We start from the raw sequence: 57,671 nt of genomic DNA on the forward strand, positions 1-57,671 counted from the left end.
CTTTGAGCCCGCGGGCGCGCCGGAGGCCGAGGCGCTCTTCCAGGCCATGAGCGATTCGCTCGCTGGAGTCGAGAGCATCGTCGTCAGCTTTCTGCCCGGCGGCGGACGCGGATTGCGCCGCGTCGTCTACAGCGCGGATGGCCGGGTGGTCTTCGCGAGCGAGGGGCTGGACGCAAAAAAGATCGACTGCGCCCGCGCGCTCGAGCCCGGCGGCGAGTACGAAGGCCGCTACGTGGAACGGTTATTCCGGCCGCAGCGCCTCGTCATCCTGGGCGCGGGCGACGATGCGAAGCCGCTGGCCGCCATGGCCTCGTCGCTTGGCTGGAGCGTCCTGGTGGCCGATGGACGAGCCCAACTGGCGCGCGCGGAACGCTTTCCGCACGCCGAACAGGTACTCGTTCTGGACGATCCGGATCAGTTACAAATAGAGCCGCAAGACGCGGTGGTATTGATGACGCATAGCTACGAACAGGATCGTACGCTGCTCTCCGGGCTGCTGGCGTCGCCCCGCGGACCGCGCTATCTCGGCATGCTGGGCTCGCGCCATCGCAGCAGTCTGCTGGTGAGCGAGGCGGCGGCGATGACCGGGCGGAGCGTCTCCGCGTGTTGCGAGACGGTCTTCGCGCCGGTGGGTCTCGATCTCGGCGGCGACGGCCCGGAGGCGATCGCGCTCGCCATCGTCGCGGAGGTGCAGGCATTTCGCCATGGCAGGCTGAGCGTCTCGCGCAAGCTGACGCCCGGCGAGGTGGCGGAGCAGCTCGAACGCGGCGGCTCCTCGCGCTACCTGCAGGCGCAGTGCGCGCTGGGTGCGGCGGAGTGAGGTTTGCGGCGGTGATTCTGGCCGCGGGAGCTTCGCGTCGCATGGGGTCGCCGAAGCAGCTCGCCATGCTGGCCGGCGAGACGCTGCTCGACCGGGCCGTCCGCACCGCGCATGCGGCCGGGTGCGCGCCCGTGGTGGTGGTGCTGGGCGCGGCGGCGGAGGAGATTCAGGCCGCGTGCAGACTCGACGAGGCGCACATCGTCCTCAACCCGGTTTGGGCGGAGGGGATGGCCTCGTCTTTGCGTACGGGATTGGAGCAGCTTGCGGCGGATGCGGTCTGCGCGGTCGTGATGACCTGCGATCAGCCGGCGGTCACAGCGGAACATCTCAGACGGCTGATGCTCGCCTCGGAGGGGGGAACCGGGGTCGCGTGTTCAGGCTACGGCGAGGTGCGTGGCGTGCCGGCTTGTTTTCCGGCGACGACCTTTGCTGCGTTGAAGGCGCTTGCGGGCGATGCGGGAGCGCGTAAGCTGTTGGCGTCTGCCCGGGTGGTCTCTCTGCTCGACGGAGAGCTCGATGTGGACACGCCGGAGGCGCTCGACGAAGCGCGCAAAATACTGGGATGAAGAGGTTTATGCCTCTTCGCTGTCCTCGGACGTACCGGAGCCCATCGTGACGACACAGGGGATAAGAACCATAAGAAGGAAGGCGCCGGCTACAAGAAGATCATGCATGGGGAGTCTCTTTTCTGTCGGCGGACTATGTTGTCCGCCTGACTGAAATAAGAATGTCCTAATCCGGGACAGACTCCCATTCCACTTCGGGCTTTCCTGTTCGTACCTTTGTTGCAACATGCATTCCCCAAAAGTTGCAGGCCGGAATACATCCAGATTCATCCAGCGGTTCAGGCGGCCGAATGAGGGTCGAAGCTCTTGTCGGAGGCCAGGATCATCTCCCGCGTCAGCCGGTCGCGGCGCAGGAAGACCCCGTCCTCTTTATAGAAGAAGGCGGTTGTCAACTCGTTTGCCAGCTCGACCGCCAGCAGGCCGATGAATCCGCAGAAGGCGTGGCGAGCCTCGGAGGTCGGCAGCCCCTCGCCGCCGGGGACGAAGTCGATGCGGCTGAAGGCGCTGTGGTCGGCCCAGCCCGGCAGGCTGCTGGCGCCAAGCTCCTCCGCGCCCAGGCGATGCTCGTGATAATAAATGGGGATATAAAGCTCGTTGAACTTGATGAGTCCGTTCTCGTCGTCCAGATTCATGCCGAAGAAGGTGGTGCGGTCGTACGCGCGGCCCCAGGCCGCCTGCATCGCCGCATTCAGCCGCTCGGTCGTGTAGCGCTCCAGCCGCCGCTGCAGCAGACAAAGCGTCAGCCCGGGCCGTGGCGGCGCGGGGTCATGCGTCAGATTCAGCTTCTTGGCGAGCTGTGAGAAAAGGTTCATGTCTAGCTGTGATGCTCTAGGTGGAAAGCTGTTGCAGGAACTCTTCCAGCAGATTACCAGCCACGGCCGCCCGATAGGCTGCCGTGGAACGAATATCGTCGATCGGACGCGCCTCGGACGCTAAGGCGGCCCGCGCTTTTTCTACCGTTTGGGAGGTCACCGGCTGCCCGAGCAGGGCCGACTCGGTCGCCGCGCAACGCATCGGCATTGCGCTCAGGCTGGCCGCGCCGATGCGAATATCGGCGATCTTGTTCTCCTCGATCCGGGCAAGGCAGGCCAGCGCGATCTTCGAGATCGCCTGCGCGTTGCGTGTGCCGACCTTGCGGGTATAGCTGCGGTAGCCGGTCCAGATGCGCGGAACGGCGATGCTGTAGACCAGCTCTCCCGGCAGCAGCGCCGTCTTCTTATACCCAAGGTGGAAGGCCGTGTAAGGCATGGTTCGCGAACCCGTGGCTGAGACCAGCTTCAACGTCGCCTCGTATGCCAGCAGCGCCGGCGGCGAGTCGGCTGCGGGGCTCGCATTGACGAGGTTGCCGCCCAGCGTGCCCCGGTTTTGGTTGGCGATGGAGCCGGTCCAGCTCGCGGCGCCGGCCAGCAGCGGCAGATCCGCGGCAAGACCCGCGTGGTGGCGAATATCCGAAAAGGTCGTGCCCGCGCCGATGACGTAGGCCTCGGCCGTGGTCTCGATGAAGCGCAGCTCCTTGAGATGCTGCAGCGAAACCAACGGCTTCTGCGGCAGACGTCCGGCCGAGAGCGCGACCATAATCTCCGTGCCGCCCGCGATGGGGGTATAGCCGCCGGTGGCCAGCGTCGCCAGCACGTCGTCGAGAGTTGCCGGGGCGATCAGTTCGTATTGGGCCGCGTTGGCTCGCATCGTTCTCCTAAGTACAAATGTTCGGGCGCCCCGTCCTTCCAGCTTCATCGGAAGGGTGGGACGTAAGAGGTTCGGGCGGTGTACGTCCCACCCTTCGCTCAAAAAGCGAGCGAAGAATGGGGCACCCCGGCATTTAGGCCAACTTGGCTGCCGCTTCCACCGCCGCGAAGATGCGACTGTACCCGGTGCAGCGGCAGAGATTGCCCGCCAGCCCCTCCTGGATCTGCGGCAGCGTGGGCTGCGGATACTTGTCGAGTAGATGCTTCGTCGCGAGGATCATGCCCGGCGTGCAGATGCCGCACTGCGCGCCGCCCTCTTCGAGAAAGCACTGCTGGATCGGCGCAAGCTGCTCGCCGATGGCGACGCCCTCGATCGTGCCGATCTCGACGCCCTCGGCCTGCAGCACGGGGATGAGGCAGGAGTTCGCCAGCACGCCGTCAAAGAGCACCGAGCAGGAGCCGCATTCGCCTTCGCCACAGCCTTCCTTCACGCCGGTCAGGTGCAGGTCTTCGCGCAGCACGTCGAGCAGCCGCTTCATGGGTGGTACGTCGACGGTATAGGGCTTGCCGTTGATGTTGAGTTCGATCATGCGACCACCTCCGCTTCGACGCGGGTGTCGCGGTCGACTGCCGGTTCCAAAGCCTCTGATCCTGTGTCGCTGGTGCGGGTCATGCGTTCGAAGATATCCTCCGGCAGCAGGGGAATCGTGTTGAACGCGATTCCCGTAGCATTCAAGACCGCGTTCAAAATGGCCGGGGCTGGCCCATCCATCGGCAGCTCGCCGATGCCCTTCGCGCCGAAGGCGCCCTGTACGCTCGGCGTCTCTTCGAAGTGGACATGGATCGGCGGCAGGTCGGCGCTCGTCGGCATGATGTAGTTGGTCATCTGGTTGTTCATCATGCGGCCGTTCTTGTACTCGCATTTCTCGTAGATGGCGTAGCCGATGCCCTGGGCGACGCCGCCCTGGATCTGGCCCTCGGCGAGGATCGGGTGCAGCACTTTGCCGACCTCCTGCAGGGCGTGGAAGTCGGTGACGGTGGCTTGGTAAGTTCTCGTATCCACTGCCACTTCAGCGACATAGACCGCCCAGGCATAGGCCGGGTAGGCGTCGCCCTTGTACTTCTCGTCGTCCCAGAAGATCTCGCCGACGGGCTCGTACCGCGCGCTCACCTTGCACTCGCCGTGTTCGGCCAGGTAGGCGATCGCGCCGGCCTGAAACTCCTCCGGCGTATAGCCTCGCGGGACATAGCCGGAGTTGGTCAGCGTCAGGCACAGGCTGCGCGAGGCGCGCTCGACCAGCTTGCCCACCACCATCGTCGTGCGGCTGGCGACGGTCGGGCCGGAGTCCGGCACATGGCCCGTGTCTGGTTGCGCGATTACGATGGCTTCGTACGGCAGGTTCAGCGCCTGCGCCGCCACCTGGCTGATGACGGTGTTCGTGCCCTGGCCGAACTCGGTCGAACCCATCAGCACGCGCGGCCGGCCGTCGGGCGTCAGGTCGATCTCGACCAGCGAGTTCAGGCGGCGTTCGCCGGAGCCGGTGAATCCCGAGCCGTGGAAGAAGCTCGCAAAGCCCAGCCCGCGCTTGATCGGGTCGGTCTTATTCGACTCCGCATAACGGGCGATTTTGGCATGATAGTCGGCTTCCTTGAGCGCGCGGGTCAACAGCGCCTGCATGTCGACCGGCTCCAGCAGATGCTGGCCCGTCGCGGTCTGGTCGCCTGTCTTCAGGAAGTTGCGGCGGCGGAACTCCTCCGGAGTCAGGCCGAGGACGCCCGCGATCTTGTCCATGTGGCGTTCGAGCGCGAAGAGCGACTGCGGCGCCCCAAAGCCGCGAAACGCCCCGTGCGGCGCAATGTTGGTCGCCATGGCCTTCGCCCGGACGATCAGGTGCGGCCAGTGGTAGGGCCCGGCGGCGTGGATCGTGCCGCGCGAGAGCACGACCGGCGACAGCGTCGCATACGCCCCGCCGTCGATGGCGAAGTCGATCGTTCCGCCGAGAATCCTGCCGTCCTTCGACACCGCCGTGCGGTGCCGCGTGCGCGACGGATGGCGCTTGGTCGTGCCGACCATGTCCTCGCCGCGGTCGTAGCAGATCTTCACCGGGTGGCCGCACTTCATCGCCAGCAGCGCCGCATGCGACGCGATGACCGACGGAAAGTCCTCCTTGCCGCCGAAGGCGCCGCCGGTCTCGGTCTGGATGACGCGGCACTTCTCGCGCGGCAGGTCGAAGACCAGCTCCAGCGCGTGGACGACGTAGTACGGACACTGCATAGACCCCTGCACCTTGACGCCCTCGTCGCCCAGGTACTCGCCGATGATGCCGTTGTTCTCGATGTAAAGCTGCTCCTGCGCGCCGGTGTGGTACTCGCCCTCGATGATGAAATCGGCTGCGGCGAAGGCCTCATCGGGGTCTCCGTTCTGTAGCAGGTAGGTCTTGAAGGTGTTCTTCAGATGGTGGTGATGCGCGACGTCGGCAGGGTTTGGATTCCAGACCTGCGGGCCGTCCTCGGCCTCGGACTCCTCGATCGTAAAGACCGCCGGGTAGACCTCGTACTCGATCTTCACCGCCGCGACAGCCGCCGGGAGAACCCGCTTGTCCGGATGCGCCAGCAGCAGGATCGGCTCATCCGGGTGGTTGATATACTCGGCCGCCAGGCAGGGATGATCCTTCGTCAGGTGGACGATCGTGTTCTCGCCCGGAATATCCTTCGCCGAGACGATGGTGAACTCGTGCCACGGAATCTCAGGCGGAAAGCTGATTGAGAGAATGCGTCCGCGCGCGATGTTGGAGCGGACGGTCGCGCCGTACCACATCTCCGGCATGGTGATGTCGTCAACGTAGCGCGCCTGGCCAAGCACCTTGGCGCGGCCTTCTTTGCGGATGGGGTTCGAGCCTACAAGCTGAGCGGGTTGGATTGTTTCCGGCATGGGAATGATTCGTAAGGATAGTACGAATCAGCCGCCACGTCATCCAAAAATCACGCCGCGTGTCAGCCGGGCAGGCCGTCGAGCTCCAGCCACGCGCCCAGCTCTGGCCGCTGCGGGAGTTCGCCACATGCGTTCAACTGCCGCACGAGCGCGAGACGGCTGCCGATCTGGCGCAGGTTGCGAAGCTCCTGCGCAGTCAGCGGCTCGTCGCCATCCATGCGCACGGTCATCTTCTTCGCGACGCAGGAGCAGAACGGCAGGCCGCCGACGAACCAGTCCGCGACATACTCTCGGTCGAGCACGGAGTCGGCCGAGCGTGAACCCAGCTTCTCGATCCATCGGACGCGGAGGCGCATCTCTTCGAGTTCGGCGATATGACGATAGCGACCGCCTTCGTACCCGGCCAGCAGGGCGGCGGCGCGAATCGCCAGCACGGCCCATGCCAGATCGATCTCCATCCGAGCGCGAGCGCCCACCGCTTCGAGCGCCATCAGACGTTCGAAGCCGCTGGCGGAGGAATCGGCCTCAAGCTCGCGCAGCCACTCGTCCCACTGCTCGAGGGGGACGTCCGCGCGTGGCGCAACGCGTTCGGCGGCGAGTTCCGTGCAGATAATGGGCAAAATCATCCTCGGCTAAAGATCCATCGGCCAAAAACGGAAGTTCATCAGGTCTTTGGCGGGACCTCAGCTCTGGGATGGGGAAGGGGCCGCGACGGAACCGGCAGCGTGATCCAATGCTATGCGCTGCTGGCTCCGATACCTAGCCATTTCTCGGCTAAGTTACCTAAGTTTTCAAAGAGTTACGAACTGGGGATCACGCCTAAAAATGTCGCAGCGACTCGCCCGCCTCCGCGGCAGGCGTTGGGGCGACCGCCTCCGGCGCGCGCTCGACGTTCCGCTCCAGGCTCCGGCTGACGATCTCCCGCGAACCCAGCCCAACCGCCAGCGACAACGTCAGCACGATGCCGCCGAAGAGAATGCCAAACGCCAGCTCGACCACCAGGCCGCCGATTTGCAGATGGTCGAGCACCATCGCGGCCGTCAGCACCAGCACCAGCCACTTCACGCCAAGCGAAAGGAAGCGCGCATACTGCAACTGCGCGTTCACCGCGCCGATCAGCACCGAGCGAGCGAGAAAACGCGCGATCAGGTTGCCGGCGAAGAAGAGCAGCAGCGCGCCGACCGAGTGAGTCAGGTAGGGCAGCAGGAAGAGCGCCACCTGCGAGCTGCCGGTGTACGCCGAATCGAAGGCCGAGATGCCGATCACGCAGCCCAGCAGTACGAATCCCCAGAAGGCCGTGCGCGCCACCAGCGCCGTCGGGCTATGCGAGGGCGCCCAGTCCTGCAGGTTCGGGATGACGGACGAGCTCTTCCCGTTGCCGACGCGGTCGTCGAACTTGATCGCCGTCAGCACCTTGCGCAGGATGAACGCCGCCAGCGCGCCGATACCCGTAAACAAGGCCAGCGCGATGATGAGCGCGACGACGCCAGGCAGGAAGTGCGCCAGGTTTTCAAGCACCCGCTGGGTCGACTGCGTCAGCGCGGAGGTGATCTGCTGCCACCAGGACTGGTCCACGACGACCGGCTGACCATAGTTGCTGTACTGCACGGGCTGGCCGGTGCTGTCGACCTGAAGCGCGGTCATAAGGTGATTCATGCTGTGCCACATAGGTTTGTTCTCCTGGTTGCGGGGCGCGTGTCAGCGCTCTGGGAGCTTCGATGAAATTTACGGGTTGAAACGATCCGGCCAGCGCCAGCGCGAGACCAGGTATGGCTTGTCGGCCTCGAAGGCGGTGGCGAGGGTTTCGATGTGCTTCTCCGGGGCGACGCCGGTGTCGACCAGTTGCAGATGCGAGGCGACCCATGCGAGATACAGCGGGGTCAGCGCGCCGAGCAGGTGGCCTCGGTTCAGCGTGCGCAGCCGGTAGGCGAGGATGAAGTCGTAGACGATGCGCGCCCACAGCGCATCCGGCATGCGGAAGGCGTTGGGCGGCGCCTGAGAGAGCCGCTTCAGCCCCAGCAGCGAGGCCGGCGGCAACACCAGCGACCACAGCTCGTGCAGGTTCGTATAGGCCAGCCGAAACGTGTCGAGCATCGGCTTCACATCGGCGGGCGCGTCGTTCGGTGGAATGGTCTGCATCTGCACCAAGCGAGGCTGCAGATTGCGTGCTCGCTGCCAGAAGGCCGCTTTGGCGTCGACGTCGGCGAAGAGCGAGCCTGCGATCATTCCCAGCAAACCGTTCAGGTCGAGCCCGGCTGGCGGCGGCAGAACGCGAGCGCCGGCCTCGACCTCCTGAATGCTGAAGCCCGCCAGCGCCGCCTCGGCCACGGGCCACAGCAGCGCATCCGGCTGATTGCCCGCGGTGTAGCGTCCGGCGACCGTCGCCAGCTTCTCCGCCATCCGCAGCGAAAGACCCAGGTCGACCGCCAGCGGAAAGCGCGGCCGCACGCCATAGAGCGCGCGGGTGACCGGGTAGAGGATCGCCGAGTTCACCAGACCCTCACGCGGTCCCAGGTCGTAGCAGGCAACCGTCAGGTCGGTCTTCGCCTCGACCGACATGGCTAGCGAGCGCAACGCGTCGACCGAGAGGCTTTGCGTCTCGCCGCCCAGCAGCAGCACGCTCTGCGCCTGGTTCTTCTGCGCCAGCTCGTAGGCATTGACGAAGTCGGCCGCGGCCAGCACCCAGGGGCTGGCGCTGGCGTTCACCGGCGTGTACGGTACGACGCGCAGACTGCTGCCGGAGGGCAGCGTCTGCGCGCCGTCCGGCGTGGTGACGAGCAGCGGCCGGCCGGGAAAGGCCTCGGTCAGATGCGCCAGCGTCGCTTGCAGAGAGTCCGGCGGCAGCGACGGCAGGCTAACGAGAAGGCCTGCGTCCCGCTCGGTCTGCGCGCCCGGATGACTCGATAGATCGGGTGTGGTGTTGGTGGTCGCCATTGCTTCTGCTTTCCTGTTGCGTGAGCCTTCTTGCTGGGCTGGAATTACTTCTCAAGCGCAAGGATACCGGCAAGCGGGATTCGTACCCAGTCCGGACGATTGTTCAGTTCGTACAGTAGCTCATACAGCGCCTTTTCGAGCAGGTAAGCATTCAGCAGCGCCTGCGCGCGGGGCGCCGAGGGGATGAGTCCGCGCTTAGCCGAGACCGTCTCTGACCACGCTCGCAGAAAGGCGGTCGAGACTGTGTTCTGCCACAGCTTCGCCCAGGGTTCCAGGCTGCGCGACTCCGCCGGACGCGTTTTCGCAAAGGCGTCGAGGCCGGAGTAGGCCGCGTAGCTGAAGGACCGCAGCATCCCAGCCACGTCCTTCAGCGGAGACTGCTTGCGGCGGCGCTCTTCGAGCGTGCGCGCCGGTTCGCCCTCGAAGTCGAGGATCACATAGTCCTGATCGGGAGTCCGCAGCACCTGGCCGAGATGGTAGTCGCCGTGGATGCGCGTACGCATGCCGGACTCCGCCGCCCCCGACGCCGTGCCGGTGATGGCGTGCGCGCGGGCGTACAGCTCGATGCGCCGGCTCAGCAGCAATGCCGCTGCATCGGCGGTAAGATCCTTCAACTGGGCGAGTCCACGCTTCAACGCCTCGAGCGTGCTGGTGATCTGCACGTCGATCCGGCGGGCGTCGATGTCCAGGTCGTCGCCCGAGAAGTGCTCCGCGGCGAACGCCGGATCGGTGGTCTCGGTCGCGAGCGCGAGGTGCATCTCGCCGGTGCGCCTGCCCAGCAGCGCCGCGGCCTCGATCGATGCAGCCGCATAAGCCGTCGCATCGGAGGGGATCGAAGCGTCATTCAGGAAGCTGGGCGCGCAGCCCGTGTCGGACGGACCGGCAACACTGGCAACGGACGTGTAAAACTGCGCAAGCTGTTCGAGGAACCACGCCCAGCCGTCGCCCTCGTTCGCCACCAGCCCCTGCAGCATGGCGATGGTGGTTGGCTGGCCGTCCGGGCCGATCATGTCCAGCTCGCCGAGGAAGGGCGCGATGTGCGGGTAGTGAGCGACGTCGGTCAGGAAACGGCCGATCTCGGTGTCGGGATTTTCGCCCGGCTGCAGGCGGCGGAAGAGCTTCATGATGAGCTTGCCGCCATACAAGATGCTGGTGTTCGACTGCTCCGCCGAGCCCGTGCGAGAGACGAGCGCACCCGTACCGCGCACCCCGGCGAAGGCTGAACTCTTCCGTCCCGAGATCGTTCCGGCGGGCTTCGGCTCCAGTTTTTCCGCAGCCGCCGGCGGCACAGCCTCACCCGGCTGCGCGCTCAGCGAGGCGGGCGCCGCAGCCTCGGTCGCCACGGTCACGGGATCGCGCATCGGCAGCGAACTTTCGGCTTCGATCAGGCTCAACAGCGACTCGCGCAGATCCTTGCGGTTGACCGCGTCATAGAGCAGCGCCGGACCCTCCGCCGTGGGCAGCTTCAGCAGGATGGAGTTCGGCGCGGCTGCCTGAATGGCGTCCGCATCCGGCCCCGTCGAGAGCGCCAGTGGAAGCTGATAGGTGTGGGTCTCGCCGTCCGTATAGCTGATGCTGAGGTAGAAGAGCGCAGCGGGGGGAGTTCCGGCGCCGGGCAGCTCCGCCCAGTCGAGAATCCTGATCGTCTGCACCACGCGCGACTTCGCGCCGAACCAGCGCTGGCGCAGCAGGTACGCGGGCAGCGCCGTCTCGATGCTGGCGAGCGTCGCGCCGGTCAGCAGCGTGGCCCAGATTGTCGTCGCAAGGTCAAGCAGCGGCGTGGCCTCGGCGTGCGCCGCTGCGTCAACGGTCGCAAGCACGGCGGCCTCGGGCGAAAGCTCCAGCGAGGCGTCGACGGTCGGCGCGGCCTGCAGCTCCAGCCACAAGAAAGAGTAGGGCGACAGCGTCACCGCGTAAGGCGCCGCTTCGATCTTCGGGAAGGGCACATAGCCCAGCATCTCGACCGGCGCCATGCCCTCGTACTCCTTCAGGTCCAGCGAGCAGGGCTGCGCGAAGCGCGAGAGATTCGCCACGCAGAGAACGATCTCGTTCGAACCATCCTCCCGCTCCAGCTTGCGCAGGTAGGCGAGAATCTTGCGGTTGTCCGGGTTCAGGAAGGTCAACGTGCCGCGTCCGAAGACCTGGAACAGCTTGCGCAGCGCGATCATGTTGCGCGTCCAGTGCAGCAGGCTCGACTGGTCCGAAAGCTGCGCCTCGACGTTCACCACCTGGTACCCGTAGATCGGGTCCATGACAACCGGAAAGTAGAGCCGAGCCGGGTCGCAGCGGCTGAAGCCGGCGTTACGATCGCTGTTCCACTGCATCGGCGTGCGAACGCCGTTGCGGTCGCCCAGATAGATGTTGTCGCCCATGCCGATCTCGTCGCCGTAGTACATGATCGGCGTGCCGGGAAAGCTGAGCAGCAGCGAGTTCAGCAACTCGATGCGACGGCGGTTGTTGTCGACCAACGGCGCCAGCCGCCGGCGGATGCCGACGTTGATGCGCATGCGCGGGTCGGCCGAATACGCCAGATACATATAGTCGCGCTCGTCGTCGGTCACCATCTCCAGCGTCAGCTCGTCGTGGTTGCGCAGAAAGAGGCCCCACTGGCAGTTCGCAGGAATCTCCGGCGTCTGCGCCATGATGTCGGTGATGGGCAGGCGGTCTTCCTGCCGCAGCGCCATATAGATACGCGGCATCAGCGGAAAGTGGAAGGCCATGTGGCACTCGTCGCCGTCGCCGAAGTACGGGCGTACGTCGGCCGGCCACATGTTGGCCTCGGCCAGGATCGTGCGGTTGCCGTACTCCCCGTCGATGACCGCGCGAATCTCCTTGATCTTCACGTGCGTCTCGGGCACGTTCTCGCAGTTGGTGCCGTCGCGTTCGATCAGGTAGGGAATCGCATCCAGCCGCAGCGCGTCCACGCCCATGTCGAGCCAGAAGCGCATCGCCGTCAGCACCTCCTGCATGACGCGCGGATTGTCGAAGTTCAGGTCCGGCTGGTGCGAGAAGAAGCGATGCCAGTAGAACGCCTTCGCCTGATCGTCCCATGTCCAGTTGGACTTCTCGGTGTCGGTGAAGATGATGCGAACGCCGTCGTAGAGCTTGTCCGTATCGGACCAGACGTACATCTCGCGCTCGGGCGAACCTGGCGGCGCAAGCCGTGCCGCCTTGAACCACGGGTGCTGGTCGGAGGTGTGGTTGATGACCAGCTCGATCATCACCTGCATCCCGCGCAGATGGGCCGCGTCGAGGAACTTGCGGAAGTCGTCCAGCGTGCCGTACGACGGGTTCACATCGACATAGTTGGCAATGTCGTATCCGTCGTCGCGCAGCGGCGAGGGAAAGAAGGGCAGCAGCCAGATGCAGGTGACGCCGAGATCCTGCAGGTAGTCCAGCCGGGACATCAGGCCGCCGAAGTCGCCGATGCCGTCGCCGTTCGAGTCCGCGAAGGCGCGCACGTGCAACTCGTAGATGATGGCGTCCTTATACCAGAGGGGATCGGTCGCGCTGCCAGTCTTCTTCACGTTCACTCGTTGATCTCCCCTCCGTAGGATGCGGATTTGGAGTGGCAGGGAAGCGGCGCTGTGTGGGTTGCCGTATAAAAAATGGCGGCGGCGAAAAGAAAAGGCTAGACTTGACCCAATTCCCCCAGTAGGACCCATCCCGCCTCCGAGAAATAGACCGATGACCCTTCGCCGCGCTGCCGTACTCGCCGCCCTTATGCTGTCCGCCGCCACCGTCGTCGCCCAGAAGAAGGTCGTCAAGAGCCAGGACGACCTGCCGCGCTTCAGCTACCCTGTCTCCGGCACGGCGACCGAGCTGCTTCAATCCGACGACGCCACCTTCAACGTCTTCGCGGCGAAGGTGAAGGCCGACGTCGACTCCGTCCTCGCCAACTATGAGATTGAGGATCACGCCACGCTGCGTTCGTTGCTGGAGACGCGCAACGCCCTGCAGTTGCTGGCCGGCGACGAGAAGGGCGCGCTCGAGACGCTGGCGCAGGTTCGCGACCTCGAAGACAAACCCGACGCAAAACTGCTCGCCGGCGTGCGGACCAGGGCGATGATCCAGGCGCATGCCGACACCGGCAAGACCTCCGGCCCGGACTTCCTGCAGGCCTACGGCAAGGACTACTACACGGCGCTCTCGGCGCTGCCCTGGGCGGTGGTCGGCAACCGGGTGAAGGAGGCGAAGAGCAGCGCGCAGCTCGCCAGCGAACAGCTTTACCTGGGCAGTGTGCAGGCCGGCATCGAGCCGGCGGTGGCGAAGACGCACGCGCTCAGCAGCGACCTGGCCTGGGGGCTCATCAATCTGCGTTATGCGATCAAGGTCGTGCTGCCGTTGAAGGACGTGACCGTCGCCGTCCTGACCAGGGACGTGGCGGCCAACAATGTGCCGAAGCCCGACATCTGGGAGTCGCGCGAGGTGACGTTGACCGCCGCCGACAAGCTCACGCCGGTCAACGTCGCCATCTGGGATTCGGGCTCGGACCTCGCCCTCTTTCCCGGCCGCGTCTACACCGACCCGCACCCCAAGGCGCCGGCCGAGGCGCACGGCCTGGCCTTCGACCTGAAGGCCTTCCCGACGACCGGCTACCTGCTGCCCCTCGACGCCGCGCAGGCGAAGGAGTATCCGGGCATGCGCGACGAACTGAAGGGGCTCTCGGACATGGAACTCTCGATCGACAGCCCCGAGGCCACGGCGCTGAAACAGAAGTTCGCCTCGCTGAAGGCCGCGGAGGTTCCGGCGTTCATCGAGAGCCTCGAGTTCTACAGCATCTATTCGCACGGAACGCATGTGGCGGGTATCGCTTCGCGCGGCAACCCGGCCATCCGGCTGGCCGCGGCGCGCATCACCTTCGACTGGCACAACGTGCCGCTCGCGCCGACCGACGAGCTGGTTGCGCGCAGCGCTGTCGCGACGAAGGCCTACGTCGCGTGGTTCAAAGCCCACGGCATCCGCGTGGTGAACATGAGCTGGGGCGGCGGACCGCACGACTACGAGGTCGCGCTTGAAAAGAACGGCCTCGGCAAGGACCCGGCGGAGCGCAAGGCGCTTGCGCAGAAGTTCTTCAAGGTCGACCACGACACGCTGTACGAGGCGATCAAAAGCGCGCCCGAGGTGCTCTTCATCTGCGCTGCCGGCAACGCGGACAGCAACAGCACCTTCAACGAGATGATTCCTTCGGGCTTGAAGCTGCCCAACCTGCTCACGGTCGGCGCCGTCGACCAGGCGGGCGACGAGGCCAGTTTCACCAGCTACGGCGACACCGTGCTGGTCGACGCGGACGGCTATCAGGTGGAGTCGGTCCTGCCCGGCGGCGCGAAGGTGCGCTTCTCCGGCACCTCGATGGCCTCGCCCAACACGGTCAATCTCGCGGCGAAGCTGCTGGCGCTCGACCCGAAGCTGACGCCCGAGCAGGTCATCCACCTGATCGTCGCCGGCGCGACCGCCAGCGAGGACGGCCGCCGCCACAACATCAACCCGAAGGCCTCGGTTGCGCTGCTGAAGAAGTAGCTTCGCACGCCGATACCGATGGACGCCCCGCCCCTTGCCGCCGTATGGTGAGAGTCGGGGCGTTTGCCGTTGCTCGCCTCGCATCCAACGACTCATGGCCTCGTCCACCACAACCTCGCCCGCACCCGAGGCCGTCGCGCCCAGGCCCTACCTCGCCGACCTGTATACCTTCGACTGGACGAAGCTGTGCCTGCACAACTCGACCGTCAGCACGGTTGCGCCGGCCGTCTGCCTGATCGGCGGCGTGCTGATCGGGCATCCCTCGGCGGGTCTGATCGCCGGCGGCGGCGCGGTCACCATCGGCTTTGGCATCAACCAGCGCATCGCGGACTCGCGTCTCGCGCCCATGCTCGCGGCGACGCTCTGGATGTTCGTCGCCACCTTCATCGGCATGTGGGGCGGACACCATGGCGCGACGCTGCTCGTCACCTCGGCCATCTTCGCCTTCGCCTACGGCATTCTGACCGCGCAGGCCTCGGGCGTCGCCTGGGTCGGGCAGCAGGCGGCGATCGCGCTCTTCGTCTCGTCGGCCTTTCCCGCCGGACCCCGCGCCGCATTCGAACGCGCCTCGCTGACGCTGCTGGGCGGCGCGATCCAGATCGTCATCATCACGTTGTGGGACCGCCTGCTGCCGGAGCTGCGCGCCCAGCTCAAGCTCGATCGCCACGAGATGGTCGCCTACCTGCGCACACTGCCCAAGGCGCTGCCGGAGCTGCCGCGCTCGGCCAGCTTCGTCTATGCCGTTCGTCTCACCCTGACGGTGCTGATCGCCTCCGAGGCCTACCGGCGGTGGGGCGTCCAGTCCGGCTACTGGATCCCCATGACCGCGCTGCTGGTGCAGAAGCCCGCCTTCTTCGAGACCCTTACCCGCGCCCTGCTGCGCGTCGCCGGTACGCTGACCGGCGCGGTGCTGTGCTCGCATCTGCTGGTCTATATCCATCCGAACCCGATCTGGCTGGCCATCCTTGCGACCGGCTTCGCCTTCCTCGGCTACGCGACGGTCTCGGTGAACTACGGCCTCTACAGCCTGTTTCTGACCAGCTACATCGTCTTCCTGCTCTCGCTCAACTCGCTGCCCGCGGCGGTGGTGGCGCATCGCCGCGCGGTTTGCACGCTGGCCGGCGGGCTGATCGCGCTGGCGCTGCATCTGGACGGATTGCGCCGTCACAGGGCGCAACAAAGCGCCACTTAGACTGCCGCATTCGCACAAACCGGGAGCCGACGCCGAATATGTGCGCCCACCTTGAATGCTCCGGCCAAATCGGCCACAATACACCTGTCCCCGTCGACAAACTTTTGCGCCCACCCGGGCGCCCCACGATCGCCAGGCCAGAGGCTTGGGCTATCGTGGGGTCAGTCCCTCCGCCTCAAGCCAGCAACCCAGGAGAGAACCAAAGATGTCGACCCCCAAGCCAAACCGCCTCTGGCTCCGCACCCTCGCCACAGGCCTGCTGCTCGCCTGCGCCGCCTCGACCTTCGCGCAGGGACGCCGCGGCGCCGCCGCCCCCGAAGCTCCCACGCCGCTGCCGCCCGACACCCCCGCGCTGATCGCGATGAAGAAGGAGGCGGCCACCAAGGTTGACGCCGAGGCCAAGCAGATTCAGGTCATGGTCGACACCGTCTTCAGCTACTCGGAGCTGGGTTACCACGAGGTCCACTCCTCGGCGTATCTCTCGGGCGTGCTCGAAAAGAACGGCTTCAAGGTGGAGCGCGGCATCGCCGGCATCCCGACGGCGTTCATGGCGACGTGGGGCGAGGGCAAGCCGGTCATCGCGCTCGGTTCGGACGTCGACTGCATCCCCCAGGCCTCGCAGAAGCCCGGCGTGGCGTATCACGATCCCATCGTCGCCGGCGCGCCCGGCCACGGCGAAGGCCACAACTCCGGCGTGCCGCTGAACATCGCCGCCGCGCTCGCGGTCAAAGAGATCATGCAGAAGAACCACATGAAGGGCACCATCAAGGTCTGGCCGGGCATCGCCGAGGAGCTGCTGGGCGGCAAGGCCTACCTCGTCCGCGCCGGCTACTTCAAGGATGTGGACGCGGTGCTCTTCGCGCACGTGGGCAACAACCTGGGCGTCAGCTACGGCGGCTTCCACACGCTGGGCGCGGTGTCGGTGCGCTTCGACTTCGTGGGCGAAAGCTCGCACGCTTCGGTCGCTCCGTGGCGTGGACGCTCGGCGCTCTCGGCGGTCGAGCTGATGGACGTGGGCTGGAGCTTCAAGCGCCAGTTCCTGCGTCCGGTGCAGCGGTCGCACAACGTCATCGTGAACGGCGGCGACCAGCCGAACGTCGTGCCGTCGAACGCCAGCAACTGGTACTACTTCCGCGAGGCCACCGCGCCGGCGGTCCGCACGCTGTGGGACACGGGCGAGAAGATGGCGCAGGGCGCGTCCATCATGAGCAGCACGACCTATAGCTCGACCGTGCTGGGCAGCGCATGGCCCGGCTGGTTCAACAAAGCCATCGCCGAGGCCGAGTACGCGAACATCGAGAAGGTCGGCCTGCCCACCTGGTCGGCCGACGACCAGGCGCTCGCCAAGGGCATCCAGCATGAGCTGAAGGTGCCCGAGGTCGGCCTCGACACCGAGCTCTCGAAGCTGGGTATGCCCGGTACCGAGGCGGCTTTCACCGGCGGCCCGTCCGACGATATCGGCGACGTAAGCTGGAACGTCCCGACCATCGTCCTTGGCTACCCGTCGAACATCCCCAACCTGCCCGGCCACAACTGGGCCAACGGCATCGCCATGGCGACGCCCATCGCGCACAAGGGCGTGGTCGCGGGCGCGAAGGCGCAGGCCATGACGCTGCTCGACCTGATGACCAAGCCCGAGTTGCTGACCGCCGCATGGGACTACTTCAACAACGTGCAGACGAAGGAGATCAAGTACGCCCCCTTCATCCGCCCGACCGATATGCCGCACACCGAGCTGAACACGGCGATCATGGATAAGTACGCGCCGCAGCTCGAGAAGTATTACTACGACTCGTCGAAGTACGGCACGTATCTCGAACAGCTCGGCATCAAGTACCCGACGCTGCGGCCCACCACGGCCAGCGTCGCGGAGCCGGACGCCAGCTCGAACGAGATGGAAGACAACCTCGCCGCGGCCATGTCGACGAAGTAGCCGACGCAATCGGAGCAGTTGTTCAAAAGCCTCATGGCCTTCCCGAAGCAGGGAAGGCCATGAGGCTTTTTGCGCCCTTGTTGGCATGGAGGCGGGCGATTCCTCTCAATTGGGAGAAATCGCGCAGACTCGATCATCTTTCAAGACTTATACATATTCGATCCGTTACAGTTCGGACCACGGGCCAAGATTGCATTTCCATCCTTCTATCAAGATCGGAGTCGTGCCCTCATGCTTCATCACAGCGGAAAACTTCTCGTCAAGGTCGTCAATCGCTCCTTCGCCGCTGTCATGGGCGGACCGAACGCCCTCACGATCAACCGCTTCACGACCCGCGCTCTTTCGCCCCTTCCTGCGGCGCCTGCCTTCGACGCAAACGCCATCGGCGATCAGTGGTTGCAGGCGACCCCCGCTGCCGGCGCCGCCTACCAGAACCCGTGGGATCTGGCTCACCAGACCGCATCGGCCCAAGGCTACGCCGAGTTCATGGAGCCGGATCTGCTCAACCTTCCGGCCACGCCATTGCCCGTTCCGGCAAGCCAGGAGGCCGACCCGAGCTGGCCGCCCGCCACCTTCGTCTCTCCGGCGTGGCATCTGCAGGACGGGTTCACCGGATTCCTCGACGTACGGGCGCAGGCGACCGGTAAGGGCGTCCGCATCGCCCATCTCGACACCGGATACGCGGATCAGCATGTCTCGAAGCCAAGGAATCTGCGGCCCGATCTGGGCTGGAACTTCTACGAAGGAAACAGCAGCACGATCGATCCCGCGACCACGGGTCTGCTCGACAATCCGGGCCACGGACCCGCGACCATCGCCATTCTCGCCGGCAACACGGTGAGCCTGGCGGACGGCGGCCAGATCTACAACGGCGACTTCGGCGGCGCGCCGGACGCGGAGGTGGTCCCTGTCCGCGTCGGCCCGTCGGTGGTCCACTTCTATACGGCGGCGGTGGCGCAGGGGTTGAACTGGGCCATCGCGCCGGCAAACGACACCGCCAACCGCTGCGATGTGGTCACGCTGAGCCACGGCGGCGTGCCCTCGGCCGCCTGGGCCGACGCCGTCAACGCATGCTACGACGCGGGCATCGTCGTCGTAGCCGCCTCGGGCGACAACGTCTCCGTCGTGGTCCCCTTACCCACGCATTCGACCGTCTATCCGAGCGCCTTCGGCCGGGTGATTACCGTCACCGGAGCGACCTACGATAAGACTCCCTACGTGACGCACGGCATCGGCAAGATGCAGGGCAACTGGGGGCCGGACATCGTCATGAAAAAGGCGGTGGCGTCCTTTACGCCCAATATCGCGAAGATGGTGCTGGGTACGACGAACGGCTTCTACATGAACTTCGGGGGCACCTCGGCCTCCACCCCGCAGGTCGCCGCGGCCTGCGCGCTTTGGATACAGCTTTACGGCGCCAGCTATCCCGCGAACTGGCAACGTGTGGAGGCCTGCCGGCTGGCGCTCTTCGAATCCGTCCAGAACCCCGGCGCGGATACGGAGCACATCGGCCGCGGCATTCTCAACGTGCCCGCCATGCTGGACTCCGCGCTTGCGGCACGCATCCAGGCCCTCATGGCAGGCGGCACGGTGCAGCCCATGCAACCGGACTCCGTCTCCTTCGGCTTCTGGCGCACGCTCTTCAACATCGCGCCGCCGAACAGCGCCGAGGACGCCATGTACGATCTGGAGGTCGCACAGATCCTGCACCGGTCGACCCAGCCTGAACTCGCAACCGCGTTTCTGAACTACACGAACACGGGCGTCATCGATCCCACGCAGGCGCCGCGTCTGCGGACCCTGCTCGCGGCGGAGCCGGATATCTCCAATGCACTGACAGCGAAGATCGCGGCGATCCAGGCTGCGCCGCCGGCTCCCGTTCCGGTCGTGCCGCCTCCTGCGGGCTAATCTCGCAACGGGCAACCGCAAACTTCGTCATTTCGACCGGAGCGAAGCGAAGTGGAGAAACCCCCGTATTTGCCCATGCCGTTGTCTGTTATTCGAACTAAGAACAAACAACCGCAAGAGCGAATACGGGGGTCTCTCCGCTGCGCAGCGGACGATACAACCGTCCGCTGCTTCGGTCGAGATGACGGGCATGTGTGGTGACTTGGTCGGCCCGCATCATCCCTGCCGCTCCACCAGAAACACATGCGCCGGCTGCACATCCGGTCGCAGCGAGACGAAGTTGCTGCGGTCGTGCCAGGTGTAGCTCACGCCGGTCAGCAGGTCTTCGACGACGAAGTTCTGGTCGTACGGAATCCCCAGCCGCTTCAGGTCCAGGTCGATCCAGCCGGCCTGCTCCTGCGTCGGGTCCAGGTTCACCGCGACGAGGATGATGTCCTCGCCCGCATCGCCATTCGGCGCGGACTTCGAGTAGCAGAGCAGGTTCGGGTTGTCGACCGGGTGGAAGTAAAGCGTTGCATTCGTCTGCAGCGCCGGGTGAGCGCGGCGGATGTGGTTCAGCGCGGAGACCAGCGGCGCGATCGTGTGCGGCGCCTTCGTGTCGCGCTGGCGAATCTCATACTTCTCCGAGTCCATATACTCTTCGGACTCGGTCTTGCCCGGGCTGGGCTTGGCTGGCGCGTTCTCGCCCAGTTCGTACGCCGGACCGTAGATGCCGTAGTTCGCCGTCAGCGTCGCGGCCAGAATGACGCGCTGCATGAACGCCGGCCGTCCGTAGTTCTGCAGGAAGGCGTGCAGGATGTCCGGCGTGTTGGGCCAGAAGTTCGGCCGGAAGAAGTCCGCCACCGGCGGCCGCGTGATCTCTTCGAGATACGCCTGCAGATCCGCCTTGGTCGTCCGCCAGGTGAAGTAGGTATACGACTGCGTATAGCCCGCCTTGGCCAGCGAGTACATGACGTGCGGCCGGGTGAAGGCCTCGGCCAGGAAGATCACCTCGGGGTAGCGCGCGTGCAGCGCCGTGATGACCCACTCCCAGAAGGGCAGACCCTTGGTGTGCGGGTTGTCCACGCGGAAGACCTTCACGCCGCGCAGAATCCAGAACTCGAAGACCGAGTAGAGCTCGTCCCACAGGTTCTGCCAGTCGGGCGACTCGAAGTTCAGCGGGTAGATGTCCTGATACTTCTTCGGCGGGTTCTCCGCATACTGGATCGAACCGTCGGGCCGGATGATGAACCAGTCCGGATGCTCCTTCACCCACGGGTGATCGGGCGCGCACTGGAAGGCGATGTCGAGCGCCAGCTCCAGCTTGTTCGCCTCGGCCGCCGCGACCAGGCGGTCGAAGTCGTCCAGCGTACCCAGCAGCGGATGGATCGCCTTGTGCCCGCCCTCCTTCGCGCCGATCGCCCACGGGCTGCCGTGGTCGCCTTCGGCCGCGGTGGTGGAGTTGTTCTTGCCCTTGCGGAAGGCCGTGCCGATGGGATGAATCGGCGGCATATAAAGGATGTCGAAGCCCATCGCCGCGATCTCCGGCAGCAGGCGCTCGACGTCCTTCAGCGTGCCATGCTGGCCGGGGATGGGCGAGGTCGAGCGCGGGAAGAGCTCGTACCAGCTCGAAAAGCGCGCGCGCACGCGGTCGACCCAGACGGTCAGCTCGCCCCCGGCGGAGGTCTTGTCGCTGCGCGTGGCGAACTGCAGATCGGGATACTTCGTCACGAGATCGAGAATCTGCTGTGTAATGGGATTCTCGTAGACCTCGACGTTCTTCTCCGCCATCCAGCGCAGCGATTTGGCGACCTCGTCTAACTGCTTGCTGTGGTCGCCATTCGCGCGTTCGGCGGCGCGGTCGATCAGCAGGGCGCCGGTCCGCAGGGCCAGCGGGATATCCTGCGGGACCGAGCCGGCGGCTGGGCTCGCCGGGTTCGGCTGCGCGTCCAGACGCTTCTGCAGGTCGCTGCACCAGGTGTCGAAGTGGTCGATCCAGCCGAGGATGTAGAACTGCCACGTGCCGAGTTTGCCGGCCTCGAAACTAGCCGACCAGAGGTCGTTGTTGGTCGGCAGCATGGGCGTAAACTGCCACTCGCCTTCGACGCCGTGGCGGTAGTAGAGCCGCGCGGCGAGGTGGTCGTGACCGTCGGCGAAGATAGCGGCGGAGACGGTGACGGTGTCGCCAAGCACGCGCCGTGCGGGGTGCCGGCCGGCGTCGACCTGCGGGGTGATCTCTTCGATGACGACGCGGCTGCGTCCCTGGACGGGCTTCGGTACGGCTGGCTTCATGGGGTCGTTCCTATCCTGATATCTATCTCTGAAAGCTCGTTATAAATGTTGCGAAGACTGAAGTTTGTTCATCCGGGCAAACTGGCAAATCGCACACAGGCAGATTTCCGGCATCCAACGTACAGATGCGGAATGACCACACCAAGGTTACTCTCGCAACGCGAATTCAGGTTGAAGGAAGGATGTACCCGGTGCCCGAAAAGTCTACCCGAGGCAAAGGCCCTCTGCACGCAGGCCCGATTGAGGACTACGCCGTCATCGGCGACTGCGAGACCGCCGCGCTGGTCTCGCGCACCGGTTCGATCGACTGGCTCTGCTGGCCCAGCTTTTCGTCGCCCGCCTGCTTTGCCGCGCTGTTGGGCACGGCCGATCACGGCTACTGGAAGCTGGCGCCCGAGAACGCGAAGGCGAAGGCCAGCCGTGTCTACGAACCGGATACGATGATCGTCGTGACGACCTTCGAGACCTCCGGCGGCAAGGTCTCGGTCACGGACTTCATGCCCCCGCGCGGCAAGTATTCGGATGTGGTCCGCATCGTCGAAGGCGTGAGCGGCAAGGTGAAGATGCGGATGGAGCTCGCCATCCGCTTCGACTACGGCCGGACGATCCCCTGGGTGACGCACGAAAATGGCGGACTGCACGCCATCGCGGGCGGGGACATGGTCACGCTGCGTACGGACGTCCCGCTGAAGGGCGAGGGCATGTCGACCGTCGCGGAGTTTACCGTGAAGCAGGGCGAGCGGGTTGAGTTCACCCTGACCTACTCCAGCTCCATGAGCCCCTCGCACTCGAACAAGACGGGCAACGACAAGGTCGAGCTGCCGAAGAAGATCGACGTCCGCCAGGCCCTGAAGGATACGCGCGGCTTCTGGGAGGAGTGGACCAGCCGCAACACCTACGAGGGGCCGCACGCCGCCGTCGTCAAGCGCTCGCTGATGGTGCTGAAGGCGATGACCTACCGGCCATCGGGCGGCGTCGTTGCAGCGGTCACCACGTCTCTACCGGAAAAGATCGGCGGCCAGCGCAACTGGGACTACCGCTATTGCTGGCTGCGCGACACCTCGTTCACGCTGCTGGTGCTGCTGCAGGCCGGCTACCGCGAAGAGGCCGAGGCCTGGCGCCGCTGGCTGCTGCGCGCCATCGCCGGCGCGCCCGGTCAGTTGCAGTCCATCTACGGCATCTGCGGCGAGCGCGAGCTGACCGAGTGGGTCGCGGACTGGCTGCCGGGATACGAGAATTCAACGCCGGTCAACATCGGCAACGGCGCGGCGAACCAGTTTCAACTCGACGTCTTCGGCGAGGTCGCCGCCGCGCTCTCGCGCACGCCCGAGGCCGATGGCGACATCAAAGTCTCGGCCAGCGCCCTGCAGGCCCAGTTGATCGACCACCTCTGCAAGGTCTGGGTCGAGCCGGACGAGGGCATCTGGGAGACGCGCGGCGGACGCAAGCACTTCACCCACTCGAAGGTCATGGCCTGGGTCGCGCTCGACCGCGCCATCAAGCACTACGAGCAGTACGACGGCGGCGGCGACATCAAACGCTGGCGCAAGAATCGCGACATGCTGCACCGGCAGATCTGCGACAAGGGCTTCAACAAGAAGCTCAACAGCTTCACCCAGTACTACGGCTCGAAGGAGCTGGACGCATCCTTGCTGCGCATCGTGCTCGTCGGCTTCCTGCCGCCGGACGACCCGCGCATCCTCGGCACCATCGCCGCGATCGAGAAGAACCTGATGCAGGACGGCTTCGTGATGCGGTACAACACGCGCAAGTCCTCCGACGGCTTGCCGCCGGGCGAGGGTGTCTTCCTCGCCTGCAGCTTCTGGCTGGTCACGAATCTCTGGTTGACCGGCCGCCAGGACGACGCGAACAAGCTCTTCGAGCGGCTGGTCGAGCTGTCGAACGACGTCGGCCTGCTGAGCGAGGAGTACGACCCCAAGGCGAAGCGCATGCTCGGCAACTTTCCGCAGGCGCTGTCGCACATCGCGCTCGTGCATGCGGCGTTTGCGATGTCGGGTGCGTGGAAGCCGGAGCCCTATACGCCGGCGAGGTAAATGTTTTGCCACCCAGACAAGACGCGGGTCCTTCGCTGCGCTCAGGATGACAGGCAACAGTAGTAGCGCTGCCCAGCCGGCCTTCATTTCACCAATCAAGCCTGTCATCCTGAGCGGACAAGCCTGTCATCCTGAGCGGAGCCGAAGGACCTGCTTCTCCTTTCCGTCGGCAAAGATTTCCGTACGCACTCGGAGGAAATTCTTCGGCCGAAATCTGCATCTCACGTGTACGGGGATATGTATCCGCGCTCGCGAACCTGTGCGAGACGACGTGCCGAGACATGGCGCAAGACCGTGTCCGGGATCTGTACGGAACTTCTTTTTAGCAGCCTGGCAGCGCTTTCAGGCTCGATTCCGAACGAAGGGCGCCGATTCCGATGACGAACCACGTTTCCACCAAGACGCCGAGGTCTACCTATAGACTGCAGCTCCACAAGGACTTCACCTTCGACGACGCCGCGCGCATCGCGGACTACCTGCGGGAGCTTGGCGTCTCGCACGTCTACTGTTCGCCCTACCTGCAGGCCGCGCCTGGCAGCACGCACGGCTACGACGTCGTCGACCACCGCAAGGTCAACGAAGAGCTGGGCGGCAAGCCCGCTCATGAGCGTTTCTGCCAGCGGCTGGCGCAACTGAAGCTCGGGCAGGTGCTCGACATCGTGCCCAACCACATGTCGCTGGGCGAGCAGAACCAGTACTGGTGGGACGTGCTCGAAAACGGCGCCTCCAGCCGCTACGCCTCGTTCTTCGACATCGACTGGCAGCCCCAGGAAGAGCGGCTGCGCGACAAGGTGCTGGTGCCCGTGCTCGCCGACCAGTACGGCCGCGTGCTCGAACAGGGCGGCATCAAGGTCGTTCGTTCCGGCTCGCGCTTCCAGGTGGAGGCCGCCGGTCAGTCGCTGCCGGTCTCGCCCACGTCGCTGCCGACGTTTCTGACCAGGGCGACCGACTATGCGAAGTCCGACACGCTCAGCTTCCTCTCGGCCTCGTTCGGACGCCTGCCCGCGGCCGAGGGCGCGGACCACCGCACGGCGCTCGCGCGGCATCGCGACAAGAACGTCCTCTACGATCTGCTGAAGCGGCTCTGCGCGGAGGAGCCCGCCGTCTGCGAGTGCATCGACCGCGCGCTGGCCGAGATGAACAAAAACGTCATGGCGCTCGACGACTTTCTGAACCAGCAGAACTTCCGTCTTGCGTACTGGAAGGCGGCGGACCAGCAGCTCGGCTATCGCCGGTTCTTCGACGTGAACACGCTGGTCGGCCTGCGCATGGAGCGCGAGCACGTCTTCGAGGAGACCCACGCGCTCATACTCGACTGGCTCAAGCAGGGCATCCTCGACGGCGTACGCATCGACCACCCCGACGGCCTGCGGGATCCGCTCGAATACTTCCAGCGCCTGCGCAAACACGCGCCCGACGCATGGATCATCGGCGAAAAGATACTCGAACCGGACGAGTTCCTGCGCGACTCCTGGCCCATCGAAGGCACCAGTGGATATGACTTCCTGAACGTCGCCCTGAACCTGCTGGTCAAACCCGATGGACTCGCCGCGTTGACCCAGGTCTACGCGACCTTTACCGGCCAGCCCACCGTCTTCCCGCCCATCGCGCACGACAAAAAGATCGCCGTCGCGCAGGAGGCGCTGGGGTCCGACGTCAACCGCCTCACCTCGCTCTTCGTGCAGATCTGCGAGACCAACATCAACCAGCGCGACTACACCCGCGCGGAGATTCGCCGCGCCATCCGCGAGCTCGCCGCCTGCTTCACCATCTATCGCACCTATGTCGTGCCCTCGCGGCAGGAGATCACCACCGAGGACGTGAAGTATCTCGAAGAGGCGCGCGACTGCGCCAAGGCGCATCGGCAGGATATCGATGGCGGCCTCTTCGACTTCCTCGCGGACGTGATCGCCCTGCGCTCGACCGGAAGGCTGGAGGCGGAGTTCGTCCTGCGCTTCCAGCAGTTCACCAGCCCGGTCATGGCCAAAGGTGTCGAGGACACGGCTTTCTACTGCTTCAACCGCCTCTCCGCGATGTCCGAGGTCGGCGGCGACCCCGGCTCGGACGGCACGACCGTCGACGCCTTCCACGCCTACCAGGGGAGGATGCAGCAGACGCGCCCCGCCACCATGACGACGCTCTCCACCCACGACACCAAGCGCAGCGACGACGTGCGTGCAAGGCTTGCCGTGCTCAGCGAGATCCCCGCGGAGTTCGAGGCCGCCATTCAAAGCTGGTCGGGCCTGAACGACGAGTTCCGCACCGGCCCGATGCCCGACTTGAATACCGAGTACTTCTTCTACCAGACGCTGATCGGCGCATGGCCGCTGCCGGTGGATCGTGCGAAGGCCTACATGCTGAAGGCGATGCGCGAGGCCAAGCTGCAGACCTCGTGGGTGGCGAACAACAAGGACTTCGAGGACGCGATGAACCGCTTCATCGAAGGCTCGCTCGCTCATCCGCCGTTCCTCGCGGAGCTGGAGACGTTCGTCAACCGCATCCTGCATGCGGGCCGCGTGAACTCGCTCGCGCAGACGCTGGTGAAGTACACGGCGCCGGGCGTGCCCGATCTCTACCAGGGCTCGGAGCTGTGGGACCTGAGCCTGGTCGACCCGGACAACCGCCGCCCGGTGGACTACGACCTGCGCTGCCGGCTGCTCGCGGAGATGAAGAACATGTCCGCCGCACAGGTGCTCGAACGCATGGACGAAGGTCTGCCGAAGCTCTGGACGATCCACCATGTGCTCTGCCTGCGCCGACAGCATCCGGAGCGGTTTGGGGCCGACGCCGCTTATGTGCCTGTAGCTGTTACAGGTTCAAAGGCGGATCACGCGGTGGCCTATCTGCGCGGGGATGCGGTGCTGACCGTCGTACCGCGCTGGTCGGTAGCCCTTGGAGGCGCCTGGGAGGACACCAGGTTGACGATCCCGGCAGGCGAGTGGAAGAACGCGCTTACGGGCGCTCGCATCGCGGGCGGACCGATGCGGGTCGAAGAGTTGCTGCACCAGTTCCCGGTGGCGCTGCTGGTGCGCGAAGGCTAGATGGTTTTGCATGGTGCGCGTAGGTACATCGTGAGGTATTGGTCGCTCTTGCTTCTAGGTAGGCCAAGGCTTCAGCCTTGGCATCGGGGAGTAGCAACGAAGGGGCTTTAGCCCCTGGGGTATGCTCTCCTGTCATGCGGCTTTGCTCAGGGTGGAAGCCGAAAAGCAGATCCTCTTCGAGGATGACAAACAAGAGAAGCAAAAACAACGACAGAAGCAGATTCCCTTCGGGAATGACAACAAGAGAGCAGACTTACCGAGGAGAGATCCACATGCATGAGTTTTCCATCTGGGCGCCGAGCGTCGACAAGATCCAGCTGCGCATCGGCGAGACGACGCACCCCATGACCGGCCCGGACTCCAAAGGCTATTGGCGAGCCACGATCGAAGATGCGCGCGCCGGTACGGAGTACGCCTACCTCGTCGACGACGACCCTCACCCGTATCCCGACCCACGCAGCCTGCGCCAGTTGCAGGGCGTGCATGGGCCGTCCTGCGTCTACGACCGCAAGGCCTTCGGCTGGACCGACGATACCTGGCAGGGCCCGCCGCTCACCGGCGCCGTCATCTACGAGATGCACATCGGCACCTTCACCGTCGACGGCACCTTCGACGCAGCGATCGAAAAGCTCGGCTACCTGCGTAAGCTCGGCGTCACGCACCTGGAGATCATGCCCGTCGCGGCCTTCGCGGGCGACCGCGGCTGGGGCTATGACGGCGTCGCGCTCTTCGCCGTGCAGGAGTGCTACGGCGGTCCCGACGGCCTGAAGCGCTTCGTCAACGCCTGCCACATCCACGGCCTCGCCGTCATCCTCGACGTGGTCTATAACCACTTCGGCCCGGTCGGCAATTACACCGGCAAGTACGGACCCTACATCACCGACAAGCACCACACCCCGTGGGGCGACGCGATGAACTTCGAGGACAAGGGCTCGGACGAGGTGCGCCGCTTCTTCTGCGACAACGCGCTGATGTGGCTGCGCGACTTCCACGTCGACGGCCTGCGGCTGGACGCCGTCCACGAGTTCATGGACCGGTCGGCGGTAAATTTCATGGAGCAGATGTCCGCCGAGGTCGACGTCATGTCCGCCACCGTCGGACGCCGCCTGGTCCTCATCGCCGAAAGCGACCTGAACGACCCCAAGGTCGTGCGCCCGCGCGAGGCCGGCGGCTACGGCATGGACGCGCAGTGGAGCGACGACTTCCACCACTCGCTCTTCACCCTGCTGCACGTCGAAGAGGGCGGCAAGGGCTACTACGACGACTTCGGCGCCTTCGAGTGTCTCGCCAAGTCGCTCAAGAACATGTTCGTCTACGACGGCATGTTTTCGATCTACCGCGACCGCACGCATGGCCGTCCGATCGATGGACTCTCCGCGCACCACTTCATCGGCTTCATCCAGAACCACGACCAGGTCGGCAATCGCGCCACCGGCGACCGTCTGGAGCAGATCGTCGGCCTGGACCGCGCGATGGTCGCGGCGGGCGTCGTCATGACCGCGCCGTTCATCCCCATGATCTTCATGGGCGAGGAGTATGCGGCGTCCACGCCCTTCCTCTACTTCGCCGACCACGACGACCCGGAGATGGCGAAGCTCGTCTCCGCCGGCCGCAAGAAGGAGTTCGCCGCCTTCGGCTGGGACGACAACCAGATCCCCGACCCCGAGGCGCCCAGCACCTTTACGAACTCGCGCCTGAAGTGGGAGGAGGTCTGCGAGGGCGCGCACGCCGCGATGCTCGACTGGTACACGAAGCTGATCCACGCGCGCCGCGCCTCCAACAGCCTGAACGACGGCGACACCGGGCACGTAAAGGTAACCTTCGACGAGGACAAGCGCTGGCTGGTGATGGACCGCGGCCTCACCCGCTCCATCTGCAACCTGGGCGACGCAGCGGAGTTCGACAATCCCGCTGGGTTGCGCCTTCTGCTCGCGTCGAAGGAGGGCGTGGAGCTTGAGGGCGACAAGGTGCATGTGCCAGCCAACGCCTTTGTGCTTCTCTCCGGCGAGTCGGACTAGTCGGACTGTTTGTCCTGAGTCGTTTAGAAAATCGTTTCCCCGCAAAGGCCGTGCCCGGGTTCTTCATCAAGAACTCAGGTACGGCCTTTTACTATGGCAGCTATTGAAATTGGCGCCGGGGATGAGAAACTTTTGCGACACTGGAGCGTATCTCTAAAGAGCGGATCTCCGGCGTTGTCCTTTTGGAATGACCAGCTTGGTCGCAGGATTGGGAATGGGCAGGCCATGTCGCCGCCTCGATGCCCGCCGCTATTTGAATGTGGACAAGGATGTTGAACATGTTGAGCAGCTTCAAACTCGGTCTTCGCGCGGTTACGCTGCGCGCCAGCTTCGCGGTCGGTGTGTTGTCGCTTGGCGGCGCAGTGGTCGCGGCGCCTGTCTTTGCGCAGACGCCCGCCGCTCCCGCGGCCTCGGTCTCTCAGCGCGGCACGGTCAAGGCGATCTCCGGCGCCACCCTCACCCTGACGCCGGACAAGGGCGACGATGTCGTCGTCGCCGTGGCTCCGGGCGCGCGCGTTCTGCAGATCGCCGCCGGCAGCACTGATCTCAAGTCGGCTAAGGTCATCACGCTCGACGGCATCGCCGTGGGCGACCGCGTGCTCGTCACCGGCAAGCCCGGCGATACGGCCGGGTTCACCGCCTCGCGCGTCATCCTGATGAAGTCCGACGACATCGCGCAGAAGCGTGCGGCCGAGGCCGCCGACTGGCAGAAGCGCGGCTCCGGCGGCATCGTCACCGCTGTGAACGGCCCCGTCCTGACCGTATCGGCCGGCACGAAGAAGACGCAGGTCCAGACTACGCCCACGACGATCTTCCGCCGCTATGCGGGCGGCTCGGTCAAGTTTGAGGACGCACAACCCAGCAGCCTCGCCCAGATCCACACCGGCGACCAGATGCGCGTGCGCGGCGCGGCGTCGGACGACGGCTCCACGATCACCGCCGAGGAGATCGTCACCGGCTCCTTCCGCAACCTCTCGGGTATCCTGAGCGCGGTCGACCCCACCGCCGGCAGCGTGACCCTGAAGGACATCGCGACCAAGAAGACGGTTGTCGTGATGGTCACGGCGAACTCCCAGTTGAAGGCTCTGCCCGCGGGCGGCGGTATGCGCGCCGGCGCTGGTGGTCCGGGAGCAGGCGCCGCGATGACCCCCGGCGCGGGCGCACCCCGCGCGGCGGGTGCTGGCGGACCGGGCGCGGGTGGACCGGGCGGTGGCGGCGGACGCGGCGGCGATCTCTCGCAGCGCGTCGCCCGGCTTCCGGCGGTTCCGCTCACCGATTTCAAAACCGGTCAGGCGGTCATGATCGTCGCCTCGCAGACCGACGACTCGCTGACCGCGATCACCCTGCTTTCGGGCGTCGAAAACCTGCTTGCCGCGACACCTTCTGGCGAGGCCCCGATGACGCTTTCCCCGTGGACCACCGGCGCCCCCGAGGGCGGCGGCGGAGCTCAATAACAAGTTTTGCCAGATTCCCTCGACTCGCACAGGGTCCGTCCCGGCAAACCCGGCCGGACCCCACCGAAGCTCTGCCCATACGAACCCGTTTCAGGAGCACTATGTCTTTTCGATTGTCTTTGAAGCACGCTCTGGTCCTCTCCACCCTTAGCCTTACGCCGGCGCTTGCCCAGGTCGCGACGGCGCCGGCGGCGCCAACTGCCGCCACCGGCAGCGCCACCGTGAAGGGACAGGTCGCCGACCCCGACAACGCCGTCATCCCCGGCGCGACCGTCACCTTGACGCCTGCCTCGGGCAAGGCCTACACCGTGCCTTCGGGCAGCGACGGCAGCTACACGCTGAACGGTATTCCGGCCGGAACCTACAGCCTGACCGTCACGATGAACGGCTTCGCCACCTACGTCCGGCAGGGCATCAAGATCGCCGCCGGCCAGGCGTTGAAGATCGACGCGAAGCTCGCGATTCAGGATCAGCAGCAGGTCGTGCAAGTCACCGCTGACGGGCCGACCGTCTCGGTCGATCAGGATTCGAACGCCAGCGCCACGGTCATCACGGGCAAGGATCTTGACGCGCTTTCGGATGACCCGGACGAGCTTTCGAGCGAGTTGACCGCGCTGGCCGGACCCGCCGCCGGACCGAACGGCGGCCAGATCTACATCGATGGCTTCACCGGCGGCCAGCTTCCGCCGAAGTCGTCCATCCGCGAGATTCGTGTCAATCAGAACCCGTTCTCGGCCCAGTACGACAAGCCCGGCTTCGGTCGCGTCGAGGTCTTCACCAAGCCCGGCACGGATAAGCTGCACGGCTCCGCGCAGATCAACGGGAACGACAACTCCTTCAACTCGGGCTCCGCGCCGGTGCCGGTGGGCAGCACCACGCCGGCGGCGCCGCCGTACCACACGATCTTCACGCAGGGCAGCCTGACCGGACCCCTCAGCAAGACCTCGTCCTACACACTGGCCGGCTCGTACCGGTCCATTCAGGACAACGAGATCATCAGCGCGACGATTCTGGAGCTGCCGGGCGGCTCGACCTACTGCCAGCCAGGCGTCGTGGGATGCGTCAGCACACCGTTCACGGCCGCCAACCCGCTGCCGCAGCTTCGCTACGACTTCACGCCCCGCCTGGACTTCGCGCTGGGCGACAAGAACACCCTCACCGTTCGCTTCCAGGGATACGAGAACAACCACACCAACAGCGGCGTCGGCGCCACGACCCTGCCCGAAGCCGGTTACAACACCAAGAGCTCCGAGTACGAGCTGCAGGTCAGCGACACCCAGATCTACAGCGCGCGCGTCATCAACGAGACCCGCCTGGAGCTGGCCCGCAACGTCGACTCGCAGTACGCGCAGAACAGCACGCCCACCCTGCAGGTGCAGGGTTCATTCACCGCTGGCGGCGCCGCGACCGGCTCCGGCATCACGCGTCAGGCGCGGCTTGAGGTGCAGAACTACACCTCGATCAACCTGGCGCACAACTTCATCCGGTTCGGCGGACGTCTGCGCGCGGATCGCGAATCCGTGACCACCACCGCCGGCGCCAACAGCTCGTTCACCTACTCCAGCCTGGCGAACTACCAGAACAACACGCCCACCCAGTACAGCATTACGGATAACGTCCACGGCACGGAGACGACGCTGGCCGACCTCGGTCTCTACGCCGAGACCGACTGGAAGCCGCGCCCGAACCTGACCGTAAGCTACGGCTTCCGCTACGAGACGCAGAACAACCTGGGCGATCATCACGACTTCGCACCGCGCACCTCCTTCGCCTACGGTATCGGCAAGAACTCGAAGACCGTGCTGCGTGGCGGTTACGGCTTCTTCTACGACCGCTACCAGATCGGCAACGTCATCACGACGATCCAGAACAACGGAGTCAACCAGCTCCAGACGCTGATCCAGAACCCCGCCGCCGGCTGCGCGCCGGGCGCGACCAACCTCTGCACGGGAACCGCCGGCGCGAGCAAGCTCATCACCTACGTGCCGAACTCGAGCCTGCGGACGCCGTATCTGCAGCAGGCGCAGGTCGGCGTCGATCGCCAGCTCTTCAAGGGCGCGACGGTCTCGGTCAACTACATCAACTCGCGCGGAACGCACGAGTTCCTGACCCAGCAGGTTGGAACGTCCGGCACCAACCAGATCACCACCCGCGCGGTCGCCTACCAGTACCAGTCCGAAGGCGTCTTCCGCCAGAACCAGCTCATCACCAACCTGAACTTCCGCACGTCACGGTTTTCGATCTTCGGCTACTACGTGCTGAACTTCGCCAAGGCGGATACGGGCGGCATCACCTCCTTCCCGACGCAGCCCGGCAACATCGGCGCCGACTACGGCCGCGCAGTCTTCGACGTCCGCAACCGCATCTTCGTCGGCGGCAACGTGACCCTGCCTTACCGCATCTCGCTCAGCCCCTTCATCGTCGGGCAGTCGGGCACGCCCTTCAACGTCACCACCTCGACCGACGTGAACGGCGACTCGGTCTTCAACGACCGGCCCGTCTTCGCCGCGGCAAACACCATTCCGCTGGGCACGGCTGGCTATAACACCATCGCAGGCTGCGGGAGCTTCGCCACTCCCGTCGCAGGCTCGACGGCCGCTCGCATTCCGATCAACTATTGCACCGGCCCCGCGCTCTTCACCTTCAACATCCGCGCGGCCAAGACCATCGGCTTCGGTCCAGACCGCGCTCCTGCCCCCGGCGGCGGTGGTGGCGGCGACAACGGTGGCGGCGGACGGCGTGGCGGTGGCGGTCCCGGTGGCCCAGGCGGCCCCGGTGGTCCCGGTGGCGGCGGACGTGGCGGCGGCGGTCCGATGGGCGGCGGCGGTGGCGTCAACACCGGCAAGCGCTACAACCTGACCTTCGCTGCGCAGGTTCAGAACCTGTTCAACAACAACGACCCCTCGGTCCCCAACGCGACGCTTGGCTCCGCGCAGTTCGGCCAGTCGACGCAGCTCGCGGGCAACCCCTACACCAGCAACTCGGCGGAACGCCGCATCACCCTGCAGGCCAGCTTCAACTTCTGACCTCACGCAGCAAACGGAAACGCCTCCGAGCGAGCCTCGGAGGCGTTTTCTGTTTGACCGATGCGGACCCGCCAAAACCTCTCGTCATTCTGAACGCAGTGAAGAACCCCTGTATTCCGTCTTTGCATCTTCTGGTGTCCAGAAGAAATGCAAAAGCCAATACAGGGGTCCTTCGCTCCGCTCAGGATGACGAACGCCGGTGTCAGCTCACTTCCGCTTCCCGCTCTGTTCCGCTTGATTCGCCGCCGTCGCCGACCGCCTCTTCCAGAACCGCCTCGAATGGAATGACGGTCTGCCGCACCGGCTCGGAGATGACGACCGTCTTCGCGTTCAGGAACTCGCGCATGCCGGCCGCGCTCAACTCGCGTCCATATCCGGACTTCTTGATGCCGCCGAAGGGCAGTCGCGGATCGCTCGCGACCATCGCGTTCACGAAGACCGCGCCGCACTGCAGCTCGGCGATCAGCTTCGTCTGCTCCGCCGGAACGCTCGTCCACACCGAAGCCGCCAGACCGAACGGCGTATCGTTCGCGATCTCGATGGCCTCTTCGAGCGTGTGCGCGCGGAAGAGCAGCGCCACCGGTCCGAAGATCTCGTCGCGATAGACCGACGCCGTGCGCGGCAGGCCGGTCAGCACCGTGGGCTCGAAGAAGTTGCCCTCGCCCAGCATGCGCTCGCCGCCGCAGAGAATCCGCGCTCCGGCCAGCGTCGCACCCTGCACCTGCTTCTCCAACTCGTCGACCAGACGCTTCGTCGCCAGCGGTCCGATGTCGGTGTCTTCCTTCATCGGGTCGCCGACGCGCATGGCCTCCATGCCCGCGACGAAGCGCGTCTCGAACTCTTCGTAGATCTCGTCCGCCACGATGAATCGCTTGGCCGCGATGCAGGATTGGCCGTTGTTCACGCAGCGCGCCTTCACGGCCGTCTCAATCGCGAGGTCGAGGTCCGCCGACGGCATCACGATGAATGGATCCGATCCGCCCAGCTCCAGCACGGACTTCTTCACCAGCCAGCCAGCCTGTGCCGCGACCGCGCGGCCCGCCGTCTCGGAGCCCGTGACGGTGACCGCCGCGACGCGCTCGTCCGCCAGAACTACCTCCACCTGGCGCGATTCGATCAGCATCGTCTGGAAGGTGCCGCGCGGAAAGCCCGCCCGGCGAATCAGCGATTCGAGCGTCAGCGCGCACTGCGGCACGTTGGACGCATGCTTCAGCAGCGCGACGTTGCCCGCCATCAACGCCGGAGCGGCGAAGCGGAAGACCTGCCAGAAGGGGAAGTTCCACGGCATCACCGCCAGCACCACGCCCAGCGGATCCCACCGGACGTAACTGTTGCCGGTCTCGGTCTCGATCGGCTCGTCCTCGAGGATGCGCGCCGCGTTCGCCGCGTAGTACCGGCAGACGGAGGCGCACTTCAGCACCTCCTGCCGCGCCGCGTGGATGGGCTTGCCCATCTCGGTCGTCAGCAGCGTCGCCAGCTCGTCGACCTCGTCCTCCAGAATTCCGGCCAGCTTGCGCATCCAAAGCGCGCGATGCTCCAGCGGAATCTCCTGATATTGGCGAAAGGCTTCGAAGGCTGTGCCGATTTTCAGGCGCGCGGCCTCGTCGGTCAATGGCTCGAAGGTCCGTAGTACCGTACCGCTTGCGGGATTGATGGACTGGATAGGCATGGGGTAACTAGTCTGATCCTACTTTAGCAAGGACCTCGGCTAACAACAGAGTTCCGCGCGCGATATCCTCCGCTGTGGAGAACTCGTCCGGCCGGTGGCTCACACCGCCACGGCAGGGGATAAAGATCATCGAAACCGGCGCCACCGACGCCATGAACAGCGTGTCGTGATACGCGCGGCTGACCATCTTTCTGTACAGCATACCCTCTCGCAGGCAGATCGCTTCGAGCGCATCGACGATCGCGGCGGAGGATGTCGCAGGAGCGTCCGCATTCACCAGCGACTCCGAGATCGCGACGCCGCGCTTCGTCTGAATCTCCATGATATCGGCGCGCACGGCAGCCATGATCGCATCGCGCCGCGCCGGGTCGGTATCGCGGATGTCGAGCATCAGCGCCACGCGGCTGGGCACGCTGTTCACCGCGCCGGGATAGACGTCGCAGGTTCCGACCGTAGCGACCGAGTCGATGGTCCCGATGGTCAGCGCGTGGCGCTCGATCGAAAGGATCAGCTCGGAGGCGGCGCAGAGCGCATCCCGGCGATCGGGCATCAGCAGCGCTCCCGCATGACCGCCAAGCCCTTGAATCTGAAAGCGATAGCTCGCCGGTGCGGCGATGCTCGTCACGATGCCGATCTGCTCGCCTGCCCGTTCGAGCAGCGGACCCTGCTCGATGTGCAGCTCGACAAACGCCGAGTAGTGGCCGGGAGCGAGCTTCACATCCGCCAGATCGCCGGCGAATCCAGCCGCGGTGCGGACCTCGGCCAGCGTGCGGTCGTCGGCGTCCTTCAGCGCGTCGGCTTTCTCGGGCGACAGCGTGCCGGACATCAGCCGGCTCCCCAGGCAACCGATGCCGAAGCGCGTCGGCTCCTCGGAGGTGAAAAGAATCGTCTCGATGGCCCGCTTCGGCCGGATGCCGGCCTGCTTGAGCGCGCGCATCGCTTCGAGGCCGCCGATCACCCCGACCGTGCCGTCGTACATGCCGGCGTGGGGAATGGCGTCGGCGTGCGAGCCGGTCGCGACGGCGGGCAGGCTCGGGTCCGTGCCTTCCATGCGGAAGAAGGTATTGCCGACGGGATCGACCCGCACGGTAAAGCCCTCGGCCTCCGCGATGCCGCGCAGCCAGGCGCGCGCTTCGAGGTCGTCCGGCGTGAAGACGACGCGGGTGACGGCCGTGCCGTCGGGCGAGGGCTCGACGTGGGTGAAGCTGGACAGCTTCGTCAGCTCGGCGAAAAGGCGGTTTTGGTCGATCTGAATCTTCTGGCTCACAGCCGCTCCTGAGTCTCTCCAACCGCCGAAGACTTCGGCCTTGTTAAGGGCACGGCTTCAGCCGTGCCGATATCGCTTGATCGTCGTGCGGCTTCAGCCGCTGAGGTACGCTTGGCTCTTGACTGCTCAACTCAGCGGATGCCGGTTCCAATCCTTATAAATGAGGTACTTGGCGGGAGTCTTGCCGAGCGCGCCGAACCACTGCGGGCAGTACGGGGCCATCCAGATGAAGTCGCCTGCCGTGACCGGGTACCACTGGTCGCCCAGCCGGTAGATGCCGCCGCCTTCGAGCATCAGCAGGCCATGCTCCATGACGTGGATCTCGACCATGCTGAGCGCCGCGCCGGGGTTGTAGGTCATGGTGTTGACCGCGAAGTCGAAGGCCGGGGTGGCGGGCAGCAGCGTGCCGACCTGCAGGTCCGGGTCGCCGCCCAGCGGGGTGGTCGCAATCTTCGCCTCGCTGCCAACGCAGAGCGCGGGCGCGTCGACCCCGGCCAGCGGCGTGTAGGGCTTTTCGATCACCACGACCGATGAGGCCTCGGAGGCGATGACGCTGTGCGCCTGACCGGCGGGGATGTAGGCGTAGCCGCCGGGCTTGAGCGCGGCCTTTTCGGTCCAGGTGGACAGGACGACCTCGCCCTTCGTCACATACAGAAAGCGCTGGACCGTTGTGGGGCCGAGCGCGCCGCCGGGTTCGAGCTCCGCTGTGTACTGCGTGAAGCCCGCGCCCGCCACCGGCGCGGTGTGGACGATGGCCACGCCGCCGGTCATGCCCGGCAGCGGCGCGCGCACGAAGGTGTCCGGCGTCTGCAGCAGGTGATCGCGGCGATTGGCGCTGCGGGTCAGTCCTAAAGAATGCATGGGGTTATGCATGTGCCTCCCGTCCGGCCTGTGCGGAGCCGGAGAGAACATCATCGCGCAAACGGCGCAGGAACTCCATCGCGGTCGTCAGCGCGGCCTCGACGTCGTCGATCAGGACGGCCTCGCCGGGGTGATGGCTCAGGCCGCCGGGGCTGCGCAGAAAGAGCATGATGGCCGGAACGCGCCGCGCCAGAATCACCGCGTCGTGACCCGCGCCGCTGGTGAGGGGCGTGCCGTCATAGCCGCTGGCCTTTGCTGCCGCCTCCATCAGGGCAAGCAGATGCGGCGCCATCGGCACCGCGGTCTGGTCGATGGAGGTGCTGGTGGAGAGCGTGACGCCGCGTGCATCCGCGGCGGACTGCGCGGCGGCGACGGCCTTCGCGACGGCGGCATGGCGGATGTCGTCGTCGGCGTGGCGGATGTCGAGCGTCGCCAGCACCTCGCTGGCGATGACGTTGCCGAGACCGGGCTTCGGCTCCGCGCTGCCGACCGTCGCGACGAGGCCGGGCGTGGCCTGCCCGAGCTTTTCGACCGCGACGATCCACTCCGCGGCGGCGGCCAGCGCGTCGTGCCGCAGATGCATCGGCGTGGTGCCCGCGTGGTTGGCCTGCCCGGTGAAGCGCAGGCTCATGCGCGTCTGGCCGACGATGGCGTGGACGGCGGCGATGGGCCGGTCCTCGCTCTCAAGCACAGGGCCCTGCTCGATGTGAATTTCGAGGTAGGCGAAGCTCTCGGGCGCGAGCCGCGCTGCGGCATACTCGGCCGGGTCCAGCCCGAAGTGCGCGATGGCCTGCTCCATCGTCGTGCCGTGAGCGTCCGGCAGAGCGAGATCCTCCGGGGTGAGTTCGCCGACCACGGCCAGACTGCCGAGAAATGGCTTGCGAAAGCGGACGCCCTCTTCCTCGGAGAACGCGAGCAGCTCGATCGCATAGGGAAGCGGCGTATCGGCGAGATCCTCGATCAGCTCCAGCGCCAGGACCACGCCGAGGATGCCGTCGAAGGCGCCGGCGTTGACGACCGTGTCGATGTGCGAGCCGATGAGCAGCCTGGGCGCCTGTGGCGAAAGCCCGGCCCGCAAACCGCGCAGGTTGCCCACGGCGTCCACCTGAGTCGACAGGCCGGCCTCGCGCATCCAGCCGAGCACCAGCGCATGGGCGTCGCGCGTGGCGGGCGAGAGGTAGGTGCGCGTGGTCTCGCCCGCCACGTCGGTGATGCTGGCAAGCTCGCGGCAACGGGCGATCACCCGTTCCACGCGCTCTAGTGACTGCAATAAAACGTGCGGCAAATCTGACCTCGTCGTTGCTCTTGCTTTTCTTATTGTTGCCGTTCTTGTTTGTCGTTCCCGAAGGGAATCTGCTTTTGTCTTTCTGCAGCGGCGGGGCTGCGAAAGACGGTCTTCGAGAGCTTAAAGATGTAAGTTCACAGCTTTAAGCTCTCAAAGCGTTACTTCCGCCGAATGCGCGCCTCGATGTATCCGTGCGGCTCGTCCGTGGGCACGAAGATCTCGTTCGGATTGTCCTGTCCGAAGCGCGACAGATCGATCAGCAGGCAGTGCTTGTTGGGCATTGCAATCTCGATCTCGGAGATGGCGGGGACGGCGTTGATGGCGTCCTCGGCCATCTGGTAGAGCGTCTGCTGGACCGACAGGCTCACGTGATTGGCGAAGGTCTTCAGCAGCGTCTCGCGAGTGGTCGCGCGCACGGCGTCGAAGTCGATGTTGGTGTCCGAGTACACCCACTCGGCCTGGACGACCGTGCCGAAGACGCGATCCTGCGTATCGGGCAGCGTCGTCAGCGAATCGCGCAGGAAGCCCGCGAAGGCGGAGTTGGCGGTCTTCAGCAGGTTCAATCCGGATAGTCCTGAAGTTACATGCAGCACGCCGTCGCGCCCGCGTTCGACGTGCGTGGTCTGCACCTCGGCGCTGCCGCGCATGAAGGTGTCGGGATGATCCTTGCCATCGACTCTAAGCCTCTTCCACAGGTGCGCCTCGATGTTCACGTTCGCCGACGAGACCTGCGGGTTGCGGCTGAGGATGAAGTCCACCAGCTCGGTCGCATAGACCTCTGGCGTCGACGCCTTCGAGGTGCGGGCGACCGAGTAGACCGTGTTCTTCATCGTGTCGGTCGCGAGCACCTTGCTGTTGTCGCCGAGCGTATGGACGGTCTCGAAGTCGCCCTTCAGCAGCACCTGCACGGTCCACTCGAAGACCTCGTTGCCATGCGGGTGGCGGGTGACCTTCATCAGGCGGACGCGGTGTTTTCCGTAGCGATTTGCAACAAGTTCGACATTCGACATGGGTTCAGCTTCCTCGGTAGGTGGTGTAGCCGTTGGGGGTCAGGAGCAGGGGAATGTGGTAGTGCTGGCCTGGGTCTTCAATGTTAAAGACAATGTCCACATAAGGATAGAGTCCAGGCGTGCCCTGCGCCAGATAGTAGGGTTTGGTCTCGAAGCGCAGGCGGTAGATGCCGGCCTCGAACGCGATGGCCGGCGGCAAAATCGTCTTGCAGCGGCCGTCGGCGTCGGTGCGGCCGTCGTTCAGGTGCTGCCAGCGTCCCTCGTTCAGGTAATGCAGGGAGATGGCGACACCCTCGGCCGGGCGGCCGCTTGCGGTGTTCAGAATGTGGGTCGAAAGTCCCATCGGTTATGGTTCTCCCAGCCAGCGCCGAAGGCGTAGCTGCGTGATCTGGCGTTGTTGTTCGGCGGCCTCGAGCAGCTCGGCCTCGGGTGTGCTGTTGAGCCGCTGGTGCAGGCTGGCGAGGATCTCTGCGGCGGACTTGCCGGTGGCGCAGATGAGGAAGATGCGTCCGAACTTCGCCTCGTAGGCGGCGTTGCCCTCGGCGAGCGCGGCGGCGCTGTCTTTCTTGCTGTCGGCGGCCATGGCCTTGGACTGCTCCTGGCTCGACCACTTCAGCGAGCTGTCGGTTGCGGCCTTGGCCTTGCGCTCGCCGATGCGGGGGTGGCTGTCGAAGGCCTGCTGCCAGTCGTCGGCGGTCAGGGAGCTCCAGATGGCATCGGAGAGGGCTAGCAGGGAGGCTTCGTCGGCGACGGGGCGCTTTGCGGCGAGTCCGTCAGCCCAGGCGGTCGAGCCGTTGCAGGGGAGAACGGCTTCGGCGGCCGCTTGGGCGGGGAGTTCGTTCCAGCGATCTAGTCTGTCATTCGTCATCGGCGGTATCTTCGGTCTCAGAACTCGGGTTTGTCGCCAGAAAGGCGGCGTAAATCTTGGCTTGGGGGTGAAGCTTCGATTCGAGGCAGACCGTGTGGCAGTAGAACTCCTGTTCGTGTTGCAGATGCTTCGCCTGTCCAAGACACGTCGCATAAGTAAGGGTTGCGACGTCGGGCGGGTCAGGATCGATAGGAAGACCGCAGAAGCAGCAAGCGTATCCCTTATGTTGAGAGGTGTCGTTCATCGGTGTTGGCTAGGATAGCGTAAGTTCACGCCCCGGTGTGGTGACGGCGAACACACCTTTTTCGAAGACCGCCTCACCGCGGATGTAGGTGGCCTCGACGACCCCCTTCAGCCGTTCACCCAGATATGGCGAAATCTTGTGTCGGAAGTGAAGTCCTGCCTCCTCCACGGTGAACTCGGCCTCCGGGGAGAAGACGACGAAGTTGGCGTCCCGTCCGGGCTTGAGCATGCCTGCACGGTCGTTCATGCCGGCCAGTGCGGCGGGTGCTGGTCCCATCCAGCGGACGACGTGTTCCAGCGTCAGCCCGCGCGCCAGCGCGTCCGTATAGATGACCGGCAGCGCGACCGACAGGCTCGCAATCCCGCCCCACGCCAGGTCGAAGCGGCCGTTGCCGGCGCGTTTCATCTCCGGCGGGCAGGGCGAGTGGTCCGTCGCGATCAGGTCGATGATGCCGTCGCGCAGCCCCTGCCACAGGCCGTCGCGGTTCGCGCGGCTGCGGATCGGCGGGGCACACTTATACTGGGTGGCCTCGTCGGGGATGTCTTCTGCGGCGAAATGTAGATAGTGCGGGCAGGTCTCAACTGTGATGGGCAGGCCTTCGGCCTTGGCGGCGGCCAGCTCCGGTAGGGCCAGCGCGGTCGCCAGATGCACGATATGCAGGCGGACGCCGTACTGGCGGCAGAGCCGGATCATCAGGCGGATCGCGACGAGCTCCGCCTCGTCCGGACGCGACTGCAGGTAAGTGTCGTAGACGCTCCAGTCCGCGCCGGACTCGTTCAACCGGGCGCAGGCCGCGTCGATCGGCCCGGCGAGTTCGGCATGCACCAGCAGCGGCAGGCCGGATTCTGCGATGTGCGGCAGCGCGGCTTCGAGCTGTTCGAGGTCGATCATGGTGAAGCCGTCGCATCCGGGATAGATCAGAAAGCACTTATACCCCGGAACGCCGGCGGCGGCGAGCGGCAGCAGGTCGTTCTGGTTGTCCGCGACGGCCCCGCCCCAGGCGGCCCAGTCGACGAGCGTCTTTCCCTTCGCGGCCTCGCGTTTTTCGTCGAGCGCCGCGACGGTGGTGGTCTCGGGCAGGCAGTTCAGCGGCATGTCGACCAGCAGTGTGTAGCCCCCGGCGGCGGCGGCGCGCGTGGCGGTCGCGAAGCCCTCCCACTCGGTGCGTCCGGGCTCGTTGATGTGGACGTGCGTGTCCACGAGTCCGGGCAGGATGGCTGCGTCGCCGCAGTCGACGCGCGCGACGTCCGCCGGCAGCTCGGCCAGCGGGCAGATGGCGGCGATCTTTCCGGAATCGACCAGCAGGGCGCCGGCCACAATGCCGCCGGGCGTAACGATGCGCGAGGACAGGTATGCGACGGGGTTGGAGCCTGATCCGTATGCCATAATCTTCATTATCCCGTGACTCTCGCCGCGGGCAAGTGTGTAACGTCAAGATTGTGAGTGAAATGCAGGGTAACCCAGAGTTTATGCAACAGGCGATCGACCTCGCCACGGAAAACGTCCTCTCCGGACGCGGCGGCCCGTTTGGCGCCGTCGTCGTAAAAGACGGCAAGGTCGTCGCGACGGGGATCAACCTCGTGACCGCGACCAACGACCCCACGGCCCACGCCGAGGTCACCGCCATCCGCAACGCCTGCAAGGCGCTCGGCTCCTTCCAGCTCACTGGCTGCACCATCTATTCGAGCTGCGAGCCCTGTCCCATGTGCCTGACCGCCATCCACTGGGCGCGCTGCGAGGCGATCTTCTTCGGGGCTACCGCAAAGGATGCCGCGGACGCCGGGTTCGACGACTCCTTCTTCTACGAGCAGGTTCGCCTGCCACTCGAAGAGCGCGCCCTGCCGACCGAAAACATGATGCGCGAAGAGGGCATCGTCAGCTTCAAGACCTGGTGCGAGTTCACCGAAAAGATCGAATACTGAGCCCACATGACCACACGCAAGGTTGCCAGCAAGACGTCCGTGAAGCCCCCCGCCAAAGCCCCAGCGAAGAAAACCGCTCCCACGCCAAAGGCCACGACCAGGATTGCGCTCATCGGCTTCGGCACGGTCGGCAGCTCGGTGGCGAAGCTGCTGGCCGAGCTGAAACTGCCGGGCCTCGAGCTGACGCATATCTTCAACCGCGATGTCGCGCGCAAGCGTGCGTTGCCGACGGCGAAGTTCGTGCCGAAGTCGGTCGTCTGGACCGATGACGTGAACGTGCTGCTGGCGTCCGACGCGGACGTGATCGTTGAGCTGGTCGGCGGCCTGACCCCGGCCGAGAGCTGGATCAAGAAGGCGCTCGCGGCGGGCAAGTCCGTCGTGACGGCGAACAAGCAGTTGATCGCCTATCGCGGTCCGGGCCTGATGAAGCTGGCCGCGGCGAACGGCGTTTACCTGCTGCATGGCGCGGCGGTGGCGGGCGGCGTGCCGGTCATTCCGGGCATTCTGCAAGGTCTTGGCGGCGACCAGGTGACGCGGCTCAGCGGCATCGTCAACGGCACGTGCAATTACATACTCAGCCGCATGGAGACGGGCGCGGACTACCTCACGGTGCTCGCCGACGCGCAGCAGTTGGGCTATGCCGAGGCCGATCCCTCGGCCGATGTCGACGGCTACGACGCGCGCGCGAAGCTCTGCATCCTGGCCCGCATCGCGATGCACGCGGAGCTGAATCCCGACGACGTGCCGACGCAGTCCATCTCGGTCATCGACGCGGTCGACTTCGCCTATGCCAAGGAGCTGAACTGCACCATCCGGCAGATCTCGAGCGCGCAGGCCGACGGCACGACCGTCCATGCGCGCGTTGCGCCGATGCTGGTGCCGCTCAGCTCGCCGATCGCTTGGTCGCACGGCACGCAGAATATGGTGGTTTCAAGCGGACGCTTCGGCGGCGATGTGGTCTTCTCCGGCCACGGCGCGGGCGGCGAGCCGACGGCGGTCGCGGTGGTCTCGGACCTGCTGGCGGTCTCGCAGAAGTGCGCAACGGTGCAGTTGCCAATTCGCAAGCGCACCGTCACCGGCGACTTCCTTGCGCCGCACTACCTGCGCTTTATCGTCGACGACAAGCCGGGCATCGTCTCGGCCATCTCCGGCGCGCTGTCGAAGGTTGGCGCGAACATCGACTCGATCCTGCAGCGTCCGGGGTATCCGAAGCACAGGCTGGCGTTCGTCGTGACGACCGAGCCTTGCCTGACCTCGACCATCGAGCAGGCGGTGTCGTCGATCGCAAAGATGGACTGCATGCTGGAGCGGCCTCTCTGCCTGCAGATGCTGGAGCGGAACGACTAGCGTACGAAAAAACTTAATACCGATCTGCACCGACAAAACCGATCAAGAACAAATCACATCGATTTGTTCTTGATCGGTTTTGTCGGTGCGGATCGGCGTCAGGCCGTCGTCGTTTAGTACTTCGGCAGCGTCTTGTCGATCTTGTCCGCCCAGGCCAGGATGCCGCCCGAGAGGTTCTTGACGTTGGTGAAGCCAGCGTTTTTGAGGGCCACGGCTGCCTTCTGCGAGCGTGCGCCGGACTTGCAGTGGATGATGATCTCCTGATTCTTGTCGCCAAGCTCAACCGAGCGCAGCGCAACCTCACCGAGCGGGATCAGCGGCGCGCCCATGTTGACGATCTGGTACTCGTGCGGCTCGCGGACGTCGAGGATGAACGGCTTGTCACCGGCGTCCTGCCGCGCCTTGAGCTCTTCGACCGAGATCTGCGGAATGCCGTCGACCACCGCCTCCGAGCCCACAGCCTTATGCGTGGAGACCTCGAGCGGACCGGCCTCGGTCGGCTTCTCGATGCCGCAGAACTGGTCGTAGTCGATCAGCGCGGTGACGGTCGGGTGCGTGCCGCAGACCGGGCAGTCGGGGTTCTTGCGCAGCTTCAGCGTGCGGAAGCTCATGCCGAGCGCGTCGACCAGCAGAAGGCGGCCGACGAGCGTGTCGCCGATGCCGAGAATCAGCTTGATGACCTCGGTCGCCTGAATGACGCCGACCAGACCCGGCAGAATGCCGAGCACGCCGCCTTCGGCGCAGGAGGGCACGAGGCCCGGCGGTGGCGGCTCCGGGTAGAGGCAGCGGTAGCACGGGCCTTCCTCGGTCGCGAAGACCGACGCCTGACCCTCGAAGCGGAAGATGCTGCCGTAGGCGTTGGGCTTGTTGCCCAGCAGGACGCAGGCGTCGTTGACCAGGTAGCGGGTCTGGAAGTTGTCCGTGCCGTCCGCGATGACGTCGTAGTCCTTCATGATCTCGAGCGCGTTGGCGCTGGTGAGCATGGTGTTGTGCTTGACGACATTCAGGGTCGGGTTCAGACCCTTCAACATGATCTCGGCAGAATCGACCTTCAGCTTGCCGACGGTCGCGGTCGAGTGGATAATCTGGCGCTGCAGGTTGCTCTCGTCGACGGTGTCGAAGTCGACGAGGCCGATGGTGCCGATGCCGGCTGCCGCGAGGTAGAGCGCGAGCGGCGCGCCCAGTCCGCCGGTGCCCACGCAGAGCACCTTCGCGGCCTTCAGCTTGCGCTGGCCCTCCATGCCCACCTCGGGCAGGATGAGGTGGCGCGAGTAGCGGCTGATCTCGTCGTTGGTCAGCGTCGGCAGCTCGGCGACGGCTGGCTCTTCGACTGCCGTGGGGGTTCCGCCGGCGATGGACGGGATGATGGTCAGCTCGTCGGCGTCGGTTGCGGGCGTGGCTTCCTTCTCCGGCAGGTAGCGGATGTCGTCGTCGTTGAGGTAGACGTTGACGAAGGAGCGGAGCTTGCCGTCGGCGGAGAAGAGATTGCCGCGCAGATCGGGGTAGCTGGTGACGAGCTGCTCCAGCGCTGCGCCGACGGTTGCGCCGGATGCCTCCACGGTCTCTTTCTGGCCAGTGTAGGCGCGTAGCGGAGTAGGGATGTGAATCTTCATGCGTGTCCTCGTGTCGAAACGTACGTCTTCGAAGGGTTCAGATGTGTGGGGATGAGAAAAGTATCGGATTTCCGCGCAGCCGAGGGCAGGCTAGAGCGCGGAGACGCGGAACGGTCCGGCGCAGAGGGCCCGACATCGTCCGCAAAACTCGTGATGGAGAGAGGTGCTCGTCATCTTCTTATAGTCTACCGCGTTCTGCGTCGGTTCTCTTTGGACTTGCCCAAACCATCTGTCATCCTGAGCGGAGCGCAGCGAAGTCGAAGGACCTGCGTGTTCTCCGGGGCGGCGGCGGAGCTACAGGAAAACGCAGGTCCTTCGCTTCGCTCAGGATGACAAGCGTTTGTGGTTAAGCAAGATTGATAGCTAGCTGACGGCCTCGGCGATCTCGATCTCGATCGCCTCATCCGCGAAGCTCTTGTCCTCTTCGCTTGTGCCGAGCAGCAGGAACGAGTTGGTCACCTCGGCCTTGCCCTGCGCGACGCGGGTGATGACGTAGCTGCAACCCAGCCAGTGCGCCTCGGCGATGTCGGTCGAAGACCACATCGCGGGGTGGTCCGGGTGCGAGTGGTAGAAGCCGACGATGTCCAGGCCCAGACCGCGCGCCTGCCGCTGAATCTTGATCAGCTCGCCCGGAGCGATGTTGTACCGGTTGTGCGCGGAGTCTGTACGCGTGTTGCCGGCGCGGACGATCTGGTGGACGACATTCACCGGGCCGTCTTGGCCCGGCTCGTTCTTGCCGAGCAGCACGCCGCAGCACTCGTGCGGGTAGGTCTCTTCGCCGTGGATGCGGAGGGCTTCGTAGTGGGGGAATTGGATGCGCAGCATATTTTCTCAGCCTTCCTGCCAGAAACGTTCGGACATATATTTCTCCGCGGAGTCGCAGAGGATGGTGACGATCACGGCCTCGCGTCCGGCCGCAGCCTCGCGCTCGGCGATGTCGAGGCAGGTGCAGACCGCCGCCGCCGCCGAGACGCCGACGAGGATGCCGGACCTCCGGCCCAGCCGCAGCGCCATCGCATAGGCGCGTTCGGTCTCCATCGGGATGTTCTGATCGGCGATCGTCGCGTCGTAGATCTTGGGCACGATGGCGGTCGCCATGTGCTTCAGGCCTTCGAGACCGTTGAAGGGCGAGTCCGGCTGCATGGAGATGCACTGAATGGCCGGGTTCAACTCTTTCAGCTTGCGGGTCGTGCCGACGAAGGTGCCGCTGGTGCCGAGGCCGGCGACGAAGTGCGTGACGCGGCCCTGCGTCTGCTCCCAGATCTCCGGGGCGGTCGTGCGGTAGTGGGCGAGCCAGTTGTTTTCGTTGCTGTACTGGTCGGCGTAGAAGTAGCGGTCCGGTTCGGCGGCGACCAACTCCCGCGCCTTGCGGATGGCTCCGTCCGAGCCGTCGGCCGGGTTGGTCCAGACGAGCTTCGCGCCATAGGCAGAGACGTAGCGCTTGCGCTCGGGCGAGACGTTCGACGGCATACAGAGGGTGACTTCGAAGCCGAGGGCCGCGCCCAGCATGGCGTACGCGATGCCGGTGTTGCCGGAGGTCGCGTCGATCAGGCCTTTCGTGGGGCCGATCAGGCCTTTGCGCTGGGCATCGAGCACGATCGAGGAGGCGGCGCGATCCTTCACCGATCCGCCGGGGTTGGCCCACTCGGCCTTGCCGAGAATCTGAATGCCGGGCAGGTGCGCGGTAATCTCGTCCAGGCGAACGAGCGGGGTATTGCCGATGCGGTCCAGTATCGAAGTGCCAAGAATCGTGCTGCCGAGGGTCGTCGTCATGCGGTATTCGATGCTTTCCTGTGCGGCTCGATTGAGCTTGAGCGGCGGATGTGCGAAAGTTGAGTTGAGTTCAATCTTATGGCAAAAAAGATGCAGCAGCGTAGCTTCAACGACGTTCTTTCCCTGCTCGGCACGCAACGATTCGATGTCGCGCCGGCGCAAGAGGGTGCAAAGCGCACTCCGGGGGCCTTTCAGGTTCGCAAATACGGCTGCGCGGCGGAGATCGCCGAGGGTCCCGGCGGCGTGGTGACGCTGATCGCCAAGCCGGGCTGGGTGCTGGGCGGCGAGATCAGCCGTCTGGTCGACCGCGGATACCAGAAGTTCCTGCGCGGTTCGAAGATCGAGATCCCCGCAACCGCCGACATCCTGCGCGCCATCCACGACTTCACCCAGGAGCTGACTGAGGCCTCGGGTGGGATCAACCTTTACAATGAGTCACTTGGCACGACCAGCGACCGGTACGAGTACGACCGGGTGAAGGGGCGTCCGGACCAGCCGCGCAAGGAATTTGGACACTAGAAAAGCGGGGAATAGGGCTTAGGGGATAGGGTTCAGAAAGCTGCTCCTCAAACCCTCGTCATCCTGAACGCAGTGAAGGATCCCTGTATTTTGTTCGTCCCGGCGATGATCCGTGCTGGTGCGAACGAAATACAGGGGTCCTTCGCGTTGCTCAGGATGACGGGCTGTTATGGGGTGCAAGAAGCTCTCTGAACCCTGAGTTCTACACCCTGAACTCAGCCTCTATCTTTTCCGGCTCTGCTCCCGCTGCAACTCCCGGTATGCATCCGATTTCCCGATCCCGCGCTCGCGGGCGACTCGCTTGAGCGCGTCCATCTCGCTGATGCCCTCGGCTTTGACCAGCGCGGTGACCTCGGCGAGAATCCCCACCTGCTTCACCTCGACCACACCCTCGGGCAGGGCGAACATCAGCACAATCTCGCCCCGGACTAAATCTCTTGCGGCCAGTGTCGCGTGGATGACCGAGACAGGCCCACGCAGAAATTCCTCATGCAGCTTGGTCAGCTCGCGTGCGACGACCACGTGCTGGTCCGGGCCGAAGACGGTTTGCAGATCGGCGAGCGACTCCAGCAGCCGGTGCGGCGCCTCGTAAAACAGGTGCGAGACCGGCCCGCGCGGCAACTTTTCCAGCGCCGACTTGCGTGCCCCGGCCTTCGACGGCAAAAAGCCGTGGAACTGGAAGCCCTCGGTCGGCAGGCCGCTGGCGATGAGGCCGCTGATGGCGGCGTTCGCGCCGGGGATGGGGAAGACCGGCACCCCGGCGGCGATGGCGGCTGCTGCGATCTGGCTGCCGGGGTCGGCGATGCCGGGCGTGCCGGCATCCGAGACGACCGCGATGCGCGCGCCTTGTTTCAGTTCGGACGCAAGTTCCTCGGCCCGGCCGGCCTCGTTGAACATGTGATAGCTGACGGTCGGGGTCTTCAGGCCGTAGTGGTTCAGCAGCTTCTGGGTCTGGCGCGTGTCCTCGCAGGCGATCCGGTCGGCCAGACGCAGAACCCGCAGCGCGCGCAGGGTGATGTCTTCGAGGTTGCCGATGGGCGTCGCCACCAGGTACAGACCCGGCGCGAGCGGACGGCTCTCGTACTCCAAAAGGGTCGCGGATAAGCTCACGGACGGTCCTGCTCCTTGCGCAGGTCGGTCTCGCGCGTCATGCGGCGGCTGAGGTCCAGCAGGCTCATCGAGCGCTGCAGGTTCTGCGGCGTGATGATGCCAACGATGCGCTGGCCTGCCTCGCCATCGACCACCGGCACAAGCTGCGCGGTCTGGCCGAGGCGGCCGGACATCAGGCGGCGCAGCGTCTTGACCAGCGCGTCGCCGGGGCGCGCGGTCTGGAAGCTGCGCGTCATGATGCCCTGCACGTAGCTGTTGCCGCCGGCCTCGAGCGCCTCGACGATGTTCTGCCGCGAGACCGCGCCGACCAGGTTGCCGCCGCGCACGACCGGGAAGACGTCCTGCAGGGTATGGGTGCAGTGGCGCATCGCGTCCTCGAGCGTGGCGGAGGCGGAGATGACGGTGTAATCCTGCATCATCACGTCGCGCATCAGCACAGTCTCTGTGCGGGGTTCGATGGTGCTCGCACCGGACTCGTCGAAGAACTGCGAGACGATGAGCAGGCCGGCGCCGATGAAGACCAGGAACATGTTCGGCACAAGGATGCCCGCCGCGACCAGCAGCACGGCGACCACGGGACCGATGCCGATGGCGGTCTGCACGGGCCGGGGCCGGCCCAGAAGTTTGCCGAAGAGGTATCCGCCATCGAGCGGCCAGGCCGGCAGCAGGTTGATCGCGGCCAGCAGCAGGTTCGTCCACACCATCGCGCGCAGCAGGTGACGGGGCGAGACCCAGGGCATCTGGATGAGATCTATCTCCGGCGCGAAGGTGAGGATCATGCCGGCGAGCGTGAGGCCGAAGAGGATGTTCGCGATGGGACCGGCAAGCGCCACGGTGCGGAGCTTCGCCTGGTGCGCGCTCCGCAGGGCGTTCGCATGCGCGGCCTCGGCGGAGATTTCGGCTGGGAGGTCGCCCTCGCCGGCGTTCGGCGCGGGGTATTCGTCGGCATCGGCGTCGGACTGGCTGTAGGTGGCGAGCGCGCCGGTCGGCAGCAGGATGAGGCTGACCGGGCTAAGCGAGACCCATGCGCCGACCAGGCCGCGCGCGATCTCGCGCACACAGACGGCGACCAGCAGGAAGAAGGCGAGCGCAAATCCGCGTCCCGTATTCAGGCGCAGCGAGTACGCAAGACTCATGCAGAGAAGCGGCAGGAGGACGAAGAAAAAATGGATGCGCACATCCACGCCGAAGATTCTGCCGAACGGAACCGTCCAACCACGCATAGGTTCATTGTATGCGCTTTATACCGAGGGCCGGTATCATCGGCAGATGCGCGTCATTGCAGGTACATACCGCTCCCGTCTGCTGGCCTCGCCGCCCGGCACGGCCACCCGACCCACCAGCGACCGGCTGCGCGAGACGCTGTTCAACATTCTCGCGACCCGCGTTCCGGGCTGCCGCTTCGTCGATCTCTACGCCGGCACGGGCGCGGTAGGCATCGAGGCGATCAGCCGCGGCGCGGAGTTCGTCTGGTTCTCGGAGAATGCGGTTCCGGCCCTGAAGACGCTGCGCAAGAACCTCGAAACGCTGAAGATTACGAGCGGTTTTGCTCTGGAGGATCGAGGCACGGCGGCGCTGCTGCAGCGGCTGGGCAAGTCGCCGATCGACGTCGTCTACCTCGATCCGCCGTACGAGGCGGAGAACGAGTACACCGGGACGCTGTCGTTCCTGGGCAGCACGACCGGCCGCAAGCTGCTGGCGCCAGGCGCCATCGTCGTCGCGGAGCATGCGTCGAAGTCGAAGTTCAAGCTGGCGGAACGCTTCGGCGGGCTGGTGCGGACGCGGGAGTACAAGCAGGGCGACGCGTCGCTGAGCTTCTACGAGGCGCCCGCGGATGAAGTCAAGACGACCACGGATTGACACGGAGGAACGCAGATCTAAGCTATTGAAAGACGGACTGCTTCGGCGTTAGGACGTCTTGGTTCTGCTTAAGGGCACGGCTTCAGCCGTGTCACTGACGCTGCTTTGTTCTGCGGCTTCAGCCGCTGAGGTACTCTTTCCTGCGCACTGGCGGATCAAGCCGATTCGAGCGAAACCGTACCTCAGCGGCTAAAGCCGCGCTGTCAGCCAAGCATTTACGGCAGGGCTGAAGCCGTGCCCTTAACAAAACTCCCCCATCTGCAATCGCTACTTCGAAAACCCGCCGCCGCTGTGTTCACCCGTGCGCAGGTCGAGTTCGAACGGAACATCGCGGTCGGTGAGCATGTTCCAGCCGAGTCCGTGAAGTTTGTCTCCTGAGATGGATGTCAGCTTCAGTCCCTCCCAGCTCAGCTTGCCGCTGGTCCACGCGACGCCGTCTTTGCCCCAGGCCGCGATGGTGTGGAAGCCCACGAAGAGCAGCAGCCCATGCTCCGGCAGCGGGACCACCTCGGCGACCGGCTTCATCGGAATCTGCATGCAGCGTTCGGGCGTCGAGACCTCCGCGATGTACGCGTAGCCGCCCGCGACGGCGCAGATCTCGCCGGGATTCGGGCTGCCGTAGACGGCGGTGGGCATCGCCGGGTCGGTGAAGCCGAGCGCGCAGGTGGCGAGAAACACTCCCCCGCTCGCCGGCCTCACGAGCAGGCGAAGCGCGCCGCGAGCCAGCGCGTCCTCCTCGCCCGCGATGTGCAGCGGCCAGGTGAACTGGCGCGCCGGGGCGATCAGGGGCGGCTGCCTGAGGATTTCGACTTTCCAGTCTCTTTTGAAGTCGTCGTGGCCGAGGCTCATGCGCCGGCCTTTTCGAGCGCCTGAGCCATGTCGGCGAGCAGGTCTTCGATCTCCTCGCAGCCGGCCGACATGCGGATGAACCCGGCGGGGATGAGGTCATGTCCCCAGCGCGCGCGGCGCTCGGCGGTGGTCGAAAGGCCGCCGAAGCTGGTGGCCTCGGTGACCAGCTCGGCGGCGGTCAGGAAGGTTTCGGCGGCGGCCTTGTTCTTCAGCGTGAAGCTGAGTACGGGGCCGAAGTACTGCATCTGACGCGCGGCGATGGCGTGTCCGGGGTGCGTCCGCAGACCGGGATAGAAGACCTCGCGGACCTCCGGACGCGCGGCGAGGAACTCCGCGATGGCCTGGGCGTTGGCGCAGGACTTGGCCAGCCGCAGGGGTAGCGTACCGATCGAGCGTAGCGCGAGCCAAGCCTCCATGGGACCGAGGACGCCGCCGGTCAGCGTGCGCCAGCTATCGATCTTCGCCAGAAGCTCCGGATCGCGGGTGGCGACGTGGCCGAGCAGCAGGTCGCTGTGGCCGGTCATGGCCTTCGAGTCGGAGGCGACGGAAAAGTCCGCGCCGAGCGCGAGGGGGCGCTGGCCGAGCGGCGTGGCGGTGGTGTTGTCGACCGCGACGAGCGTGCCGTTGGTGTGGGCGAGCGCGGCAAGCGCGGCGATGTCGGCGACATCCATGCCGGGGTTGCTGGGGGTCTCGATCCACAGCAGCCGTGCGCCGGCGAGCACCTCGGGCGCGTCCATCGCGCGCGTTGGAGCGGTGCGCAGGATGCAGCCCATCGGCTCGAAGTGCGCGGCGAAGAGGCTTCGGACGGCGAAGTAGGCGTCCGACGGCAGGACGGCGATGTCTCCCGGACGCAGCACCGCGCCCAGCACCGCCGCGCAGGCCGCCATGCCGGAGCCGAAGATTCGGGCATGCGCTTCATATCCGGCTGCCGACTCCATCTGGCCGATGGCCTCTTCGAGTTCGGTCCAGGTGGGATTGTGCGAGCGGGCGTAGGTGTATTCGGTCTCGGATGGGTCGCCCGGGGCGTGAAAGGGCGCGGCGAAGACCGGGCCGGCGTGCAGCGGCTGGCCTGGCGTGGCGGCGGAGAGCGTGGAGCGGATGATGCGGGTGGCCTCTTGCATGTATTCAGGATAGCCGGGTTAGCGCAGGTGCTCCCAGCCGGCGGGCGCGAGCGGCTCGGCGGAGCCGTCGGAACGCTCCAGCAGGATCGGCCCCGCAGCGGTGATGCGGCCGATCGGCGTGACCGGCACGCCGGCGATCCTGCGCGGCATCGTCACGCTGGGTTTGGCGGTGAAGAGCAGTTCGTAGTCCTCGCCGCCGTGCAGGGCGAGCTGCAACGCCGCCTCTTTGCCGTGTTCCGCGGCGAGCGGATGCAGCGGCAGGGGATCCGCGAAGACGACGGCGCCGACGCCCGAGGCCTGGCAAAGATGCGCAAGGTCGGTCGAGATGCCGTCGCTCACGTCCATGCAGGCGGTCGCGAGCCGGCGCTTCAACAAGGCATGTCCGACCACCAGGCGCGGGATGGGGAAGAGCTGCGGGTGCTCGCCGTGCTTCTTCGGGCGCTTGCCCTGAGAGAGCGATTGAAGCTCCGCCGCCGCTCCGCCGAGGGCGCCGGTGACATAGAGCAGGTCGCCCGCTCGCGCGCCGGAGCGGCGGAGTTCGCGACCGCGCGGCGCCGTGCCCAGCAGGGTGATGTCTGCCAGCAGGTGGTCGGTGGGCGCCTCCGACGTGTCGCCGCCGGCGAGCGGAACCTTGTGCAGCGCGGCGAGGGCGAGCAGGCCGTCGAAGAATCGGTCGAGCCATTTTCTCCCGGCGGCGGTTGCGGCCAGCGAGCGCGGGACGGCGAGCGAAAGGAAGGCGGCCATCGGCTGCGCTCCCATGGCGGCGAGGTCCGAAAGTCCGCGCGCAAGGGTGCGATGCCCAGCCGATTCCGGCGTGTGCCAGTCTCGGCGGAAGTGCCGGCCTTCGAGGGTAAAGTCCGTCGTGACAAGCACATCGGAGCCGCGCGGAGGACGCAGCACGGCGCAGTCGTCGCCGATGCCGAGCCGAAGGAGCGGGCTTTCGACGGCTCCGCTGCGCTGTCGAATATGTTCGATGAGGGCGAGTTCGCCGCGAATTTTGCCGGGTCCTGGCATCTCTTCCGAGGGTAAACCCCGTCTGTCAATACCCCGGATTGCTGTGGGAAAACGATATTGGATGGTTGCGGCAGGGTACCGGTTGTATTAACATCTTCTAAGAAAGCCCAAGAGAGATCTGCCAGTTCGGAATGCGCGTTGCCAAATGCGATTTGGCGGAAGTGAATTGCATCGGACCGGCTCCCTCTCATACCGCCCCGTTGAGGATACCTCGGCGCTTCGGTCAAATCAGGGCACAGGTTCTCAGCATTGGCTTCGAAAAAGCGCTTTTACATCCTGTTCGTCAGCCGCGATGAAGAGGGAAACCTGAGCAAGGTTCCCGTGCCGCTGCATTATGCCTACTCATTCGTGGCGGCGGCGGCGATCGGCATGTTCACGATTACGGGGATGGCAGGCTCGTATTCGCGGATGCTGATCAAGACGGCGCGCTTCAACCAGTTGCGCACGGACCACGACGCGCTGCGCAAGGACTACGCCAACCTCGAAAAGCAGGCGCATGAGAAGGATATCCAGGCAGCGTCGCTGGGTTCGCTCGCCAGCGAGGTCTCGGCGCTCTACGGCCTGACGACCAGCAAGCTGACGCTGAGCATTCCAGGGCGCAAGTCGAAGGCCGGCGTGAAGGATGCGGATGTGGCGAAGTCCGCCGGGACGGCTCCGCTGACCGATCTGGCTGCGACGAACTACACGGACGACTCCTATTACAAATCGGTGGACGCGTTCTACACGCTGCGCACCTCGGCGATGAGCGGCAATGCGGCGCGGCTGATTGCGACTCCGCTGGAGCTCGATCATCTCGACGCTCCGATTCACCTGGGCCGCGCGCTTGGCCCGGCGATCGGGATGGATGGCGGCAACATCGCGGACGGCCCTTCGCTCTGGCCTGTGGTCGGTGAGATTTCGAGCAGCTTCGGTCAGCGTGAGGATCCCGTGCTGGGGAACGGCGAAGGCGAGTTTCACCCCGGCGTCGACATTCGCGCCGAGCTGGGAACGCCGATCCATGCGACGGCGGACGGCGTGGTGAAGATGGCCGAGATGACCAATGGCTATGGGCGCGAGGTCATCATCGACCACGGTCACGGGCTTGAGACCTGCTACGGCCACATGAGCGGCTTCGCGGTGACGGCTGGCCAGACGGTGACGAAGGGCGAGGTGATCGGCTTCGTCGGACACAGCGGCCGGACGACCGGCAACCATGTCCACTACGAGGTGCGCATCCACAATACGCCGGTGAATCCGCACAAGTATCTGCGGGTGACGCTGGCGCAGCTTGGCTCGGAAGTGGCGACGAAGTAAGAGGTTTCAACCTACGAAGAGCGGTCCGGCCAAGGTATTGGCTGGGCCGCTTTTTTGTTTGCCGGTCGAGAAAGACGAAAAGCAGATTCCCTGCGGGAATGACAAAAAACGGGGGAAGTACAGGGCCTACGGTAACTGCAGTCTGGGGTCGTCCTTGATGGCGGTGCCGCTGAGTTGCAGGCGCGCGGCCTCGCGGCAGAGGTAGGCGATGCGCTCGGCGGCGGTGGCGTAGTCGAGGCCCTGCGCGCGGATGTTCGAGATGCAGTTGCGCTCGGCGTCGGTGCGGCCGGGGCGCGGCTGCCAGGTGATGTAGGCGCCGAGGGAGTCGGGCGAGCTGAGGCCGGGGCGCTCGCCGATCAGGACGATGCTCAGGCGGGCTTTGAGAATCTGGCCGATGGGGTCGCCGAGGGCTACGCGGGCTTGTTCGGCGACGATGACCGGGATAGCCCACCAATCCGGCAGCAGGGGTTGAAGGGCGTCGAGCAGCGGGATGGCGTGGCGGTCGACCGCGAGTGCGGAGAGGCCGTCGGCGATCACGATGACGATCTCGGGGTCGTTCGGCAACGATATCCAGCTTTCAAGATATTCCGCGGATGCGGGGCTGAGCTGGCGGCCCAGCTCAGGACGGCGCAAGTAGGTAGTTCTGTCCGGCGCGGCGGATTTTACGGCGCCCACGAGCCATCCACGGCGCTCGATTTCTTCAGGGAATGTCGGCAGGCTGAGCGTGGCGTGAACCGCGTCGCGCGCCTCGGCGTGGGCTAATGCGAGGTCGAGCACGTCGGTCGTCGTCAGACTGGAGCCGGTGCGGGCGAGGCCTACGCGGGCCGGGGTGAGGGTGCGGAGGTCGAGCTTCGCTTCAGGATGCGTTGCCGCCTCGTTCGAAATATGAGGGGCCTCACGGTTGCCCAGATCCGATCCGGTCCGATCCATCGACACAAGACACGGGTCCTTCGCTCCGCTCAGGATGACGGGCGTTTGGGGCAGGTCTTGAAGCGGTTTTTCGTTTGGCGTCGTCATGCGTTCAACAGCGCCTGTACGCTGAGCTGTTTGAGCGGTCCGGTGGCGAGCCAGGCCTCGAACTCCGGCGCCGGTCGCAGACCGAGCAGGCTGCGGAGGTAGAGCGCGTCGTGGAAGCTGGTGCTCTGGTAGTGGAGCATGATGTCGTCCGATCCGGGCACGCCCATGATGTAGTTCACGCCGGCGGCGCCGAGCATGGTCAGCAGCGCGTCCATGTCGTCCTGGCCGGCCTCGGCGTGGTTGGTGTAGCAGATGTCGCAGCCCATGGGCAGGCCGAGGAGCTTGCCGCAGAAGTGGTCTTCGAGGCCCGCGCGCAGGATCTGGCGGCCGTCGTAGAGGTACTCCGGGCCGATGAAGCCGACGACGGTGTTGACCAGCATGGGTTTGAAGTGGCGTGCAACGGCGTAGGCGCGTGCCTCGAGGGTCTGCTGGTCGACTGCATGATGCGCGTTGGCCGAGAGGCTGGAGCCCTGGCCGGTCTCGAAGTACATGATGTTCGCGTCGGGAGCGTCGGGCAGGCGGTTGAGCGAGCGGGCCATTTGGTGTGCCTCGTCGAGCAGCGACAGGCTGACGCCGAAGCTGGCGTTTGTCGCCTCCGTTCCGCCGATGCTCTGAAAGAGCAGGTCGAGCGGCGCGCCCTGGGCCATCGCCTGCATCTGCGTGGTGATGTGGGCGAGGACGCAGCTCTGCGTGGGGATGGCGAAGCGGGTGCGCGCGCGGTCGATCAGGCGCAGCAGCGTGGTGAGGGTCGCGACGTTGTCCGAGACCGGGTTGATGCCGATGACGGCGTCGCCTGAGCCGAGCAGCAGGCCGTCGAGGATGGAGGCGGCGATGCCGGCGGGGTCGTCGGTGGGGTGGTTGGGCTGGAGGCGGGTGGAGAGGCGTCCCGGCAGGCCGACCGTGGTGCGGAAGCGGGTGACGACGCTAATCTTGCGGGAGACGAGGACGAGGTCCTGCAGGCGCATGAGCTTCGAGACGGCGGCGGCCATCTCCGGCATGATGGCCGGCGCCAGCGCGGCAAGGCGGTCGCCGGTGGCCGCGTCCGAGAGCAGGAAGTCGCGAAACTCGCCGACGGTGAGGCTGTCGATCTGGCTGAAGACCTCTGCGTTGGCGCGGCTCTGGTCGACGATGAGGCGGGTGACCTCGTCCGCCTCGTAGGGGACGACATGCTCGGAGAGGAAGACCTTCAGTGGAAGATCGGCGAGGGCAATCTGGGCGGCGACGCGCTCGATGGAGGAGCGCGCGGCGATGCCGGCGAGTTCATCGCCCGAACGCGCGGGCGAGGCCTTCGCGAGCAGGTCCGCCAGCGTGGGGAAGCGATAGCGCGTGCCGCCGGCAGTGTGGGCGTAGGCCATTGGCTCCTAAGCTAGCATGGCGGGCAGCCGATAGGATGAGAAGTTTTGCTGGAAATGCGGCGGGAAGTGGCGTATTCTTTTGTCAACTTCCGATGAGTGTCACCTCACCGGAAGGTTGTGATTCAAATCTACTTGAAGAAGTAGATCAGAGCTGCAATCCACCGCAAGGGCAGATGGACAGCAAGGTTGAAGCGCATGTTGATACGGAACATGTCTTCTTCCTCCTTTCAACGAGAGATGACGGCCCTGTTCCCGCAGGGCCGTGTTGCTTTTGGCAACCTCTGTTTTGCCCCTGCTCAACCAATCGCACATCTGTGACA

General features: G+C 65.4%; 43 protein-coding genes (1 of these 43 only partly in view). 16 read left to right on the forward strand and 27 right to left on the reverse strand.

The window, feature by feature from the left end; translation table 11 throughout:
* Positions 1 to 820 carry the 3' portion of an XdhC family protein gene (locus tag CHB87_RS15205; RefSeq protein WP_089409281.1) on the forward strand. It extends 341 nt beyond the left edge of the window, so 820 of the gene's 1,161 nt are visible here — the last part of the coding sequence; its start codon lies beyond the left edge, outside the window; the stop codon is at positions 818 to 820.
* A gap of 11 nt (positions 821 to 831) precedes the next feature.
* The gene (locus tag CHB87_RS15210; protein WP_281252353.1) at positions 832 to 1,386 is read left to right on the forward strand and encodes a nucleotidyltransferase family protein; all 555 of its coding nucleotides are present in this window, start codon (positions 832 to 834) and stop codon (positions 1,384 to 1,386) included.
* Between the two features lie 278 nt (positions 1,387 to 1,664).
* Here the strand turns inward: CHB87_RS15210 and CHB87_RS15215 are convergent, their stop codons facing one another.
* The 8 genes from CHB87_RS15215 to treS all read right to left on the reverse strand — a co-directional run bounded on the left by CHB87_RS15215 (position 1,665) and on the right by treS (position 12,464).
* Positions 1,665 to 2,198, reverse strand: coding sequence for a hypothetical protein (locus CHB87_RS15215; RefSeq protein WP_089409283.1), 534 nt, complete (start codon positions 2,196 to 2,198; stop codon positions 1,665 to 1,667).
* 16 nt (positions 2,199 to 2,214) lie between these two features.
* A complete protein-coding gene (locus tag CHB87_RS15220) occupies positions 2,215 to 3,072 on the reverse strand; it encodes an FAD binding domain-containing protein (RefSeq protein WP_089409284.1) in 858 nt (285 codons plus the stop codon).
* A gap of 133 nt (positions 3,073 to 3,205) precedes the next feature.
* Entirely contained in the window at positions 3,206 to 3,661 is a 456-nt protein-coding gene (locus tag CHB87_RS15225) for a (2Fe-2S)-binding protein (RefSeq protein WP_089409285.1), read from the reverse strand.
* Positions 3,658 to 6,003 carry a xanthine dehydrogenase family protein molybdopterin-binding subunit gene (locus CHB87_RS15230; RefSeq protein ID WP_089409286.1) on the reverse strand — a complete coding sequence of 782 codons (2,346 nt, stop codon included), beginning with the start codon at positions 6,001 to 6,003 and terminating at the stop codon, positions 3,658 to 3,660. The genes CHB87_RS15225 and CHB87_RS15230 overlap by 4 nt, the downstream gene beginning before the upstream one ends.
* Before the next feature lie 62 nt (positions 6,004 to 6,065).
* On the reverse strand, positions 6,066 to 6,629 hold the full coding sequence (locus CHB87_RS15235; protein ID WP_089409287.1) for a hypothetical protein: 564 nt from the start codon (positions 6,627 to 6,629) through the stop codon (positions 6,066 to 6,068).
* Positions 6,630 to 6,822: 193 nt separating this feature from the next.
* Positions 6,823 to 7,659, reverse strand: coding sequence for a hypothetical protein (locus CHB87_RS15240; protein ID WP_245818023.1), 837 nt, complete (start codon positions 7,657 to 7,659; stop codon positions 6,823 to 6,825).
* A 69-nt stretch (positions 7,660 to 7,728) separates the two neighbouring features.
* On the reverse strand, positions 7,729 to 8,937 hold the full coding sequence (locus CHB87_RS15245) for a hypothetical protein (protein WP_089409288.1): 1,209 nt from the start codon (positions 8,935 to 8,937) through the stop codon (positions 7,729 to 7,731).
* A gap of 44 nt (positions 8,938 to 8,981) precedes the next feature.
* Positions 8,982 to 12,464 (reverse strand): maltose alpha-D-glucosyltransferase, encoded by a 3,483-nt coding sequence (gene treS, locus CHB87_RS15250; RefSeq protein ID WP_089409345.1) that lies wholly within the window; start codon positions 12,462 to 12,464, stop codon positions 8,982 to 8,984.
* A gap of 160 nt (positions 12,465 to 12,624) precedes the next feature.
* Between treS and CHB87_RS15255 the strand changes: the two genes are divergently transcribed.
* From CHB87_RS15255 to CHB87_RS15270, 4 genes are all read left to right on the forward strand, one after another.
* A complete protein-coding gene (locus CHB87_RS15255; protein WP_176441793.1) occupies positions 12,625 to 14,457 on the forward strand; it encodes a S8 family serine peptidase in 1,833 nt (610 codons plus the stop codon).
* A gap of 94 nt (positions 14,458 to 14,551) precedes the next feature.
* Positions 14,552 to 15,649, forward strand: coding sequence for an FUSC family protein (locus tag CHB87_RS15260; RefSeq protein WP_089409290.1), 1,098 nt, complete (start codon positions 14,552 to 14,554; stop codon positions 15,647 to 15,649).
* Positions 15,650 to 15,854: 205 nt separating this feature from the next.
* Positions 15,855 to 17,582: a zinc-binding metallopeptidase family protein gene (locus CHB87_RS15265; RefSeq protein WP_217897059.1), complete on the forward strand. Its 1,728-nt coding sequence runs from the start codon at positions 15,855 to 15,857 to the stop codon at positions 17,580 to 17,582.
* A 231-nt stretch (positions 17,583 to 17,813) separates the two neighbouring features.
* Complete coding sequence (locus CHB87_RS15270; protein ID WP_089409291.1) at positions 17,814 to 19,490, forward strand: S8/S53 family peptidase; 1,677 nt, start codon at positions 17,814 to 17,816, stop codon at positions 19,488 to 19,490.
* A gap of 216 nt (positions 19,491 to 19,706) precedes the next feature.
* Here CHB87_RS15270 and CHB87_RS15275 read toward each other — a convergent pair whose 3' ends face one another.
* Positions 19,707 to 21,761, reverse strand: coding sequence for an alpha-1,4-glucan--maltose-1-phosphate maltosyltransferase (locus tag CHB87_RS15275; protein ID WP_089409292.1), 2,055 nt, complete (start codon positions 21,759 to 21,761; stop codon positions 19,707 to 19,709).
* A gap of 191 nt (positions 21,762 to 21,952) precedes the next feature.
* Between CHB87_RS15275 and CHB87_RS15280 the strand changes: the two genes are divergently transcribed.
* The 5 genes from CHB87_RS15280 (at position 21,953) to CHB87_RS15300 (ending at position 33,354) form a co-directional block, all read left to right on the forward strand.
* Positions 21,953 to 23,815, forward strand: coding sequence for a glycoside hydrolase family 15 protein (locus CHB87_RS15280; protein ID WP_425432486.1), 1,863 nt, complete (start codon positions 21,953 to 21,955; stop codon positions 23,813 to 23,815).
* 377 nt (positions 23,816 to 24,192) lie between these two features.
* Positions 24,193 to 26,856, forward strand: coding sequence for a malto-oligosyltrehalose synthase (treY, locus tag CHB87_RS15285; protein WP_089409294.1), 2,664 nt, complete (start codon positions 24,193 to 24,195; stop codon positions 26,854 to 26,856).
* Positions 26,857 to 27,128: 272 nt separating this feature from the next.
* Positions 27,129 to 28,874 (forward strand): malto-oligosyltrehalose trehalohydrolase, encoded by a 1,746-nt coding sequence (treZ, locus tag CHB87_RS15290; protein WP_089409295.1) that lies wholly within the window; start codon positions 27,129 to 27,131, stop codon positions 28,872 to 28,874.
* 278 nt (positions 28,875 to 29,152) lie between these two features.
* Positions 29,153 to 30,328, forward strand: a complete 1,176-nt coding sequence (locus CHB87_RS15295) for a hypothetical protein (RefSeq protein ID WP_245818024.1) — start codon at positions 29,153 to 29,155, stop codon at positions 30,326 to 30,328.
* Positions 30,329 to 30,429: 101 nt separating this feature from the next.
* Positions 30,430 to 33,354, forward strand: coding sequence for a TonB-dependent receptor (locus CHB87_RS15300; RefSeq protein WP_089409296.1), 2,925 nt, complete (start codon positions 30,430 to 30,432; stop codon positions 33,352 to 33,354).
* A gap of 202 nt (positions 33,355 to 33,556) precedes the next feature.
* Here the strand turns inward: CHB87_RS15300 and CHB87_RS15305 are convergent, their stop codons facing one another.
* The 8 genes from CHB87_RS15305 to allB all read right to left on the reverse strand — a co-directional run bounded on the left by CHB87_RS15305 (position 33,557) and on the right by allB (position 41,944).
* On the reverse strand, positions 33,557 to 35,023 hold the full coding sequence (locus CHB87_RS15305; RefSeq protein WP_089409297.1) for an NAD-dependent succinate-semialdehyde dehydrogenase: 1,467 nt from the start codon (positions 35,021 to 35,023) through the stop codon (positions 33,557 to 33,559).
* Positions 35,024 to 35,030: 7 nt separating this feature from the next.
* Positions 35,031 to 36,290 (reverse strand): M20 family metallo-hydrolase, encoded by a 1,260-nt coding sequence (locus tag CHB87_RS15310; RefSeq protein WP_089409298.1) that lies wholly within the window; start codon positions 36,288 to 36,290, stop codon positions 35,031 to 35,033.
* A gap of 126 nt (positions 36,291 to 36,416) precedes the next feature.
* The gene (gene allE / locus CHB87_RS15315) at positions 36,417 to 37,163 is read right to left on the reverse strand and encodes a (S)-ureidoglycine aminohydrolase (RefSeq protein WP_245818025.1); all 747 of its coding nucleotides are present in this window, start codon (positions 37,161 to 37,163) and stop codon (positions 36,417 to 36,419) included.
* Entirely contained in the window at positions 37,156 to 38,403 is a 1,248-nt protein-coding gene (locus tag CHB87_RS15320) for an allantoate amidohydrolase (protein ID WP_217897060.1), read from the reverse strand. The genes allE and CHB87_RS15320 overlap by 8 nt, the downstream gene beginning before the upstream one ends.
* Positions 38,404 to 38,594: 191 nt before the next feature.
* A complete protein-coding gene (gene pucL, locus CHB87_RS15325) occupies positions 38,595 to 39,446 on the reverse strand; it encodes a factor-independent urate hydroxylase (protein ID WP_089409301.1) in 852 nt (283 codons plus the stop codon).
* A 4-nt stretch (positions 39,447 to 39,450) separates the two neighbouring features.
* Complete coding sequence (gene uraH / locus CHB87_RS15330) at positions 39,451 to 39,789, reverse strand: hydroxyisourate hydrolase (protein ID WP_089409302.1); 339 nt, start codon at positions 39,787 to 39,789, stop codon at positions 39,451 to 39,453.
* 3 nt (positions 39,790 to 39,792) lie between these two features.
* Positions 39,793 to 40,314 carry a 2-oxo-4-hydroxy-4-carboxy-5-ureidoimidazoline decarboxylase gene (gene uraD / locus CHB87_RS15335; RefSeq protein ID WP_089409303.1) on the reverse strand — a complete coding sequence of 174 codons (522 nt, stop codon included), beginning with the start codon at positions 40,312 to 40,314 and terminating at the stop codon, positions 39,793 to 39,795.
* 253 nt (positions 40,315 to 40,567) lie between these two features.
* Complete coding sequence (gene allB / locus CHB87_RS15345; protein WP_089409305.1) at positions 40,568 to 41,944, reverse strand: allantoinase AllB; 1,377 nt, start codon at positions 41,942 to 41,944, stop codon at positions 40,568 to 40,570.
* Between the two features lie 83 nt (positions 41,945 to 42,027).
* Between allB and CHB87_RS15350 the strand changes: the two genes are divergently transcribed.
* On the forward strand, positions 42,028 to 42,480 hold the full coding sequence (locus CHB87_RS15350; protein ID WP_281252352.1) for a nucleoside deaminase: 453 nt from the start codon (positions 42,028 to 42,030) through the stop codon (positions 42,478 to 42,480).
* 6 nt (positions 42,481 to 42,486) lie between these two features.
* A complete protein-coding gene (locus CHB87_RS15355; RefSeq protein ID WP_089409307.1) occupies positions 42,487 to 43,827 on the forward strand; it encodes a homoserine dehydrogenase in 1,341 nt (446 codons plus the stop codon).
* 113 nt (positions 43,828 to 43,940) lie between these two features.
* Here the strand turns inward: CHB87_RS15355 and moeB are convergent, their stop codons facing one another.
* From moeB to CHB87_RS15370, 3 genes are all read right to left on the reverse strand, one after another.
* Positions 43,941 to 45,440 carry a molybdopterin-synthase adenylyltransferase MoeB gene (moeB, locus tag CHB87_RS15360; protein ID WP_089409308.1) on the reverse strand — a complete coding sequence of 500 codons (1,500 nt, stop codon included), beginning with the start codon at positions 45,438 to 45,440 and terminating at the stop codon, positions 43,941 to 43,943.
* 363 nt (positions 45,441 to 45,803) lie between these two features.
* Positions 45,804 to 46,265 (reverse strand): M67 family metallopeptidase, encoded by a 462-nt coding sequence (locus CHB87_RS15365; RefSeq protein WP_089409309.1) that lies wholly within the window; start codon positions 46,263 to 46,265, stop codon positions 45,804 to 45,806.
* Positions 46,266 to 46,271: 6 nt separating this feature from the next.
* Complete coding sequence (locus CHB87_RS15370; RefSeq protein WP_089409310.1) at positions 46,272 to 47,213, reverse strand: PLP-dependent cysteine synthase family protein; 942 nt, start codon at positions 47,211 to 47,213, stop codon at positions 46,272 to 46,274.
* A 78-nt stretch (positions 47,214 to 47,291) separates the two neighbouring features.
* Between CHB87_RS15370 and CHB87_RS15375 the strand changes: the two genes are divergently transcribed.
* On the forward strand, positions 47,292 to 47,732 hold the full coding sequence (locus CHB87_RS15375; RefSeq protein ID WP_089409311.1) for a hypothetical protein: 441 nt from the start codon (positions 47,292 to 47,294) through the stop codon (positions 47,730 to 47,732).
* 222 nt (positions 47,733 to 47,954) lie between these two features.
* On the opposite strand, the gene rsmI is transcribed toward CHB87_RS15375, so the two are convergent.
* Positions 47,955 to 48,842: a 16S rRNA (cytidine(1402)-2'-O)-methyltransferase gene (rsmI, locus tag CHB87_RS15380; protein WP_245818026.1), complete on the reverse strand. Its 888-nt coding sequence runs from the start codon at positions 48,840 to 48,842 to the stop codon at positions 47,955 to 47,957.
* Positions 48,839 to 50,026: a CBS domain-containing protein gene (locus CHB87_RS15385; RefSeq protein ID WP_245818027.1), complete on the reverse strand. Its 1,188-nt coding sequence runs from the start codon at positions 50,024 to 50,026 to the stop codon at positions 48,839 to 48,841. Before CHB87_RS15385 ends, rsmI begins: the two co-directional genes overlap by 4 nt.
* On the opposite strand from CHB87_RS15385, the gene rsmD reads away from it, so the two are divergent.
* A complete protein-coding gene (gene rsmD, locus CHB87_RS15390; protein ID WP_342743575.1) occupies positions 50,013 to 50,702 on the forward strand; it encodes a 16S rRNA (guanine(966)-N(2))-methyltransferase RsmD in 690 nt (229 codons plus the stop codon). The two genes, CHB87_RS15385 and rsmD, sit on opposite strands and share 14 nt — an antisense overlap.
* 267 nt (positions 50,703 to 50,969) lie before the next feature.
* Here the strand turns inward: rsmD and CHB87_RS15395 are convergent, their stop codons facing one another.
* Genes CHB87_RS15395 through thiL form a run of 3 tightly spaced genes read right to left on the reverse strand, consistent with a single transcriptional unit; the run spans position 50,970 to position 53,686 of the window.
* Entirely contained in the window at positions 50,970 to 51,551 is a 582-nt protein-coding gene (locus CHB87_RS15395; protein WP_089409314.1) for a hypothetical protein, read from the reverse strand.
* Positions 51,548 to 52,672 carry a cystathionine gamma-lyase gene (locus CHB87_RS15400; protein WP_089409315.1) on the reverse strand — a complete coding sequence of 375 codons (1,125 nt, stop codon included), beginning with the start codon at positions 52,670 to 52,672 and terminating at the stop codon, positions 51,548 to 51,550. The genes CHB87_RS15395 and CHB87_RS15400 overlap by 4 nt, the downstream gene beginning before the upstream one ends.
* Positions 52,673 to 52,690: 18 nt before the next feature.
* Positions 52,691 to 53,686 carry a thiamine-phosphate kinase gene (gene thiL, locus CHB87_RS15405; protein WP_089409316.1) on the reverse strand — a complete coding sequence of 332 codons (996 nt, stop codon included), beginning with the start codon at positions 53,684 to 53,686 and terminating at the stop codon, positions 52,691 to 52,693.
* 249 nt (positions 53,687 to 53,935) lie between these two features.
* On the opposite strand from thiL, the gene CHB87_RS15410 reads away from it, so the two are divergent.
* Positions 53,936 to 54,979 (forward strand): M23 family metallopeptidase, encoded by a 1,044-nt coding sequence (locus tag CHB87_RS15410; protein ID WP_245818028.1) that lies wholly within the window; start codon positions 53,936 to 53,938, stop codon positions 54,977 to 54,979.
* 126 nt (positions 54,980 to 55,105) lie between these two features.
* Here CHB87_RS15410 and eutC read toward each other — a convergent pair whose 3' ends face one another.
* Entirely contained in the window at positions 55,106 to 55,996 is an 891-nt protein-coding gene (eutC, locus tag CHB87_RS15415) for an ethanolamine ammonia-lyase subunit EutC (protein ID WP_245818029.1), read from the reverse strand.
* Positions 55,993 to 57,351 carry an ethanolamine ammonia-lyase subunit EutB gene (locus tag CHB87_RS15420; RefSeq protein WP_089409317.1) on the reverse strand — a complete coding sequence of 453 codons (1,359 nt, stop codon included), beginning with the start codon at positions 57,349 to 57,351 and terminating at the stop codon, positions 55,993 to 55,995. The genes eutC and CHB87_RS15420 overlap by 4 nt, the downstream gene beginning before the upstream one ends.
* Positions 57,352 to 57,671: the final 320 nt, after the last annotated feature.

This window comes from Granulicella rosea (genome assembly GCF_900188085.1).
GTDB classification, from domain to species: Bacteria; Acidobacteriota; Terriglobia; order Terriglobales; family Acidobacteriaceae; genus Edaphobacter; species Edaphobacter rosea.

Coding starts and splice junctions, on each gene's coding strand:
- CHB87_RS15350 (WP_281252352.1), top strand. CDS start 42,028: ATGCAACAGGCGATCGACCTCGCCACGGAAAACGTCCTCTCCGGACGC.
- CHB87_RS15420 (WP_089409317.1), bottom strand. CDS start 57,351: ATGGCCTACGCCCACACTGCCGGCGGCACGCGCTATCGCTTCCCCACG.
- CHB87_RS15265 (WP_217897059.1), top strand. CDS start 15,855: ATGTCGACCCCCAAGCCAAACCGCCTCTGGCTCCGCACCCTCGCCACA.
- pucL (WP_089409301.1), bottom strand. CDS start 39,446: ATGTCGAATGTCGAACTTGTTGCAAATCGCTACGGAAAACACCGCGTC.
- CHB87_RS15255 (WP_176441793.1), top strand. CDS start 12,625: ATGACCCTTCGCCGCGCTGCCGTACTCGCCGCCCTTATGCTGTCCGCC.
- treY (WP_089409294.1), top strand. CDS start 24,193: ATGACGAACCACGTTTCCACCAAGACGCCGAGGTCTACCTATAGACTG.
- thiL (WP_089409316.1), bottom strand. CDS start 53,686: ATGCCAGGACCCGGCAAAATTCGCGGCGAACTCGCCCTCATCGAACAT.
- CHB87_RS15215 (WP_089409283.1), bottom strand. CDS start 2,198: ATGAACCTTTTCTCACAGCTCGCCAAGAAGCTGAATCTGACGCATGAC.
- CHB87_RS15295 (WP_245818024.1), top strand. CDS start 29,153: ATGTTGAGCAGCTTCAAACTCGGTCTTCGCGCGGTTACGCTGCGCGCC.
- CHB87_RS15225 (WP_089409285.1), bottom strand. CDS start 3,661: ATGATCGAACTCAACATCAACGGCAAGCCCTATACCGTCGACGTACCA.
- CHB87_RS15270 (WP_089409291.1), top strand. CDS start 17,814: ATGCTTCATCACAGCGGAAAACTTCTCGTCAAGGTCGTCAATCGCTCC.
- CHB87_RS15370 (WP_089409310.1), bottom strand. CDS start 47,213: ATGACGACGACCCTCGGCAGCACGATTCTTGGCACTTCGATACTGGAC.
- CHB87_RS15245 (WP_089409288.1), bottom strand. CDS start 8,937: ATGGCGACCACCAACACCACACCCGATCTATCGAGTCATCCGGGCGCG.
- CHB87_RS15275 (WP_089409292.1), bottom strand. CDS start 21,761: ATGAAGCCAGCCGTACCGAAGCCCGTCCAGGGACGCAGCCGCGTCGTC.
- uraH (WP_089409302.1), bottom strand. CDS start 39,789: ATGGGACTTTCGACCCACATTCTGAACACCGCAAGCGGCCGCCCGGCC.
- uraD (WP_089409303.1), bottom strand. CDS start 40,314: ATGACGAATGACAGACTAGATCGCTGGAACGAACTCCCCGCCCAAGCG.
- treZ (WP_089409295.1), top strand. CDS start 27,129: ATGCATGAGTTTTCCATCTGGGCGCCGAGCGTCGACAAGATCCAGCTG.
- CHB87_RS15400 (WP_089409315.1), bottom strand. CDS start 52,672: ATGCAAGAGGCCACCCGCATCATCCGCTCCACGCTCTCCGCCGCCACG.
- moeB (WP_089409308.1), bottom strand. CDS start 45,440: ATGAAGATTCACATCCCTACTCCGCTACGCGCCTACACTGGCCAGAAA.
- allE (WP_245818025.1), bottom strand. CDS start 37,163: ATGCATAACCCCATGCATTCTTTAGGACTGACCCGCAGCGCCAATCGC.
- CHB87_RS15220 (WP_089409284.1), bottom strand. CDS start 3,072: ATGCGAGCCAACGCGGCCCAATACGAACTGATCGCCCCGGCAACTCTC.
- CHB87_RS15235 (WP_089409287.1), bottom strand. CDS start 6,629: ATGATTTTGCCCATTATCTGCACGGAACTCGCCGCCGAACGCGTTGCG.
- CHB87_RS15260 (WP_089409290.1), top strand. CDS start 14,552: ATGGCCTCGTCCACCACAACCTCGCCCGCACCCGAGGCCGTCGCGCCC.
- CHB87_RS15395 (WP_089409314.1), bottom strand. CDS start 51,551: ATGAGCCTCGGCCACGACGACTTCAAAAGAGACTGGAAAGTCGAAATC.
- allB (WP_089409305.1), bottom strand. CDS start 41,944: ATGGCATACGGATCAGGCTCCAACCCCGTCGCATACCTGTCCTCGCGC.
- CHB87_RS15365 (WP_089409309.1), bottom strand. CDS start 46,265: ATGCTGCGCATCCAATTCCCCCACTACGAAGCCCTCCGCATCCACGGC.
- CHB87_RS15375 (WP_089409311.1), top strand. CDS start 47,292: ATGGCAAAAAAGATGCAGCAGCGTAGCTTCAACGACGTTCTTTCCCTG.
- CHB87_RS15240 (WP_245818023.1), bottom strand. CDS start 7,659: ATGAATCACCTTATGACCGCGCTTCAGGTCGACAGCACCGGCCAGCCC.
- eutC (WP_245818029.1), bottom strand. CDS start 55,996: ATGACGACGCCAAACGAAAAACCGCTTCAAGACCTGCCCCAAACGCCC.
- CHB87_RS15300 (WP_089409296.1), top strand. CDS start 30,430: ATGTCTTTTCGATTGTCTTTGAAGCACGCTCTGGTCCTCTCCACCCTT.
- CHB87_RS15355 (WP_089409307.1), top strand. CDS start 42,487: ATGACCACACGCAAGGTTGCCAGCAAGACGTCCGTGAAGCCCCCCGCC.
- CHB87_RS15305 (WP_089409297.1), bottom strand. CDS start 35,023: ATGCCTATCCAGTCCATCAATCCCGCAAGCGGTACGGTACTACGGACC.
- rsmD (WP_342743575.1), top strand. CDS start 50,013: ATGCGCACATCCACGCCGAAGATTCTGCCGAACGGAACCGTCCAACCA.
- CHB87_RS15230 (WP_089409286.1), bottom strand. CDS start 6,003: ATGCCGGAAACAATCCAACCCGCTCAGCTTGTAGGCTCGAACCCCATC.